The sequence below is a fragment of the Streptomyces cellostaticus genome (genome assembly GCF_001513965.1).
Lineage (GTDB): Bacteria > Actinomycetota > Actinomycetes > Streptomycetales > Streptomycetaceae > Streptomyces > Streptomyces cellostaticus.
Map to the genome: position 1 here is coordinate 111,540 of NZ_KQ948026.1, position 57,671 is coordinate 169,210.

A 57,671-nucleotide genomic window follows, 5' to 3' on the forward strand; every position below is an offset into this window, starting at 1 on the left:
CTCCTCGGCGGCCGGTTGCGCGATGGCGTCCAGCGCACCGCGCGCCCGCGACAGCAGCAGCCGCCCGTCGGTCCGCCCGCCCAGGCGCCGTACCTCCTCCTCCACGGCCCGCGCCAGCAGCCGCTCGGCCTCCGCCCGATGGTCGTCCCGCATGTCCCGTCCCCCTCCGGCGGCAACTCCGTTGCCTACGAGTGTGCTTCGGGGGTGGCGGGAAGGCGAGGGGGCGGCGATCACCGAGTACGTGAGGGTTGGGTGGCAACTCCCTGCGCAGGGCCATGCCGCCCGGGTGCCATTCCGGGTGAACCCGTGGATCTGCCGGTGCTGTCGGTCCAGTACCCGGGCCTACCCGCCCACGACCCGGAAGACATCGGAGAACCCGCACCGGACGGCCACCCGGCACACCCTGCTGCCCGCACTCGAAAGACCACCCCGAACCCGCCCGGCACCCGTGATCAGATTTCACGCGAGGAGTCGATTTACAGGGCGAGTTGGGCAGACCGGTACAGCCCCGTTCGCCCAGACGCTTCAGCTTCGCGCGCGCTCCCCCGGTCTTCGCGGTCTCGGCCGCAAGGCCGATCCCCGGCACGATCCGCTTGGCGCGCACGGGCCCCGGAGCGTCCCCACGACCTCCCGGATCACCGCCGGCCGTGCTCGCGAGAAGCTCGCCGGCCGTCTCCCGCGTGATCACCGGCCGAGCCGGCCGCTCACGCCGACGCCCGGGGTAGCCGTTCGGCGCGCACCGAACGGCTACCCCGATCGGGATTCCCTCCGATACTCCGTTATAGCCAGTCGAACGAGCTGCCGCTTAATTCAACTGCGCGGCGAAGATTGAACCGCCCAGTTGGACACCGTCGTTGTGGTTGGCAAAATCAAAGGAAGTCCCATGAGCCTGCCCGAGCCCTGGTGGCGTGCAAGTCGAAGTTATGTCTCGGAGATCCTTTCACTGCTCGCAGCCGCGCCCGATCGAGAAGTCGTTCATTGGCGTGGCGAGTCCTTCTCCGGTGGTGACCTGATCCGGTCCGTGACTGAAACGTTCCTTGCGCTGCGCAACCGCGGAGTGGGTAAGGGGGATGTAGTCGCGATTCTGGTCGCACCCAACAGCCCTGAGACGCTCACCGTGCGGTATGCGACACATCTGCTCGGCGGCGGCGTGTGCTATTTGCGAACCACTAATCCTGGTACCAGGACGACGGTCCTTCCGCTGGATCACCAGATCCAAATCCTGCGTGACACCGGAGCCGTAGCCATCTTTGCCGATGCCGAATGTTCGGAGCGCGCGGCAGAGCTCGCCGATGCCAGTGGGATTCCGGTCACGCGAATTCAGCATGAGGAACGCGATGAGGCCGGCCAGGCCGATGGTGCCGATACCCCGGACGCCGTGTCATGGGATCCGGATGCGCTGGCCGTCATCAACTTCACGAGCGGCAGCACGGGACGGCCCAAAGGCATCCGGATAGCGGGCCGCGCGTGGGAAGCCACCATGCAGGCATGGATGGAGCTCGGCCGCTCGGCCGACTGCGCGTCGCTCCTGGTGGTGACCCCGCTGAGCCATGGCGTTGCCCCGATGGCGGACGCGGTCTTCGCCCTGGGCGGAGCGCTCTATCTCCATGAGAGCTTCGATGCCAAGGATTTCGTGGACACCGTCTCCGTGGAGAAGGAGATCTCGTGGACGTTCATGGCGTCGAACCACGTGTTCCACATCATCGACCTGCTGCTTGAGCGGGGAATCCGCGACCGTGACGCGGTGGAAGCCGCGGGCTTGTCATCACTGAAGCGGATCGTCTACGGCGGCAGCCCCGCGGCACCCGCCAGAATTACCCAGGGCTTTCAGATTTTCGGTCCTGTGCTGTGGCAGGGGTATGCCGCGACCGAGTGCGGTCGCATCACGACCCTGACACCCTCGGAGCACGGCGACCCGGAGCTTGCGGCTACCGTCGGGCGGCCCTTCCCCCGGGTGGAGATCGTCGTCTGCAACCAGGAATCGGGTGCGCAACTGACGGCGGGGGAGACCGGTGAGGTTCACGTCCGCTCGCCTCAGATGATGGACGGCTACAACGGCGACCCCGAGTTGACCGCGCGAGTTCTTCGGGACGGCTGGTATTCCACCGGAGACATCGGCTATCTCGACGAGCGAGGATATCTGACTCTCTTGGGCCGGGTGGCCGACGTCATCAAGGTCGGTGGCGTCAAGGTTCATCCCATAGTTCTTGAGGGGGAAATTCTTTCCCACCCGGGTGTTCGGCACGCCGCCGTCTACGGCGTGCGAGACGCCGACGGCAGCGATCACATCCACGCCGCAATCGAATGCGATCCGGCCGAGGTGGTCGAAGTGGAAGATATCTGCGCGAGAATTGCCGAGACGCTTTCCCCGATTCACGTGCCCGAGAAGATAAATGTCTTGAGCACGCTGCCGATGAACAGCAGCGGCAAGCCCGACAAAGTGCTCCTGAGGTCGCAGTATGCCTAGCGCAGACCGCTGGTTCGCACACCAATCCAACCGCTACGTCGAGAAGGCGAGTGAATGAACGCCCACCTGGCAGCATACCTGAATGGCAAAACCGCCGAAGATCTCGCTGAAAGCAAGCGCGAGTTCCTGGAGATAGGCCGTCGTTCCGGTGATTACCCCATGGCCACTGCGCGGCGCGATGGGGTGGATTCGGAAGTAAGCGTCTGGTGCAGCAACGACTATCTGGGAATGGGCCAGAACCGCCAGGCCATCGCGGCCATGCAGGCCGCGATCAACACCCATGGCGTCGGCTCCGGAGGTTCCCGGAACATCGGTGGGACCAACCACTATCACGTCCTTCTCGAAAATGAGCTGGCGGATCTGCACGGCAAGGAATCCGCTCTCCTTTTCACGTCGGGATACACGGCCAATGAGGGATCTCTCACCGTGCTGGCGGCGCTGCCGGAGGACACCCTCGTATTCTCCGACGCGAAGAACCACGCCTCGATCATCGACGGTCTCAGGCACAGCGGCGCGAAGAAGTACGTCTTCAGGCACAACGACGTCGCCCACCTGGAAGAACTGATCGCGGCCGCTCCCGCCGACTGCCCGAAGCTCATCGTCGTGGAATCGGTCTATTCCATGTCGGGCAACGTCGCACCGCTTGCCGAGATTGCCGACATTGCGGACAAGTACGGTGCCACGACCTTCATCGACGAGGTCCACGCGGTCGGCATGTACGGCCCGCAGGGCGCCGGCATCGCCGCGCAGGAAGGCATCGCCGACCGGTTCACGGTCGTGATGGGCACCTTGGCAAAGGGGTACGGAAACGTCGGCGGCTACATTGCGGGACCGGCGGCCCTCGTGGACGCGGTGCGGACGCTTGCCCGCTCGTTCGTCTTCACCACCTCGCTGCCGCCGGCGGTCGCGGCCAGTGCGCTGGCGTCGGTTCAGTACCTGCGGTCCTCCGATGTCGAGCGAAAGGCCCTCTCGGAGAACGCGCAGCTCCTGCACAGCCTTCTGATCGAGGCCGACATCCCGTTCATTTCGACGGACTCCCACATCGTTGCAGCCTTCGTCGGTGATGACGAGCTGTGCAAGCGGGCGTCCCAGCTGCTGTTCGAGCAGCACGGGATCTACGTCCAGTCCATCAACGCCCCCAGCGTGCCCGCGGGCGAGGAGATCCTGCGCATCGCTCCGTCTGCCGCGCACGAGCAGAAGGATGTCGAGGAATTCGCCCAGGCCCTTCATGGAATCTGGAAGGAACTGAACATCCCGACCGCGAGCGCCCGCGCCGCCGCGAAAGACGGACTGCTGCCGTAATGGCCATGTCAGTTGCCGGCGTGCTGGCCGACACGGCGGCGCAGCGGCCCGACCACTCGGCCGTGATCTACGAGTCCGAGCATTTCAACTACGGATGGCTGTGGGAACAGGCCCGTCGCTACGCCTCCGTACTGCGAGCCAACGGGGTACGGCCAGGAGACCGGGTCGCCATGCTCCTGGTCGACACCCCGCAGTTTCCCGTCGTGTACTTCGGCGTGCTGGCGGCCGGCGCCGTCGCGATCCCGCTGAGCGTCATGTCGACCGCGTCGGAGATCGATCACGTACTGACCGATGCCGACGCCCGTTTTCTGGTGTGCGCCGCCTCCTTGCTCGCCCGGGCGAGAGAGGCGGCGGAGCCGCTCGGCACGGTGCTCCTCACCGTCGGCCCGGGTCCCGCGGGCACGGTCGACCTGGAGAGCGCGGCACAGGACACGGCGCCGATCGACGATTGGGCGGTGCGGGAACCCGACGATGTCGCGGTCGTGTTCTACACGTCCGGTACGACGGGTGAGCCGAAAGGGGTGATGCTCACCCACCGGAACATTCTGTACAACGTCGAGAGGATGGTCGCCACTCCGTACATGTTCCGGAGTGACGACGTACTGCTCGGGTGTCTTCCGCTGTCGCACGGCTTCGGCCAGATCTGCGGCATGCTGACTGGATTCCGCGCCGGCATATCCATCGTCATGATGCCGAGGTTCTCCGGACGGGAGGCCCTCGCGTTGATGACGGAACACCGATGCACGGTGTTCATGGGCGTGCCGACCATGTATTTCAAGTTGCTCGATGCGGTGGCCCAGGGAGAGCCGGTTCCTCGGCTCGACCGCGTGTACAGCGGGGGATCGGCGCTTCCGGTCAAGGCCCTCGAGGATGTCCGCAGCACGTTCGGATGTCCTGTGTACGAGGGCTACGGGATGACCGAGACCTCCTGCAGCGTTGCCTATCACTATCCCGGCGTGACTTTTCGATCCGGAACAGTAGGTGTTCCGATCACCGGCATCACTGTCGGTATAGCTCAGCCGAATGCCGACGGGATCGATCTCCTGCCCGTCGGTGAGGTGGGCGAGATCGTGGTGCGCGGCCCGAACGTCATGGCCGGATATCTCGGTCGCCCGGATGTCACCGCTGAGGTTCTGATCGACGGTTGGTTCCGCACCGGCGATCTCGGCAGGCTGGATGGCGACGGCTACCTTTCGGTCGTGGGCCGTAAGAAGGACTTGATTCTGCGTGGCGGATACAACATCTATCCGCGCGAAATCGAGGAGATCCTCGTCGGGCATCCGGCCGTGGCGCAGGTTGCGGTGATCGGTGTTCCGCACCCTGTGCTCGGTGAGGAGGTCTGGGCGATTGTCGTGCCTGCCCGGCCTGAGGAAGTCACCTCTGGATCGGATGAAGAGATCATCGAATGGGGCAAACAGCGTCTCGCCGCATACAAGTACCCACGTCGAGTTGAGTTCATCGACGCTCTCCCGTTGGGGTCCAGCGGGAAAGTTCTCAAGCGGATGCTCGTCTCGAAATACGAGCCGGCCGTCAGCTCGTAACGGCAAACGAAACAGAATCACATCGGCGTAGCACCCGCGGCACGGCTGCGGGTGCTATGCCTCCGCTCAGGCATCGTACGTAACAATAGGTAGGGCGTACTCGACCATGGTTGAATTCCAAGCTGACACGTCGATATCGACCGAGGCGATCGCCATCGTCGGTATGTCCTGCCGACTGCCGCATGCGGAGAACCCCGCGCAACTGTGGCAGCTGCTGCGCGACGGCCGCAGTGCGATTGGCGCGCCCCCGGCAGGGCGCCCCGAACTGCCCTCCCGGCCGGGGGGCTATCTCGAGGACGTCAGCGGCTTTGATGCAGGCTTCTTCGGCATCAGTCCGCGTGAGGCGTCGTCGATGGACCCGCAGCAGCGGCTGATGCTTGAGCTCGCCTGGGAGGCCCTGGAGGACGCCAGGATCCTCCCGTCCGGTCTTGCCGACAGCCGGACCGGTGTCTTCGTCGGCGTCATTGCCGACGATTACGCTGCCCTCACGCGTCAGCACGGGGTCGAAGCCATCACCCGCCACACCCTGACCGGTCTCAACCGCGGCGTCATTGCCAACCGGATCTCCTACACCCTGGGTCTGCACGGACCGAGTGCGGCCGTGGACACCGGCCAGTCCTCCTCGCTGGTCGCGGTGCACCTGGCAGTCGAGAGCCTGCGCCGCGGCGAGTCCGCCATGGCCATCGCCGGCGGTGTCAACCTCAATGTGGTGCCGGACAGCACCATCGGCGCGGAGCGGTTCGGTGCACTTTCACCGGACGGTCTCAGCTTCACTTTCGACGCCAGGGCGAATGGATATGTGCGCGGTGAGGGCGGCGCGTTCGTGGTGCTCAAGCCGCTGCACGCCGCCATAGAGGACGGCGACCCGGTCTACTGCGTGCTGCACGGCAGCGCGATGAACAACGACGGGACGACCGAGGGTCTCACCGTACCGAGTCCGGCCGGCCAGCAGGACGTCCTGCGGCAGGCGTACGAGCGTGCCAAGGTGTCCGCGGAGCAGGTGCAGTACGTCGAACTGCACGGCACGGGTACCAAGGTGGGCGACCCGATCGAAGCGTCGGCCCTGGGCGCGGTGCTCGGCGACGGCCGCGTGGACGGGGCCGAGCTGCGGGTCGGTTCGGTGAAGACCAACGTCGGACACCTTGAGGGTGCCGCTGGCATCGTCGGCCTGCTGAAGGCGGCGCTCTGCATCCGTAACCGCGAGCTCGTGCCGAGCCTGAACTTCGAAACCCCCAACCCGGACATCCCGTTCGACGAGTTGAAGCTCGCCGTGCAGCGAAGCGTCGAGGCGTGGCCGCGGCCGGAGGAGCCGCTCTACGCAGGTGTCAGCTCGTTCGGCATGGGCGGTACGAACTGCCACGTCGTGCTTTCGGACTGGCGCACCGAGTGGGCGGCGGCGGAGGAGTTGCCCGGCGCCGAGTCCGGCTCGGGCGTGGTGCCGTGGGTGGTGTCGGGCAAGTCGGCTGAGGCCGTGGCCGGTCAGGCGGGGCGGCTGGCGTCGTTCCTGGAGGGGCGTCCGGGGCTGGACGTCGCGGCGGTGGGTCGTTCGCTCGCGGTGTCGCGTGCTCGTTTCGATCACCGTGCGGTGGTGGTGGGGGAGACGCGCGAGGAGCTTCTGGACGCTCTGCGGGCGTTGGCTGCGGGTGCGCCTGCGGCTGGTGTGGTGTCGGGTCGTGCGGTGCCGGATGGTCCGGTGGCGTTTCTGTTCTCGGGGCAGGGCAGTCAGCGTGTGGGTATGGGACGTGAGTTGTACGCGGCGGAGCCGGTGTTCGCGGCTGCGTTCGACGAGGTTGTCGGGGCGTTGGACGTCCACTTGGACCGTTCGCTCGCCGGGGTGATCGAGGGCGAGCCGGAGCTGCTTCAGCGGACGGTGTTCACTCAGCCGGCGTTGTTCGCGGTCGAGGTTGCCCTGTTCCGGCTGCTGTCTCATTACGGGGTGACCCCGGATTATCTGGTGGGTCATTCGGTGGGTGAGCTGGCGGCGGCCCATGTGGCGGGTGTGCTGTCGCTCGAGGACGCTGCGCGTTTGGTGTGTGCGCGGGCGCGTCTGATGGAGGGTGTTGCCGAGGGCGGCGCGATGGTTGCCCTGAACGCGGGCGGAGCGCGCGTTGCCGGGTGGCTCGAGGGGCGTTCCGGTGTGGATGTGGCCGGGTTCAACAGCCCTGCCGGCACCGTGATTTCGGGTGACGAGACGGCAGTGCTCGAAGTCCTGGAGCTGGCTCGCGGGGAGGGTGTGAAGGCGACGCGGCTGAAGGTGAGCCACGCTTTCCACTCCGCGCATCTGGACGGAATGCTGGCGGAGCTCACCGAGGTTGCACGGGAGTTGACCTATTCGGCTCCCCGGATTCCGGTGGTGTCGAATGTCACCGGTGAGGTGGTTGAGGAGTTCACTGCCGAGTACTGGGCTGTTCAGGCTCGTTCGGCGGTGCGGTTCGCCGATGGCATCGCCACGCTGGCGGGTCTGGGTGTGACGGCTTTTGTGGAGCTGGGTCCGGATGCGACGCTGGCGGGTCTTGCGGGCGAGTGCCTGGCCGATGCCGAGGGCATGGTCGTGGTTCCGGTGCTGCGCAGGGACCGGGCCGAGAAGCGTTCTCTGCTCGCCGCCCTGGGCGCTGTGCACGCGCATGGTGTGGAGGTGGACTGGGAGGGGTTCCTGCCGGGGTCGGGCTTGGTGGATCTGCCCACGTACGCCTTCCAGCGTGAGCCTTTCTGGCTGGATGGTCCGGCGATCGGGCCGGTCCAGGTCCGGACCGGTGCGGCAAGGCGGAGCGGTCCGAAGCGGTCCGTGCCGCGCGGTGATGAGCTGGAGCTGGTGCGTGCGCACGTGGCGGCAGTGCTCGGCCACGGATCGGCGCGCGACGTGGACATCGACACGACCTTCAAGGACCTGGGCTTCGACTCCCTCTCGGCCGTCGAGCTCCGGAACGCGCTGAACAGGGCCACCGGGCTCTCGCTGCCCTCCGGCCTCCTTTTCAACTACCCGACCCCGGCCGTACTCGCCGAACACCTCCGTGATGAGCTCCGCGGCCTGGACCAGGGCCAGGGCCAGGATGACGATGCGTACGAGGCCACAGCCCTTGACGAGCCGATCGCCATCGTGGGCATGGCATGCCGGCTGCCGGGAGGGGTCGCCTCTCCGGAGGACCTGTGGCGTCTGGTCAGCGGCGAGGTCGATGCGGTCGGCGGATTCCCGACCAACCGAGGCTGGGACCTTGATTCGCTCTTCACCACCGATCCGGACAGCCCCGGCAAGACCTACGCCACCAAAGGTGGTTTCCTGCACGATGCGGACCGGTTCGATGCCGAGTTCTTCGGCATCAGTCCCCGCGAGGCGGCGGCGATGGAGCCCCAGCAGCGGCTGCTGCTGGAGACGGCCTGGGAGGCCTTCGAGCAGGCGGGCATCGACCCCGCCGCACTGCGCGGCACCCGCACCGGTGTGTACGTGGGCGCGACGGCACAGGAGTACGGGCCACGGCTGCACGAACCGTCCGGCGGATACGACGGCTACCTGCTGACGGGCAACACCGCCAGTGTGGCCTCGGGCCGGCTGGCCTACACCTTCGGACTGCAGGGCCCGGCGGTGACGGTCGACACCGCCTGCTCGTCCTCGCTCGTCGCGCTCCACCTCGCCGCGCAGTCGCTGCGCCAGGGCGAGTCCTCCGTGGCCATCGCCGGCGGTGTGTCCGTCATGGCTACGCCCGGCATGTTCGTGGAGTTCTCCCGGCAGCGCGGGCTGTCGCCGGACGGGCGTTGCAAGGCGTTCTCGTCGTCGGCGGACGGTACGGGCTGGGCCGAGGGCGTGGGTCTGCTGGTGCTGGAGCGGCTGTCGGACGCGGAGCGCAACGGGCACCAGGTGCTCGCGGTGATCCGTGGTTCCGCCGTGAACCAGGATGGTGCGAGCAACGGTCTGACGGCCCCGAACGGGCCTTCGCAGGAGCGGGTCATCCGCGCCGCGCTGGCCAACGCCCGCCTGTCGGCGTCCGAGGTGGACGCGGTGGAGGCGCACGGCACGGGCACCAAGCTCGGCGACCCGATCGAGGCGCAGGCGCTGCTGGCCACCTACGGCCAGGACCGCGAAGAGCCGCTTCGACTCGGCTCGCTGAAGTCGAACATCGGTCACACGCAGGCCGCGGCGGGTGTCGCGGGCGTGATCAAGATGGTCATGGCCATGCGTAACGGGGTTCTCCCGGCGACGCTGCACGTGGACGAGCCGACCTCGCACGTCGATTGGTCGGCCGGTGCGGTGGAGCTGCTGACGCAGGCCCAGGAGTGGCCGGAGCTCGACCGTCCGCGCCGGGCGGGCATCTCGTCCTTCGGCATCAGCGGTACCAACGCACACCTCATCGTCGAGCAGGTCACGGAGATCGAAGCTCCGGTGGAGGAGCTGTCGGTGTCGGGTCCGGTGCCGTGGGTGGTGTCGGGCAAGTCGGGGGCTGCTCTGTCGGAGCAGGCGGATCGGCTGGTGTCGTTCCTGGAGGAGCGGCCGGAGCTGGACGTCGTGGCCGTGGGCCGTTCGTTGGCCGCATCGCGTGCTCGTTTCGATCACCGTGCGGTGGTCGTGGGGGAGACCCGTGAGGAACTCCTGGACGCCCTGCGGGCGCTGACCCCGGGCGAGGCCGTCTCGGCGGGTCCGGTGGCGTTCCTGTTCTCGGGGCAGGGCAGTCAGCGTGTGGGTATGGGACGTGAGTTGTACGCGGCGGAGCCGGTGTTCGCTGCTGCGTTCGACGAGGTTGTCGGGGCGTTGGACGTCCACTTGGACCGTTCGCTCGCCGGGGTGATCGAGGGCGAGCCGGAGCTGCTTCAGCGGACGGTGTTCACTCAGCCGGCGTTGTTCGCGGTCGAGGTTGCCCTGTTCCGGCTGCTGTCTCATTACGGGGTGACCCCGGATTATCTGGTGGGTCATTCGGTGGGTGAGCTGGCGGCGGCCCATGTGGCGGGTGTGCTGTCGCTTGAGGACGCTGCGCGTTTGGTGTGTGCGCGGGCGCGTCTGATGGAGGGTGTTGCCGAGGGCGGCGCGATGGTCGCCCTGAACGCGGGCGGAGCGCGCGTTGCCGGGTGGCTCGAGGGTCGTTCCGGTGTGGATGTGGCCGGGTTCAACAGCCCTGCCGGCACCGTGATTTCGGGTGACGAGACGGCAGTGCTCGAAGTCCTGGAGCTGGCTCGCGGGGAGGGTGTGAAGGCGACGCGGCTGAAGGTGAGCCACGCTTTCCACTCCGCGCACCTGGACGGAATGCTGGCGGAGCTCACTGAGGTTGCACGGGAGTTGACCTATTCGGCTCCCCGGATCCCGGTGGTGTCGAATGTCACCGGTGAGGTGGTCGAGGAGTTCACTGCCGAGTACTGGGCTGTTCAGGCCCGTTCGGCGGTCCGTTTCGCCGATGGCATCGCCACGCTGGCCGGTCTTGGTGTGACGGCGTTCGTGGAGCTGGGTCCCGACGGGACGCTCGCGGGTCTGACGGGCGAGTGCCTGGCCGACACCGAGGGCATCGTCGTGGTTCCGGTGCTGCGCAAGGACCGGGCCGAGAAGCGTTCCCTCCTCGCCGCCCTGGGCGCTGTGCACGCACATGGTGTGGGTGTGGACTGGGAGGGGTTCCTGCCGGGTTCCGGTGTGGTGGAGCTGCCGACGTATGCGTTCCAGCGTGAGCGTTTCTGGTTGGACGCGCCGCGTTCCGGTGATGCGGCGGGTCTGGGTCTGACGGCTGTGGATCATCCGTTGTTGGCTGCGTTGATCACGGAGCCTGATGGTGATGCGGTGCAGTTCTCGGCCTCGGTGTCGTTGTCTTCGCATCCGTGGCTGGCCGATCACGCGATCGGTGGGACGGTCCTGGTTCCGGGGACGGTGTTCCTGGAGCTCGCGGGCACCGCGGCCGAGCAGCTGGGTTACGCCACCGTCGAGGAACTCACCCTCCAGGCACCCCTGATCCTCTCGGAGAAGACGGGCGCTCAGCTGCGGCTGACCGTCGACCGGGCCGACGCGCGCGGCGATCGTCAGTTCACCGTGTACTCGCGGACCGGCGAAGAGCAGTGGACCGCCCACGCGGCCGGCCTGCTCACGTCCTCCGTCCCCTCGCCGGGCGTTTCCCTGGACCAGTGGCCCCCGGCCGGTGGCACCCCCATCCCGCTGGACGGCGTCTACGACCGCCTCGACGACTTGGGCTACGGCTACGGGCCGGCCTTCCACGGCCTGCGCGCCGCCTGGCGCGCCGGCGACGACCTCTTCGCCGAGGTCGTCCTGCCCGACCAGCTCCACCCCGAAGCCGCGCGCTTCGGCGTGCACCCCGCCGTCCTCGACGCGGTTCTGCATCCGCTCGTGCTGGAGGCCGCGGCCTCGGCGCAGGACGACAGCACGATCCGTCTGCCGTTCTCGTTCTCGGGCTTCGTGCTGCACGCGGTCGGTGCCACGGTGCTGCGCGTCCGCTGGACCCGTACCGGCCAGGACACGGCCCGTCTCGCACTCGCCGACGGCGCCGGCGCTCCGGTGGCGGCGATCGAGTCGGCCACCCTGCGGCCGATCGCCCGTGATCAGCTCGCCGTTGCCGGCCCGGCCGTGGAGTCCCTGTACCGGGTGGCCTGGGAGGCCGTCCCGGCGGCCGAGCCGGTCGCCGACCAGCGGTGGGTCCGGCTGGGCGAGGCGCCCTACGCCGACCTCGCCGCGCTCGGCGCCGCGGTCGACGACGGATCTGCCGTACCGGAGTTCGTGGTGATCGGCGAGCAGGAGCTCGTCGTCGGCACCACCGGTGATGTACTCGACCAGACCCACGCCACGGCGGCGCGCGGGCTGGAGGCGGTGCGGGAATGGCTGGCCGCCCCGCAGTTCGCGGAGAGCCGCCTCGTCCTCGTCGTACCGGACGGCGCGCTGCACACGGCCCCGCTCGTGGGCCTGATCCGTACTGCGCAGACCGAGCAGCCCGGCCGACTGGTCCTCGCCCACGTGGATGAGGATGGTCCGGAGCTGCTGCCTGCCGTGCTGGCTTCGGGCGAGCCCGAGGTGGCGGTGCGGGGCGGCGGGTTGTTCGTGCCGCGTCTGGCGCGTGCCGCGGGTGCCGTGGCGGGTGCGGTGGAGGGTCTGGATCCGGAGGGTACGGTCCTGGTGACCGGTGCTCTGGGTACGTTGGGCCGTCTGGTGGCGCGTCGGCTGGTGACGCATCACGGTGCGCGGCACCTGCTGTTGGTGTCGCGTCGTGGTGGTGAGACCCCGGGTGCCGCCGAGTTCGTGGCGGAGCTGGCGGAGTTGGGTGCGCGGGCTCGGGTGGCGGCGTGCGACGTGTCGGACTTCGACGCGCTGGCGGGTCTGCTGGACGAGGTGGCGATCGAGCGTCCGCTGACTGCCGTGGTGCATACGGCGGGTGTCCTGGACGACGCGACGGTCGCCTCGCTGTCGGCCGGTCATCTGGAGCGGGTGATGCGTCCGAAGGTGGACGCGGCCTGGAACCTCCACCGCCTCACCGAGTCCCTCGGCCTTGCCTCGTTCGTCATGTTCTCGTCCATCGCGGGTCTCATGGGCAACGCCGGCCAGGCCAACTACGCGGCAGCGAACACCTTCCTCGACGCCCTCGCGCAGCACCGCCGCGCCCGGAACCTGCCCGCCACCTCCCTCGCGTGGAGCCTGTGGGACAGCGCCGACGGCATGGCCGGAACCCTCGCCGACGCCGACGTCGCGCGGTGGAAGCGGAGCGGAATCGTCCCGCTGGCCCCGGAACTGGGTCTCGATCTGTTCGACGCGGCGCTCGCCTCGGCGGAGCCGCTGCTGGTCCCCGCCGAACTCGACCTGGGCGCCCTGCGCGCCCGGGCCCAGGAGAACGCGCTCCCCGAGCTGTTCACCGGCCTGGTCCGCGGCCGCCGCCGGCAGGCGGCCGGCGCCGCCATCGGCGCCGACTCGTCATGGGTCCAGAGGCTGACCGCGCTGGCCGCGGAGGAGCGGGCGCAGGCCGTACTCCAGACCGTACGGGAGACCGTGGGGCTGGTTCTCGGGCACGGGGCCGACGCCGACATCGACCCGGCCAAGGCATTCAAGGACACCGGCTTCGACTCCCTCACGGGTGTCGAACTGCGCAACCGGCTCAACTCGGTGACCGGGCTGCGACTGCCCACCACCCTCGTGTTCGACCACCCGTCGCCCCAGGCGGTGGCGGACTTCCTGCTGGACCGGCTCGGCGCGACCGGAACGGCTGTCGTCCCCTCGACGGCCGCCCACGCCCCGGGACTGGACGAGCCGATCGCCGTGGTCGGTATGGGGTGCCGCTACCCGGGCGGGGTCTCCTCGCCGGAGGACCTGTGGCGGCTCGTGGCGGAGGGCCGGGACGCGATCGACGAGTTCCCGTCCGACCGCGGCTGGGACGTGGAAGGCCTCTTCGACCCGGACCCCGAGAAGATCGGCAAGTCGTACACGCGCAAGGGCGGATTCCTCCACGAGGCAGCGGAGTTCGATGCCGAGTTCTTCGGTCTGAGTCCGCGCGAGGCGATCGCGACCGACCCGCAGCAGCGTGTGCTGCTGGAGGTCGCGTGGGAGGCGCTGGAGCGTGCGGGAGTCGACCCCGCCTCGCTGCGCGGTTCCTCGACCGGTGTCTACGCGGGTGTGATGTACAACGACTACGGGTCGAGGCTGGGGAGCGCTCCGGAGGGCTTCGAGGGGCACTTGCTGACGGGCACGATCTCGAGCGTCCTGTCGGGCCGGGTGGCTTACACGTTCGGTTTTGAGGGGCCGGCGGTGACGCTGGACACGGCGTGTTCCTCGTCGCTGGTGGCGGTGCACCTGGCCGCTCAGGCGCTGCGCCAGGGCGAGTGCTCGATGGCACTCGCCGGCGGTGTCACCGTGATGTCCACGCCGACGACCTTTGTCGAGTTCTCGCGTCAGCGTGGTCTGTCGCCGGACGGGACCTGCAAGTCGTTCGCGGCTTCGGCGGACGGTACGGGTTGGGGCGAGGGCGCGGGCATGCTGGTGCTGGAGCGTCTGTCGGACGCTCAGCGGCTCGGGCACAACATCCTTGGTGTGATCCGTGGGTCCGCGGTCAACCAGGACGGTGCGAGCAACGGCCTCACCGCCCCCAACGGGCCCTCGCAGGAACGCGTCATCCGCCAGGCCCTCGCCAACGCCCGCCTCGCTCCGCACGAGGTGGACGCGGTCGAGGCGCACGGCACCGGTACCCGGCTCGGTGACCCGATCGAGGCCAACGCGCTGCTGGCCACCTACGGCCAGGACCGCGAGGAGCCGCTGCGTCTGGGATCGATCAAGTCGAACATCGGTCACACGCAGGCTGCCGCGGGTGTCGCGGGCATCATCAAGATGCTGATGGCGATGCGCAACGGGGAGCTTCCGGCGACGCTGCACGTGGACGAGCCGACGCCGCACGTCGACTGGTCGACGGGTGCGGTGGAGCTGGTCACCGAGCGTCGGGCGTGGCCGGAGGTGGCGCGTCCGCGTCGCGCGGCCGTGTCCTCGTTCGGTATCAGTGGTACGAACGCGCATGTGGTCCTGGAGCAGGGCCCGGAGCCGGTCGTGGCCGGTGAGCCGGTGGTGGCGGGGCTTCCGCTGGTGGTCTCGGCGAAGAGCGAGGCGGCCCTGGCGGCGCGTGCCGGCCAGGTGCGTGAGCTGCTGGCCTCGGAGGGCGTCGACCCGGCGCGGGTGGCTTCGGCTCTCGCGACCCGGGTCCCGCACCTGCCCTTCCGGGCGACGGTTTCGGGCGCCGGCCGGGACGAGCTGTTGGCGGGTCTTGAGGCGCTGGCCTCGGGTGGGTCCGCGGCAAACCTGGTGCAGGGCACGGTCACGGGCTCGGGCTCGGGCAAGACGGTGTTCGTGTTCCCGGGGCAGGGTTCGCAGTGGCAGGGCATGGCCCTGGAACTCTTCGACTCCTCCCCGGTGTTCGCCGCCCGGCTCGTGGAGTGCGAGCGGGCGTTGGCGCCGTTCACGGACTGGTCGCTGCTGGACGTCCTGCGCGGTGTGGAAGGTGCGCCCGGTTTCGACCGGGTGGAGGTGGTGCAGCCCGCGCTGTGGGCGGTGATGGTGTCCCTGGCCGCGTTGTGGCGTTCGGTGGGCATCGAGCCGGACGCGGTGATCGGTCACTCGCAGGGTGAGATCGCGGCGGCCGCGGTGTCGGGGGCGCTGTCGCTGGACGACGCGGCGAAGGTCGTGGCCTTGCGCAGCCGGGCGATCGTGAAGCTGGCGGGTACGGGCGGGATGGTCTCGGTGGCCCTGCCGGCCGACGAGGTCCGCGAGCTCATCACCCGTTGGGACGGCGCCATCGACATCGCCGCACACAACGGCCCGCGTTCCGTGGTGGTCGCCGGAGAGGTGACCGCTCTTGAGGAGATGGTCGCCTACTGCAAGGACAACAAGATGCGCGCCAAGCGCATCCCGGTCGACTACGCCTCCCATTCCGCGCACGTCGAAAGCCTGCGGGACGAGCTTCTCGACGCCCTGTCCTCGCTCACCCCGCGCGCCGTCGAGGTGCCCTTCCTCTCCACCGTCACCGGGCAGCCGCTGGACGGCACGGAGCTCGACGGCGCGTACTGGTTCCGCAACCTCCGCCAGACCGTCCAGCTGGAGGAGGCCACCCGGACCCTGCTCGACCAGGGCCACCGCGTCTTCATCGAGGCCAGCGCCCACCCGGTGCTGACCATCGCGCTCCAGGAGACGATCGACGACACGTCGTACGACAGCGCCGTCACCGTGCCCTCGCTCCACCGTGACGAGGGTGGACTCGACGACTTCCTCGCCTCCGCGGCGCAGGCCCACGTCTCGGGCGCCCCGCTCGACTGGGCGGCCGTGGTCGGCGGACCCGGCGCGGTCGTCGACCTGCCGACCTACCCCTTCCAGCGCCGGCGCCACTGGCTGGAGGGCCCGGCACCGGCCGGGGACGCGGGCGGGCTCGGCATGGCCGCCGAGCGGCACCCGCTCATCGGCGCCGCGCTCTGGATGGCCGACGAGGACAAGCTGGTCCTGAGCAGCAGGATCGCCCTGAACACGCAGCCCTGGCTGGCGGACCACGCCGTGGCCGGCACCGTGCTGCTCCCCGGTACCGCCTTCGTGGACCTCGCCATCCGGGCGGGTGACCACACGGGCCTCGACCAGCTCGACGAGCTGACCCTCCAGGCACCGCTGGTGCTGGCCGGCCGCGGCGGAGTACAGCTCCAGGTCGTGGTCGACGCTCCGGACGAGGAGGGCCGGCGCGCGCTGTCGGTCCACTCCCGCCCGGAGCCCGAGTCCGACGACGCCGCGATCCACCCGTGGACCCTGCACGCCACCGGCGTACTGGGGCACGCGGAAGGACGTGCGGACGTACCGGCCGACACCGCCTGGCCCCCGGCCGGCGCCGAGCCGGTCGACCTGACGGCGGCGTACGACACGCTCGCCGAGCGGGGCTTCCAGTACGGACCCGCCTTCCAGGGCCTGCGGGCGCTGTGGCGCGCCGGCCAGGAGACGTTCGCCGAGGTCGCGCTCCCGAAGGACGTCCCCCTGGGCGAGTTCGGGATCCACCCGGCCCTCCTCGACGCCGCCCTGCACCCGCTGGCGCTCGCGGAGGACGGCCGCCTGGTGCTGCCCTTCGCCTGGACCGGCGTTCGGCTGCACGCGGTGAACGCCAGCGTGCTGCGCGTACGGATCACCCCGGAAGGCTCGGGTGCCGCCCTGTCCCTCGCCGACGCGAGCGGTGCGCCGATCGCGTCGGTGAAGACGCTCGGCCTGCGGGCCGTGGACCCCGCGCAGCTGGCCGGCTCGGACACCCCCCGCCAGCCGCTGCTCCAGGTGGAGTGGACGACCGCCCCGGAGGCCGCCCCGGCCGCCGGATGGGCCGTCCTCGACGACTCCGGCCACGGTCTGCCCGCTCCTCTGGGCAGCTACTCGGACCTCGCCGGCATCGTCGGAACCCCGCCGCTCGTCGTGGTCCCCTTCCCCGGCGAGGACGGTCCCGGCGCCGTGGCACACCGGGCCCTGCGGCTGGCCCAGGAGTGGCTCGCCGAGGAGCGGTTCGCCGACTCGCGCCTGGTGTTCATGACCCGTGACGCGACCACCGCCCGCACGGAGGCCGGACTCGGCTCGGCTCCCGTCTGGGGGCTGGTGCGTAGCGCCATGGCCGAGAACCCCGACCGGTTCGGCCTGCTGGACCTGACGGACTGGGACCTCTCCGAGGCCGAGCTCGGCCGTGCGCTGGCCGTACCGGAGGCGCAGGTGAGCCTGCGGGACGGGGCACTGCTCGTACCGCGGCTGGTCAAGTCGCCCACGACGGGCGACACCGTGCCCGCCCTGAACCCCGAGGGCACCGTGCTCGTCACGGGCGCCACCGGCACCCTGGGCCGGCTGTTCGCCCGCCACCTCGTCGCCGAACACGGCGTACGGCACCTGCTGCTGGCGAGCCGCCGCGGCCGGGACGCGGCGGGCATGCTGGAGCTGGAGGCCGAACTCACGGCCCACGGAGCCGACGTGTCCGTGGTCGCCTGTGACACGGCCGACCGCATGGCGGTCGCCGCGATGCTGGACGCGATCCCCTCGGAGCACCCGCTCACCGCGGTCCTGCACACCGCCGGCGTCCTCGACGACGGCACGCTGCACGCCCTCACGGCCGAGCAGCTCGACACCGTACTGCGTCCCAAGGTCGATGCCGCCCGGCACCTGCACGAGCTGACGGCCGACCTGGAGCTGGACGCGTTCGTCCTGTTCTCCTCGCTGGCCGGCACGGTCGGCACCGCGGGACAGGCCAACTACGCCGCGGCCAACACCTATCTGGACGCCCTCGCGCACCACCGCCAGGCCCTGGGCCTGCCCGGTACGTCGCTGGCCTGGGGCCTGTGGGCCGAGGGCAGCGGGATGACCGGTCACCTGACCGACGCCGACCTCGCCCGCATGTCCCGGGGCGGCATCGCCCCGATCGGCAGCGAGCAGGGGCTGGCGCTGTTCGACGCGGCCCTCGCGACCCGCCGGCCGGTGCTCGTTCCGGCGCTGCTGGACCACACCGGACTGCGGGCGCAGAGCGAGGACGGCACGCTGCCCGCGCTCTTCCACGGCCTGGTGCGTCCGGCGCGGCGCGCCGCCGTCGGCGAGCAGGCGGGCGGGAACTCCCTCCAGGAACGCCTGGCGCTCCTGACCCCCCAGGACCAGGAGCGCGCGCTGCTGGAACTGGTTCGCGGCGTGGTGGCCTCCGTACTGGGGCACACCGACGCCGGCCAGGTCGCGCCCGACCGGGCCTTCAACGAGCTGGGCTTCGACTCGCTCAAGGCGGTGGAACTGCGCAACCGGCTGAACGCGGCCGCAGGTACGAAGCTGCCCCCGACGCTGGTCTTCGACTACCCGAGCACGGTCGAGCTGGCCGGCTTCCTGCGGACCGAACTGCTCGGCTCGGCCGCCGCGGTGGCCGAGGCCGAACCGGTCGTCGGCGCCTCCGACGAGCCGATCGCGATCGTCGCGATGGCCTGCCGCTACCCGGGCGAGGTCAGCTCCCCGGAGGAGCTGTGGGCGCTGCTGTCCGACGAGCGGGACGCCATCGGCCCGTTCCCGGACGACCGCGGCTGGGACCTGGACGGCCTGTACGACACGGACCCCGACCACGTGGGCACCTCGTACACCCGGCACGGCGGATTCCTCTACGAGGCTCCGCAGTTCGACCCCGAGCTCTTCGGGGTGAGCGCACGGGAGGCCACGGCCATCGACCCGCAGCAGCGCCTGCTGCTGGAAATCTGCTGGGAGGCCTTCGAGCGCGCGGGCATCGACCCGACCTCTCTCAAGGGCAGCCAGACCGGTGTGTTCGCCGGTGTCATGGCCAACGACTACGCGGCGCGCCTGAAGGACGCCCCCGAGGCATTGGAGGGCTACCTGGCGGTCGGCAGCACGGTCAGTGTCGCCTCCGGCCGCGTCGCCTACACCTTCGGCCTGCAGGGACCGGCGATCACCGTCGACACCGCCTGCTCCTCCTCGCTCGTCTCCGTCCACCTCGCCGCCCAGGCGCTGCGGAACGGCGAGTGCGGGCTGGCCCTGGCCGGCGGCGTGACCGTACTGGCCGCGCCCACCCTGTTCGTGGAGTTCAGCCGGCAGCGCGGCCTGGCACCGGACGGCCGGTGCAAGGCCTTCTCCGCGCGGGCGGACGGGGCAGCCTGGGCCGAAGGCGCCGGAATCCTCCTGCTGGAGCGGCTCTCCGACGCCCAGCGCAACGGCCGCCGGATCCTCGGCGTGATCCGCGGAACCGCTGTCAACCAGGATGGTGCGAGCAACGGCCTCACCGCCCCCAACGGCCCCTCCCAGGAGCGGGTGATCCGCCAGGCCCTGACCAACGCGGGCCTGACCACCGCGGACGTGGACGCGCTGGAGGCCCACGGCACCGGCACCACGCTGGGCGACCCGATCGAGGCCCAGGCCGTACTCGCCACCTACGGGCAGGAGCGCCCGTCCCCCCTCCTGATGGGCTCCCTGAAGTCCAACATCGGACACTCCCAGGCCGCCTCCGGCGTGGCCGGCGTCATCAAGATGGTCATGGCGATGCAGCACGGGGTGCTTCCCAAGAGCCTTCACATCGACGCGCCCAGCCCGCACGTGGACTGGTCCGCCGGCGAGGTGGAACTGCTCACCGAGGCGGTGCCGTGGCCTGAGTCCGATCGGCCGCGCCGGGCAGGCGTGTCCTCCTTCGGCATCAGCGGTACCAATGCCCACGTCATCGTGGAGCAGCCGCCGACCGAGGGGACGGTCCCGCCGGCCGAGCCGATGCCGGTCGTGCCGCTGCTGCTGTCCGCGCACAACGACGCGGCCCTGCGGGCGCAGGCCGACCAGGTGGGCGCGGCCCTCGCCGGCACCGGGCAGCAGGACCTGGCACCGACGGGCCGGACCCTGGCCGTCGGACGGGCCGGACTGCCGCACCGCGCCGTGGTGGTGGCCTCCACCGCCACCGAAGCGGTCGACGGATGCGCGGCACTGCCCGTGCGGGGTACACCCGTGGACGGCCGTACGGCCTTCCTCTTCACCGGTCAGGGCAGCCAGCGGCTCGGCATGGGCCGGGAGCTGTACACCGCCTACCCCGCCTACGCCAAGGCCCTGGACGCCGTGTGCGAAGAGCTCGACCAGTGGCTGGAAACGCCGCTGCTCGACGTCCTCTTCGGTGAGGACCCGGCGCCGCTGGACCAGACCGGCTTCACGCAGGCCGCCCTGTTCGCGACCGGGGTCGCGCTCTTCCGGCTCCTCGAAGGCTGGGGCGTACGGCCGGACTTCCTCGCGGGCCACTCCATCGGTGAGCTGGCCGCCGCGCACGTCGCCGGCGTCCTCTCGCTGGCGGACGCGGCGCAGCTCGTCGCGGCCCGCGGCCGGCTGATGCAGGCACTGCCCGGCGGCGGCGCGATGCTCGCCGTGCAGGCCGGGGAGCAGGAGGTGCTGCCGCTGCTCGCCGGACGGGAGGACCTGCTGGGCATCGCCGCCGTCAACGGCCCCACCTCCGTGGTGCTCTCGGGCGACGCGGAAGCCGTCGAGGCCGTCGGAGCCGAACTCTCCGCCCAGGGACGCAAGACCAAGCGACTGCGCGTCAGCCACGCCTTCCACTCCCCGCACATGGACGCGATGCTGGACGAGTTCCGAACGGTCGCGAAGGGGCTCGCGTTCGCCGCGCCCACCATCCCGATCGTCTCCACCCTGACTGGGCAGCCGGTCGGCGCCGAGGAACTGACCACGCCCGAGTACTGGGTCCGGCACGTCCGCCGGCCCGTGCGCTTCCTGGACGCGGCACGCGCCCTGGAAGCCGAAGGCGTACGGACCTTCCTGGAGCTCGGCCCGGACGGCGTGCTCAGCGCGATGGGGCAGGACTTCCTCGACGCGGGATCGCTCCTGGTCCCGGTGCTGCGCGGCGGGCGCCACGAGCCGCACACCGCCGTCACCGCCCTGGCCCACGCCCACGTACGGGGCGTGCCGGTGGACTGGCGCGCACTGTTCGGCGAGAACGCCGGACCGGCCGCGGACCTGCCGACCTACCCCTTCCAGCGCCAGCGCTACTGGCTCACGGAGGGGCCCGGCGGCGACGTCACCTCAGCCGGACTCGACTCCGCACGGCACCCGCTGCTCGGGGCCGCGGTTCCGCTCGCCGACTCCGACGGTGTCCTGTTCACCGGCCGGATCTCGGCCCGCAGCCACGCCTGGTTCGCCGACCACGCCGTCGCCGGGACCCTGCTGGTCCCGGGCACGGCCCTGGTGGAGCTCGCGCTCCACGCGGGCGCCGCACTCGGCTGCGAGCGGCTGGAGGAACTCGCCCTCCAGGCACCCCTGGTCCTTCCCGACGAGGGCGCGCTCCAGCTCCAGATCACCGTCGGCGGCCCCGACGGAGAAGGCCGCAGGTCCGTCGCCGTCCACTCGCGCGGGGACCAGGAAGGCGACGTCTGGAACCGGCACGCCACCGGAACCGTGGTGGCCGCCGTACCCGGCGGCCCCGAACCCGACCTCGCGTCCTGGCCTCCGGCAGGCGCCGAGACCCAGCCGGTCGAGGACCTGTACGACCGCCTCGCCGACCAGGGCTACGGCTACGGCCCCGCCTTCCAGGGCCTCCAGGCGGCATGGCGTTCGGGCGACGACCTCTACGCCGAGGTACGGCTGTCCGTCGACGCTGATGGATTCGCCCTCCACCCGGCACTGTTCGACGCCGCGCTGCACGCACTGCTCCTGGAGGAGTCGGCCGAACTGCGGCTGCCCTTCTCCTTCGGCGGCGTCCAGCTGACCGGGTCCCGGACCGGCACCCTGCGGGTCAAGCTGTCACCCGGCCCGGACGGAACGGTCGCGGTCAGCATCGCCGACGAGACGGGCGCTCCGGTCGCCACCGTCGCATCGCTCGCCCTGCGGGCCCTGCCGGCGGGGACCGCACTGACCCGCCCCTCCGACCAGATCGTGTACGCGGTGGAGCGGGCCGGCGTGGAACTCCCCACCGGTGGCGACACGGCCATCGTGGTCCTCGGCGAGGCCGACCTCGGACTGGTCGCCGAGCACCACACCGACCTCGCCGACCTGGCCGCCTCGACGGCGGACGGCGCGGCCGCACCCGACGTGGTCGTCCTTCCGGTACGCCCGGCCGCTCCGCAGGAGACCGGCCGGGTCACGGAGGAGGTACTGGCGGTACTGCGGCAGTGGCTCGCCACCGACGCGCCGGCCGGAGCGCGGCTCGCCGTGGTCAGCACCGGGGAACTGGCGCACAGCGCACTCTCCGGGCTGATGCGGACCGCCGCGTCGGAACACCCGGGACGTTTCCAGCACGTGATCACGGACGGCCTGCCGGCCGGCCGCGAGCTGCTGGCCGCGGCCCTGTCCGACCCCCGACCGCAGCTCGAACTGCACGAGGGACAGGCCTACGTGACCCGGCTCGCCAAGGTCCCGCACCCGGTCCGGACCCCGGACGTCGAGGACGCGTTCGACCCGGAGCGTACGGTGCTGATCACCGGTGGCACGGGCGCACTCGGAGCCCAGGTCGCCCGGCACCTGGTGACCGGCCGCGGCGCCCGTCGCCTGCTGCTCACCAGCCGGCGGGGCGGGGCGGAGGACCTGGTCGCCGAACTGACGGCGCTCGGCGCGGACGTACGGGTCGCGGCATGCGACGCGGCCGACCGCGACGCGCTGGCCGGGCTGCTCGCCTCGATCCCGGACGAGCACCCGCTCACCGCGGTCGTGCACGCGGCCGGAGTCGTCGAGGACGCCACGCTGGAGGCCATGAGCCCGGAGAGCCTCTCCCGGGTCCTGCGGCCGAAGGTGGAAGCCGCCTGGAACCTGCACGAGCTGACCGCCGGACTGGAGCTGACGGACTTCGTCCTCTTCTCCTCCGTCGCCGGCCTGGTGGGCAACGCCGGACAGGCCAACTACGCCGCCGGCAACACCTTCCTGGACGCGCTCGCCGAACACCGGCGCGCCGAGGGCCTGCCCGCCGTGTCCCTCGCCTGGGGGATGTGGCAGGACGGCATGGCGAGCGACCTCGACCGTGCCGACCGGGCCAGGCTCGCACGCAACGGGATCCTGCCGATGCCGACCGACCGGGCACTCGCGGCCCTCGACACGGCCCTGGCCGGAGCCAGGGCGCCTCAAGCCGACGGCGAGGCGGGGACCCGACCGGTGCTCGCACCGGTGGCACTCGACCTCGCAGTACTGCGGAGCCTCGGGGACGCACTGCCCGAGCTGTACCGGGGCCTGGTGCGCACCGAGCGCCGAGCCGGCCGGCGCACCTCCGCTCCGGCGGAGATCCCGCTGGCCCAGCGGCTCACGGGCCTGAACGCGGAAGAGCAGCAGCAGCTGCTGCTCGACTTCGTCAGGGAACAGGTCGGCATCGTCCTGGCCCACCCGGCCCCGCGGACGATCGACGTCGAGCGCGGACTGCTGGACCTGGGCTTCGACTCGCTCACCGCCGTCGAACTGCGCAACAGGCTGAACACCCTCACCGGACTGCAGTTGCCCAGCACGCTCGTCTTCAACCACCCGACCACCCGAGCCGTCGCCGAGTACCTGCGGGGCGAGCTGGTCGGCGAAGTGGCGGACCCGATCCAGGCGGCCCTGGACGTACTCGAGGCCCGTCTCTGGGCCGCCGGCGCGTCGGACAGCGACGGACCGGCAGGAAGGTACACCGCGCGACTGCGCGGCCTGCTCCGGGCGATGGACGGCGGCACCGACGGCGCCGACCTCGACCTGGCGACCGACGACGAACTCTTCGCAGCACTTGACAACGAACTCGGCAGGTAGACATGGACAACGAGCAGAAACTTCGCGACTACCTCAAGCGGGCAACGGTCGACCTGCGGGAGAGCCGTCAGCGTGTGCAGGACCTGGAGGAGCGCGCACACGAGCCGATCGCGATCGTGGGCATGGCATGCCGGCTCCCGGGCGGTGTCGCCTCCCCGGACGACCTGTGGGAGCTGCTGAGCGCCGAACGTGACGCGGTCGGTCCCTTCCCGGAGGGCCGCGGCTGGGACCTGGAGAACCTGTACCACCCGGACCCCGACCACCTCGGGACCTCGTACACCCGCGAAGGCGGCTTCCTGTACGAGGCGGACCGGTTCGACGCCGAGTTCTTCGGCATCGGCCCTCGCGAGGCGGCGGCGATGGACCCCCAGCAGCGGTTGCTGCTGGAGACGGGCTGGGAGGCCTTGGAACACGCGGGCATCGCCCCGACCGCGCTGAGGGGCACCCGTACCGGGGTGTACATGGGCGTCATGTACGACGACTACGGCTCCCGGGTCCCCCAGGCGCCCGAGGACTTCGAGGGCTACCTGCTGACCGGAAGCGCGGGCAGCGTCGCGTCGGGTCGTCTGTCCTACACCTTCGGCTTGGAGGGGCCGGCGGTGACGGTCGACACCGCGTGTTCGTCCTCGCTGGTCGCGCTTCACCTCGCCGCTCAGTCGCTGCGTCAGGGTGAGTGCTCGATGGCGCTCGCCGGTGGTGTGACGGTGATGGCGACACCGGGCACGTACGTGGAGTTCTCCCGGCAGCGCGGGTTGTCGCCGGACGGGCGGTGCAAGGCGTTCTCGTCGTCGGCGGACGGCACGGGCTGGGCCGAGGGCGTGGGCGTGCTGGTGCTGGAGCGGCTGTCGGACGCGGAGCGCAGCGGGCACCGGGTGCTGGCGGTGCTCCGTGGTTCTGCGGTGAACCAGGACGGTGCGAGCAGCCAGCTGACCGCGCCGAACGGGCCTTCGCAGGAGCGGGTCATCCGGGCTGCGTTGGCCAACGCGCGGCTGTCGGCGTCCGAGGTGGACGCCGTGGAGGCGCACGGTACGGGTACGCGGCTGGGTGACCCGATCGAGGCGCAGGCGCTGCTGTCCGCTTACGGCCAGGCCCGTGGGGACGACAACCCGTTGTGGCTGGGTTCTCTCAAGTCGAACATCGGTCACACGCAGGCCGCGGCGGGTGTCGCGGGCGTGATCAAGATGGTCATGGCGATGCGCAAGGGGGTCATGCCCTCGACCCTGCACGTGGACGAGCCGACCCCCGAGGTCGACTGGTCGGCGGGCACGGTGAAACTGCTGACGCAGGCCCAGCAGTGGCCGGAGCTCGATCGTCCGCGCCGGACGGGTGTGTCGTCCTTCGGCATCAGCGGGACCAACGCTCACGTGATCCTCGAAGAGGCGCCGCGCGAGCCTGCTGCCGATCCGGTGACAGGACCGGATGCTGTCGCACGACAGCCCGAGTCGGGCCAACCGGCGCTTCCGGCACCGTGGTTGCTCTCGGCCAAGTCGGAGACCGCGCTGCAGGCACAGGCGAGCCGGCTGCTGGCCTGGCTCGCCGACCACCCCGAGGCGGATGACGCCGATGTCGCTGCCGTCCTGACCGCCTCGCGCGCTCAGCTGGGCCGGCGCGGCGCGGTGCTCGGAGCCGACCGGGCCGGTCTGCTCGCCGGCCTCACGGCCCTGGCCGCCGGTTCGGAGTCCCCGCACGTGGTGTCAGGGGTCGCCACCACCGGCGAGACGGCCTTCCTGTTCACCGGTCAGGGCGCGCAACGTCTCGGTATGGGCGCAGGGCTGGCTGCCGCGTTCCCTGTGTTCTCCGCTGCCCTCGACGAGGTGTGCGCGGAATTCGACGCCCTGCTGGGGGTATCGCTGCGCGAGGTCATGTTCGGCGGGACCGGTGCTGCCGGGGACGGCGCCACCGACACCGAGCGCAAGGCCCTGCTCGACCGGACGGATTTCACGCAGCCCGCGCTGTTCGCGTTCGAGGTGGCGCTGTATCGCCTCTTGGAGTCGTTCGGCGTGACCCCGGACGTGGTGGTCGGGCATTCGATCGGTGAGCTGGCCGCGGCCTATGTGGCCGACGTGTGGTCGCTGGCCGACGCGTGCCGGCTCGTTGCCGCCCGTGGTCGACTGATGGGCGCGCTGCCGACCGATGGAGCGATGCTCGCCGCCGCGGTGTCGGAGGAGCGGGCGCAGGAACTGCTCGCGGCCGGGACGGTCTCGCTGGCGGCTGTGAACGCGCCTGCGGCGATGGTGTTCTCGGGCGAGACGGAGGCGATCGCCGCACTGGAGGCCCGGCTGGCGGACGAGGGGGTGAAGACGACCCGGCTGACGGTCAGCCACGCCTTCCACTCGGCGTTGATGGAGCCGATGCTCGCCGAGTACGAGCAGGTCGCCGCATCGGTGACGTACCGGGAGTCGCGAATCGGCGTGTGCTCCACGGTGTCCGGTGCGCCGGCCGGTCCCGAGCTGCTGACGCCGCAGTACTGGGTGCGGCAGGTCCGCGAGGCCGTGCGGTTCGCCCCGGCGGTGCAGTCACTCGTCGACGCCGGCGTGCGCCGGTTCGTCGAGGTGGGTCCGGACGCGGTGCTGGCGGCGCTGACCCGCCTGACAGTGACCGACGAGGTGGCGTCCCGCTCGCTGGTCGTGGCGGCGGCACGGCGCGGTGTCGATGAGGTCGACCAGTTCCTGCGGTCGCTCGCCGCCGCCCATTGCTCGGGCGTCGGCGTCGACTGGGCGCCGCTGTCACCGGGAAGGCCGGTCCCCCACCTCGACCTGCCTGTCTACGCTTTCCAGCATCGCCGTTACTGGGTGCAGCCCGACGACGACGCGCTCGGTGACATGGGCCGTGCCGGCCTCTCCGCGCTCGATCATCCGATGCTGCGCGTCGCCGCGCCGCTTGCCGGTCGCGACGAATGGCTCTTCAGCGGCAGGCTCTCCACCACCGACCAGCCGTGGATCGCCGACCACACGGCCTTCGGATCGGTGCTTCTGCCCGGCACCGGGTTCGTGGATCTCGCGTTGGCCGCGGGCAGCCGCCTGGAACTGCCCGTCGTGGACGAACTCGTCCTGGCGACGCCGCTGCTGTTCGACGGTGCTGCTGCCGTGGATGTGCAGGTCTCGGTGACCGAGCCCGACCACACCGGCCGTCGACGCCTGTCGATCCACTCGCGTGCCGTCACCGGCACCGCGGGGTCCGACCCGGGCGAGCCGGACTGGACGCTGCACGCCACCGGCATCCTCGCCCCCGCCGACGGCGGGTCGCCGGCCTGGACCGACCCCGACTGGCCCCCTGCCGACGGCACGCCGATCGACGGAACGCGTCTGTACGACCGGCTCGCCGACCTGGGATTCGGCTACGGCCCGGGCTTCCAAGGCGTGCGCGCCGCCTGGACCAGCGGTGACGAGGTGTTCACCGAGGTGACCCTGGACGAGACGACAGCGGGCCGGGCGGCGGGCTTCGGGGTGCATCCGGCGCTCCTGGACGCGACCTTCCACGCTGCCATCGATGTGCTCGCCGACGACCTGCCCGACGGCAGGCTGCCGCTTCCGTTCTCCTTCGGCGGCGTCCGTGTGTTCCGGCACGGGGCCACCGCGGTCCGCGCCCGGATCATCCGTTCGGGTCCCGAGAAGGTGCGCATCGACGCCTGCGACGCCACCGGCGCCGCGGTGCTGTCGATCGACGCCGTGCTCGCCCGCCCCGCGGAGGCGAGCGCTCTCGCCGGTGCCCGCAGCCCGCTCTACGCCCTCGACTGGACGCCGGTGACGGCGCCTGCGGTGCCGGACCAGCGACTGGTCGCACTGGGCCGACCCGTCGCAGGCTGCACCGAGACGTTCGAGGACGTCGCGGCGTTCGCGACAGGCGGGGGCCACACGGGCGCGGCTGTGGTCTGGTCGCCCGAGACGGCGGCGGACGGCGACGACGTCCCCGCGACCATCCGCACCGCCGTGCACAACGCCCTCGCGGTGCTGCGCGACTGGCTCGCCGAACCGGGCTGCGCCGACTCGACTCTGATCGTGCTGACCCGCAATGGAGCGGGTCTGCCCGGTGAGACGCCGGACCCCGCGGCAGCGGCCGTCCGCGGCCTGGTACGCAGTGCGCAGGCGGAACATCCGGGGCGCGTCGTGCAGGTCGACCTCGACGACAACGACCTCGCGGACCTGCACCAGCGGATCGCCGCCACAGTCGCCATGGACGAACCACAGCTCGCGATCCGCGACGGCGCCACGGTGGCACCGCGGCTGATTCGTGCGACCACCGTCGACTCGACCGGCGAGCACTTCGGCGACGGTACGGTCCTGATCACCGGCGGCACAGGCGGACTGGGCGCCGTCACCGCACGCCACCTGGTCACCCGGCACGGGGTGCGCAGCCTGTTGCTCGCCTCGCGCCGCGGTCTCGCCGCGCCGGGTGTCGCGGAGCTGGTCACCGAGCTGACCGCGCTGGGCGCCGACGTACGCGTCGCTGCGTGCGATGTCAGCGATCGCGCCGAGGTCGCGGCACTGCTGGAATCCGTACCGGCGCACGAATCGGTGACCGCTGTCGTGCACACCGCGGGCGTGGCCGACGACGGCACCATCGAAACCCTGACCGCCGAGCAGGTGGATCGGGTGCTCGCCCCGAAGGTCGATGCCGCCTGGCATCTGCACGAGCTCACCCGCGACATGGACCTGTCGGCGTTCGTGCTGTTCTCCTCCGCCGGGCCGCTGCTCGGTGGGCAGGGCCAGGGCAACTACGCGGCCGCGAACGCGGCGCTGGACGCGCTCGCCCAGGCGCGGCGCAGCGCCGGCCTGCCCGCGCATTCGCTGGCCTGGGGGCTGTGGAAGCGCGGCATGGCCGAGGCGTTGAACGACCCGGGCGGCGAGCACCTGGTGCGTCAGATCCGCACGCGTCTCGGTTTGTCCCCGATCGAGCCGGACACCGGCATGCAGATGTTCGACCACGCGTTGGCCACCGGCGAACCGATGCTGATGACCGCGCTGCTCGACACACCCGCCCTCACCGCGCTGGGCCGGCTCGGCACGCTGCCTGCGGTGCTGCGCGGCCTGATTCACGTACCGCCGCGCGGCCAGATCGCCGACAGCCCGTTGCGCCAGCGGTTGCTCGACGCCCCCGCCGAGCAGTGGGAGGCGCTGATCCGCGATGAGGTCCGCGCGATCGCCGCCGGGGTACTCGGCCACGAGTCGGCCGACGCCGTCGACCCCGAAACACCGTTCACGGCACTGGGCTTCGACTCGCTCGGCGGAGTCGAGTTCCGCAACAAGGTGACCGCCGCCACCGGTGTTCAGCTTCCGTCCACGCTGGTGTTCGACTATCCGACCGCTGCCGCTGTCGCGGGCTTCCTGCGTACCCGGGTCGACGGTTCGGCGCCGACGCGCCCGCGCCCCGCCTCGACCAGGGCCAAGGCCAAGGTCGACGAGCCGATCGCGATCGTCGGCATGAGCTGCCGGTATCCCGGCGGCGTCGAGAATCCCGACCAGCTCTGGGAACTGATCGCCGGGCGCGTCGACGCGATCACCCCGATCCCGGGCGACCGCGGCTGGGACGTCGACCACCTGTACGACACCGAACCCGGCAAACCGGGCAAGATCTACACCCGGGAAGGCGGATTCCTGCATGCCGCAGGTGATTTCGATGCCGCCTTCTTCGGCATCGGACCCCGCGAGGCAGCGGCGATGGACCCGCAGCAACGGCTGATGCTCGAGGCGTCCTGGGAAGCGCTCGAAGATGCCGGCATCGATCCGACCTCACTGCGGGGCAGCGATACCGGGGTGTACGCGGGCGTCATGTACCAGGACTACGGCTACACGGCGCGCGAGGCCGCCGACGGTGCCGCGGAAGGCTATCTGGCGACCGGATCGGGCGGCAGCGTCGTCTCCGGCCGGGTGTCCTACGCCCTCGGTCTGGAAGGACCCGCGGTGACGGTGGACACGGCATGTTCGTCGTCGCTGGTGGCCTTGCACCTGGCGGTGCAGGCACTGCGCGCCGGGGAGACGTCGCTGGTTCTGGCCAGCGGGGTGACGGTCATGTCGACTCCGATGCTGTTCCAGGAGTTCTCCCGGCAGCGGGCGCTGTCACCGGACGGGCGCTGCAAGGCGTTCTCGAGTGCCGCGGACGGTGTCTCGTGGGCCGAGGGCGTCGGCGTGCTCGCCCTGGAGCGGTTGTCCGACGCGCAGCGCAACGGGCGCCCGGTGCTGGCCGTGATCCGCGGCAGCGCCATCAACCAGGACGGTGCGAGCAACGGCTTGACCGCACCGAACGGTCCGTCCCAGGAGCGGGTGATCGCGCAGGCACTGGTCAACGCAGGAGTGGCCGCGGCCGAGGTGGACGCGGTGGAGGCGCACGGCACCGGCACCACGCTGGGCGACCCGATCGAGGCGCAGGCGCTGATCAACGCCTACGGACAGGACCGCGCCGAGCCGCTGCGGATCGGGTCGTTGAAGTCGAACATCGGGCACACGCAGGCGGCTGCCGGTGTCGGCGGTGTGATCAAGATGGTGCAGGCGCTGCGGCACGAGGTGTTGCCGCCCACCTTGCACGTCGACGCGCCGTCGCCGCACGTGGAGTGGTCGGAGGGCGCGGTACGGATCCTGACCGAGGCCGAGCCGTGGCCGGTCGGGGAGCGTCCGCGCCGGGCGGGAGTGTCGTCGTTCGGGATCAGCGGGACCAACGCGCACGTGATCCTCGAAGAGGCGCCCGCGGTCCCGCCGCGGCCGGTCGATCCACCGCGCCCGGCAGCCTTGCCGTTGCTGCTGTCCGCGCGGACGACCGACGCGCTGCGGACCCAGGCGCGCCGTCTGTACGACGCGCTGAGCGAACGTCCGGAGCTCGACCTGACCGACGTCGCGGCGACGCTGGCGCTGCACCGCGCGCACCTCGAGCAGCGCGCCGCCGTCGTGGGCGCGGACCGGGAGACGCTGCTGGCGGCCTTGGCACGCCTGGCAGCCGGCGAGCCAGGACCGGGCATCGCCGACGGCACTGGTCAGACGGGCACCACAGCGTTCCTGTTCACCGGTCAGGGCGCGCAGCGGACCGGGATGGGCGCTGGACTGTACCGGGCGTTCCCGGCTTTCGCCGCCGCGCTCGACGAGGTGTGCGCGGAATTCGACGCACACCTGGAGCAATCGCTTCGGGATGTGATGTTCGACGCGACTGCCGAGGCCCTGCTGGACCGCACCGAGTACGCCCAGCCCGCGTTGTTCGCGTTCGAGGTGGCGATGTACCGCCTTGTCGAGTCGTTGGGCGTGACGCCGGACGTGGTGGCCGGGCATTCGATCGGCGAGCTGGCCGCGGCGTACGTGGCCGGTGTGTGGTCGCTGTCCGACGCGTGCAGACTCGTTGCGGCCCGGGGTCGGCTGATGGGGGCGCTGCCGACGGGCGGGAGCATGCTGGCCGCCGCGGTGCCGGAGGTGCGGGCCGTGGAGCTGCTGGCGGCGGTCAACGTCGATCCGGCGGCCGCCGCGGTCTCGCTGGCCGCCGTGAACGCTCCCGATGCGGTGGTCTTCTCCGGAAACACCGAGGCGGTGTCGGCGCTCGAGTCGAGGCTGGCGGCCGAGGGCGTCAAGACCAGCTGGCTGCGGGTGAGCCACGCGTTCCACTCCGCCTTGATGGACCCGATGCTGACCGACTTCGCGCAGATCGCCGCGGGCCTGACGTACCACGAGCCACGAATACCTCTGTGTTCCACGGTTTCCGGCGCGTTCGCAGGCGGTCCGGTGGGTACGCCCGAGTACTGGGTACGGCAGGTGCGCGAGGCGGTGCGCTTCGCCCCGGCGGTGCGGTCACTGCTCGATTCGGGTGTGGGCCTGTTCGTCGAGCTGGGCCCGGACGCGGTGCTGACGACCATGACCCGCGCCACTCTGGCGACAGACCCCGCGGCGCGCGCTTCGGTGGTCGCGGGATCCCGTCGCACGGTCGCCGAACCCGAGCAGCTGGTCGCCGCGTTGGCCACCGCGCACTGTGCGGGACGGCCGGTGCGGTGGGCGGCCTACTTCGAAGCTCGACCGCAGGCGCGGATCACGTTGCCCACCTATCCCTTCCAGCACGAACGATTCTGGCTGCTGCCCGCGGAGGCCGCTGCGCCGCTCGCCGGTGCCGACTCCGCCGACCATCCGCTGCTGCACGCCCAGGTGCAGCTCGCCGGCAAGGACGAGTGGCTGTTCACCGGCAGGCTCTCGCTGCGTACGCACCCATGGCTCGCCGACCACGCCGTCTTCGGCGCGGTCTTGATGCCAGGTACCGGATTCGTGGAACTGGCTCTGGCCGCCGGTGCCCGGCTCGGCGTGCCGCGCCTGGCGGAACTGGTGCTCGCGGCGCCGCTGACTCTCACGACCGATGGTGCCGCGGACGTCCAGCTCGCGGTGGGCGAACCCGACGCCGATGGGCACCGGACCGTGGCCATCCACGCCCGCGCCGTCGACGCCTGGGTGCTGCATGCCCGTGGCCTGCTCACGCCCGCCGTGCCGACCGCGGCGCCGGGCTGGTCCCAGGTGTGGCCTCCGGTCGCGGGCGATCCGGTCGACGGGCAGCAGGTGTACCGCGCGCTCGGCGACCTCGGCTTCGGGTACGGCCCGGTGTTCCAGGGTGTTCGCGCCGCGTGGTCGCGTGGGGAGGAAGTCTTCGCCGACCTGGCGCTCGACACCGACACCGCAGAGCGCGCCACCGCCTTCGGACTGCATCCCGCACTGCTGGACGCGGTGTTCCACGCGGCTGTCGGCCATCTCACCGAGGGCGGGCCCGTCGGCCGGGTGCCACTGCCCTTCGCCTTCGACGGTGTCCAGCTGGCACAGTCCGGCGTGGGTGCCTTGCGCGTCCGCATCGCCCGCATCGCACCGGACACCTTGCGCGTGGACGCGGTCGACGCGACCGGTGCCCTCGTGCTGAGCATGGAGTCGGTGCGGGCCCGCCCGATCGACCAGCAGGCGCTGGCCCAGCTGCGCGGCGCGGCACCGTTGTTCGACCTCGAGTGGGTCGCCGTGCCTGCCGTCTCCAAGGCGGACGCCGGGCGCATCGTCGTGCTCGGCGACCCGGCGACCGTCGAGGCCCCTGAGCCCCCGGCATCCTGTGCCGATCTCGCGGAACTCGCTGTGCTGCAGGACGTTCCCGACACGGTGGTGTGGTCGGCGCCCCGCGGAACCGGTGCCGGCGCGGCGGACGTTCACGCCGGCGTGCTGACGACGCTCGCACTGCTGCAGGGCTGGATGAGCGCCGATCACCCCGGCCGGCTCGCGATCGTGACGCGCACGGCCGCCGGACTGCCCGGCGAGGAACCCGATCTGGTCGGAGCCGCCGTGGCGGGCCTGGTGCGCAGCGCACAGTCCGAGCACCCGGGCCGGTTCCTGCTCATCGACCACGACGGCGACGCCCTGCCGATCACGTCGCTCGCCGAAGCCGTGGCCCAGGACGAACCGCACACGGTCGTACGCGAAGGTCGGCTCCTGGCACCGCGACTGCAGCCGCTGCCCGCCACCGAACCGGGCGCGCCCCTGTCGTTCGACCAGGGCACCGTGCTCATCACCGGCGGCACCGGCGGCATCGGCGCGATCGTCGCCCGGCATCTGGTCGCAACACACGGCGCACGACGGCTGCTGCTGACATCGCGGCGCGGTGCCGCCGCGGACGGCGCCGCCGAACTGGCCGCCGAGCTGACCGACCTCGGCGCCCACGTCCAGGTCGTGGCGTGCGACGTCACCGAACGCACCGCGGTCCACGCCCTGCTGGCCGACATCGACACCGACGCCCCGCTGACCGCCGTCATCCATGCGGCGGGCGTCCTGGACGACGGCACGCTCGACACCCTCACCACCGCGCAGACGACACGGGTGCTGGCACCGAAAGTCGATGCGGCACTGCACCTGCACGAGCTGACCCGCGACCTGGATCTGTCGGCGTTCGTGCTGTTCTCGTCCGCGGCGCCGCTGCTCGGCGGACAAGGACAGGGCAACTACGCCGCCGCGAACAGCGCGCTGGACGCGCTGGCACGCCTCCGGCGCAGCGCGGGCCTGCCCGCGCACTCACTGGCCTGGGGACTGTGGACCGTCGGCATGGCAGGGGTACTCAGCGGGGACGGTGCCGAGCAGTACGCCCGCCAGATCCGGTCCAGGCTGGGCCTGGTCCCGATCGACCCGGAGTCCGGGATGGCGCTGTTCGACAACGCACTCGCGAGCGATCGGGCGACACCGACGACGGCACTGCTGGACACGGCGGCGCTCACCGACCTGGCGCGCGGCGGCACGCTCCCCGCGGTACTGCGCGGCATGATCCGGGTTCCCCCGGCCGCCGCGAGTGCCGGTGTCAGCCTTGCGCGGCAGCTGGCCGCACTGCCCGACGCCGACCGCGACGCTGTGATCCTGCGAGAGGTGCGCAAGGCCGCCTCGGCGGTCCTCGGCCACCTGTCCGGCGACGCGATCGACCCGAACGCGCCGTTCACCGAGCTCGGTTTCGACTCCCTCGGTGCCGTCGAATTCCGGAACCGGCTCGCACAGCTGACCGGGCTGACGCTGCCGTCGACGCTGATCTTCGACCACCCGACCGCCGCCGATGTGGCGAAACTGGTGGGATCGCGGATCGAGGAAGAGGAAGCCGACACCGGCGTGGTCGAGCAGGCACCGGCCGGCGTGCGCGGCACGATCACCGACCTGGTGTCGGCGGCGCATCGCCGCGGTGAGCTGGCAGGGGCGATGCCCCTGCTGACCGCGAGCTCGGCTCTGATGACCACGTACTCCGCCGACGAGGCTGCCGCACAGCGCCCGGCTGTGCGGCTCATGGCGCGCGGCGCCGCGGCGCCGGCACTGATCTGCATTCCCTCGTTCCTGGCGGGATCGGGCGCCCACCAGTTCGCCCGCCTGGCCCGCGAACTGGGCGGCGAGCGGCAGGTCAGTGCGTTGCGGCTGCCCGGCATGCGCGCGGGCGACGACCTGCCGGCGACATGGGCGGCGGCGATCGAGAGCCTCGCCGCGGCCGTCGCGTCGGAACTCGAGCGAGGGCCGGTGGCGCTCATCGGCTATTCGGCCGGTGGTGCGATCGCCCATGCGGTCGCCCGGCGGCTCGAAGACGACGGCGGCGAGCTCGCGGGCGTCGCGATGATCGACACCTACTCCCCGGAAGAGCACGAACTCAACCGCCTCGTGCTCACCAGCGCGCTGGGGCAGATCCTGTCCCGGGACAACGCACTGACCCCCGTCGACGACCACGGCCTGGTCTCCATGGGCGGCTATGTGCGGATATATCCCGAGCGAGAGTTCAAGCCGATCGCCGCGCCGACGCTGAATCTGCGGGCCACCGTGACGCTGAGCAGCTTCGGGGACGTCGACCCCGTCCCCGACTGGCAACACCGTGGACCGGCCGAGTACATCGAGGCAGATCACTTCTCGATCATCGAGGAACAGGTGGCAGAGACCGCCGCGCACCTCCGGCGCTGGCTCGATTCGCTCGGCGGCCACTGATATCCGAACCGTCGGACTCTTGGAGCCGTCGAGGTCCCTCGACGGCTTCAAGAGGCCGGAGACATGAAATCCGCTCAGTCGCAACCAATCCTCAAGTGAAAATCCACCAACGCTCGAATTCCGCAGAGGCACAAAACTACTCAGTCTGCAAATCTGGCAGAGGCATAGAGTTCGTCCGGCCGCAATCGTTTCGGCGAGAAAATCCAAGCTTGACAGCGTTGTGGAGTTTGCTTATATTTCAGTCGGTCACGTTCCTGCCCTGCGATATCCGAAGGTGTTCATGACCGCGCCTCTAACGCTACCGAAGTCCAGGCAGCAGTTGATTCTCGCCATTCTTATGTTGTGTTCACTGCTGATTTGGATAGAAAACACCGTCCTGAGTAATACGCTGGAGACCCTTGCGGACCCGGCCCGTGGACTGGGGGCCGATCCCGGTCAGCTGCAATGGGCGACCGGTGCGTACACTCTGGCCTTCGCCACATTGATGTTCACGGCAGGCGCACTGGGCGATCGGTTCGGTCACCGGACTGTGTTCTCCAGTGGGTTGGTGATCTTCGCCGGGTCCTCGCTGTGGGCGGCGTACGCAAGCGATGCGGGCCAGCTGATTGCAGCTCGAGCTGCGATGGGGGTGGGCAGCGCGCTGATCACGCCCGCCATGATGGCCATCCTCATGTGGACCTTTACCGGCCCCGCACGGGCTGCCGCGATCGGCATTTTCTCGACGTCGGCCGGTGTCGGAATGGCTGCCGGCCCGGTGCTGGCGGGGTTCCTGCTCGATCATTTCTGGTGGGGCTCGGTATTTCTGATCAATGTTCCGGTCGCGGCATTGGCGCTGGTCGGGCTTGCCGTGCTGGTTCCGAATTTCCGCAGCCCCACTCCGCGCCCACTGGACCCCGCTGGAATGTTGCTGTCGATCAGTGGGCTCGTGGCGTTGGCCTACGGGCTGATCCGGGCGGGGCAGGTGGCGGCGTGGGGGCGTACCGACGTTTGGGCGCCGATCGTTGCCGGTCTGGTTCTGCTGGCCGTTTTCGTACTCGTCGAACTGCGCCTCAAGGTGCCCAGCTTTGATCCGCGACTGTTCGCGCAACGCACATTCGGTGGCGGCAACGTGGCGCTCGGATTGCTGCTCTTCGGCGTGGCCGCCATCACCTTCTACAACGCGTTCTACCTGCAAGGCGCGCTCGGATTTTCGCCGATGAAGGCGGGCTTGGCCAACATCCCGACCGCACTCGGCGCGCTCGCGGGAGCGCCCCTTGCCTCACGCCTGGTTCGCCGCCTGCCGCTACGCCTTGTCACCGTGCCGCCGCTGGCCATGGCTGCGCTGACCATGGGTGGGTACGGATTCCTCGGACTCCAGACTCCACTCGTCTGGATCGAGATCTTGTTGCTGATACAGGGTCTTTCGGTCGGCATGGTGATCGGCCCCGTTACGGCCGCATTGATCAGCGACCTGCCGTTGGAACAGGCTGGTGCAGGATCGGCCGTCACCAACACCGTGCGACAAACCGGCAGTGTGATCGGGATCGCAGTAGGCGGCACGATCATGTCGATCACGTACCGACGTGCGATCGAACCTTCGCTGGAGGGTGCATCCGGTCCGGTGCAGGACCAGGCGCGAGTCTCCGCCGAACAGGCCCGCCACGTCGCCACCGCTATCCACCGGCCCTCTCTTGCTCAGGCTGCTGACGATGCGTTTATCCATGCTATGCACGTCGGTGCGGGCTGGATCGCGGCCATCGCACTCCTCGGAGCAGCTGTGCTGCTGATTACCTTGCCTTCTGCCGGAAAGAAGAACGTTCCGACACCGGAGCCGGACTACGAAGAGGCCCGCAACTCCGAGCCTCGACCCACCGCGTGACGGGCTGTCTGCGGTCTTTTAGGTGACTCATGGTGCGGCTCGAATCGAAGGAGACCCCTGTTGTCGGACATCACTGATCCCGCTGTGCGTGCGGTCGAATCGGAGCAGGATTATGTTTCCTCCTTGTATGAGTTGCTCACCGAGCGGCTTTCGGAGGCGCGAGCAAATCGAGCGAGTGTACTGAAGGCCCAGGCGGACAGCGCGGGTGAGGCATATGAGAGAGAAATCGCCGCCGAGCGTCTGACCAAGGAAATCGGCCGGCTGGAGGGCGCCGAAAAGGGGCTGGTCTTCGGGCGCATCGACTGGACGGATGGCACGGCCCTGCGCATCGGGCGGATCGGACTGCAGACGGAGGAGGATGACCTGCCCCTGCTCGTGGACTGGCGCGCAAACGCGGCGCGGCCCTTCTACGAGGCGACACCGGTCCACCCGATGGACCTGCGGCGCCGTCGGCACCTGCGCCTCGAGGAGCGCACGGTCATCTCGGTGAGCGACGAACTGCTGGACGGGACCGCCCCGACCGACGAGGACGTCGTGGGGGACGGCCCGTTGACCGAGGCTCTGTCGGCACGGCGTACGGGCAGGATGCACGCGGCCGTCGCGACGCTGCAGACCGAGCAGGACGAGATCGTCCGCTCCGCCCACCGCGGGGTGACCGTGGTGCAGGGTGGGCCCGGCACCGGCAAGACGGTGGTCGCCTTGCACCGGGCGGCCTATGTCCTGTACGCGTTCCCGCGCGCCGCGGAGGAGGGTGTCCTGGTGGTGGGCCCGAACGCCCGGTTCCTCGACTACATCTCCCAGGTCCTTCCCTCGCTCGGAGAGAACGACGTCGTTCTGGCGACCTGCCGGGAACTGGCCGGAGTGTCGGCGGACACGGTGGGCCCGTTCGACACGGCGCGACTCAAGGGCAGCTCCGACCTCGCCGACGCCTTGGCCGGCCTGCTGCGCGTCCACCAAGCCCCCGCCGGTGACTTCACCGTGCGGGTCGGACAGGAACTGGTTCACCTCCCCGGCGAGGAAGTCGCCGCGGCACGCGACGCCGCCGTGGCAGCCGTACAGGGGCACAACCCCGCGCGCCAGGTGTTCAAAGAGCTCTTGGTCGACGCCGTCACCGACGCGATGCAACGAGACATGGGCGACCTCCTGGAGCAGATCGATGCCGATTCCGAAAGGATGACGGGCATCAACCTCGACCGGTTCACGGGAGTCGCCCAGCGCCGCGTCGAAGGTGCGGCCGACTCAGGTCCGGTCCACGAGCTGGACCTGGACGCCATCCGAGCCGATCTCCTCGACGACGCCGCCGTCGACCGAGCGGTCGAGGAGTTGTGGCCGCGGCTGGTACCCGGTGACCTCGTGAAGGCGCTCCTGACGAACACCGAGGCTCTGGCCGAGCGCCTGCCCCGCCTGACCGCGCAGGAGCGGTCCCTTCTGCTGCGCGGTCCGGACGACCCGTGGACCGATGCCGACGTGCCGTTGCTGGACGAGGCGACGAGCCTGGTTGACGGCCCCCCCGAGCGGATGTACGGGCACGTGGTCGTCGACGAGGCGCAGGAACTGACCGCCATGCAGTGGCGGATGATCGTCCGCCGCTGCCTGTCAAGGTCGATGACGCTGGTGGGTGACTTCGCCCAGGCAGGCCCGGTCGCGACAGCACGCGACTGGAAGGAAGCACTGAGCCCCCACGTCGGACCGCGGTTCAAACTGCACGACCTGACCGTCAGCTACCGCACAACGCAGGAGATCCTGGAGAGCGTCCGGGATCTGCTCACGCGGATCGCTCCGGACCAAAAGCCCACACGGTCCCTGCGAAGCGGCGAGATCCCTCGCACCGTGACCACACCTCCGGACGCGTTGGTCACCGCCGTCGTTCAGGAACTCCGCGCCCAGAGCACCGCGTACCCGGGCGAGCTTCTGGGAGTGATCTGCGCGGACACCAGGGTGAGCGAGCTGACGGCCCAGGGCATCGCTCAGCACGCACGCATCGTGCCGGCGTCCGAAGCACGCGGCCTGGAATTCGACGGGGTCGTCGTCATGAACCCCGAGGAAATCATCACGAACCGCCCCGGTGGGGAAAGGGACTTGTACGTAGCCCTGACCCGGGCCACCAAGCGCCTCTGCACCATCACCGTCCAGCCCGCCTGACGGCTCGGCGCCCGCGCCGTCGGCGCGGGCGCACCCGGCGCGGCATGGACACCGGCCCGTGCGCACGGTGCTGCTCGCCGCCTCCGCGATCTGCCGGGCCCGGGCCTGCTGGTACTGCGTGCCCTCCGCAATCTCGACCGACGAGTTTCACCTTCTCGTCCACCAGTGCCTGACTTTCACTAGAGAGATGCTTTATCGATCGAGCGTGGTGGAAGCGTAGGAACTCCTACCTTCGCAGGTCAGCAGGCACCTCTTCCCCATTCCCCGCCCTATGACAGCCCATCACGCGGTGGCTAGTTCGGGGTGGACAGTTCTCGGCGCTCCGTGCCATCCTCATTTGTCAAGGGGCGAACCTGCCGGATTTAACGTGAGAAAACGGGGGATCGCTGGTATGGCTAACGGGGGATCGCTGATATGAGTAGCGTGAAGAACAGGTTGACGTGGCCATCGATTTCGAGCAGCGGAAATCACGAAAACTATAGCAGTCAAATAGACTGCTTGGCGCCCGATATATCTGGCGGACGAGCTTCCCTGCGGGCTGGACGATCCCTGTTGCAGACCGAGATAGCGCTGATGATCGAAGACGATATTCGTCTATACAGCATCAAGGGAATGCTGCGTTCGCTCGACATCCAGTTGAGAGTGCAGTCCATCACGGATGTCGAAGACCTCTCGACGTTCTGCGACGGCCAGCTGATCATTTCGGACAGCAATGCTTTGGGATCTGTACCTGACGAGATCGCTGAAAAGCTGCGCATCCAGAACGTAAATGTACTGATCCTGGTGGATTCGGCAGACGTTGTCGAGCAATCCTGGGCCGATCACGCAAACGGTTTCCTGGACTGGGCAGATCTCCGCCCTGAGACCCTGCGCGAAGCGATCGTCGACGTGAAGGACGGACGATTTCATGTGTCGGCGGCCCTGGCGCGACGATCTGTGACGGCGCCCGACCAAGCCGGCGATGACACCACCTCGAAGCGCGCGTCGATGATTGCGCTGACGGGACGTGAACACCAAGTGCTGCGCCTGATTGCCGAGGGGCTGAGCAACCGACAAGTTGCTCGGTCGCTGAGCATCTCTGAACATGGAGTCAAACGCACGGTCGGCATCATTTTGGCCAAGCTCAACTGCCCAAATCGGACTCTCGCGGTTGTTCGGGCCATGGAGTCCGGGCTCCTCGTTATGTAGGTGCCCTCGGGGGGTATGTTCCGCGCCGCAGGTCGCGAAGGAAGCGCGAGTACGCGATCAAGAAGGGCGTGCCGGGGCGGAGGAGGCGGAGCCCGCCTCCTCCGCCGGGGCGGGGGACGCATCTTCTTGATCACGTTCCGTGCGCATCCGATCACTCCAGGCTCTGGCCCCCGATTGCAGGGCCGGACGCACCGGATCGTGCGACGATGCCGATATGAACCGACTGGCCAACTCCCAGTCGCCTTATCTGCTCCAGCACGCCTCCAATCCAGTGGACTGGTGGCCATGGGGAGAGGAGGCGATGACAGAAGCGAAGCGGCGGGACGTACCCATCCTCTTGAGTGTGGGCTATGCGTCCTGCCACTTATGCTTCTACCGATTCACTGGTGTCACGTCATGGCCCACGAGTCCTTCGAGGACCAGGTCACCGCCGACTACCTCAACGAGCACTTCGTGAGTGTCAAGGTCGACCGTGAGGAGCGGCCCGACGTGGACGCCGTCTACATGGAGGCCGTCCAGGCGGCCACCGGCCAGGGCGGGTGGCCCATGACCGTCTTCCTCACCCCGGACGGCGAGCCCTTCTACTTCGGCACCTACTTCCCGCCCGCGCCCCGGCACGGCATGCCCTCCTTCCGGCAGGTGCTGGAGGGCGTCCGGCAGGCCTGGACCGAGCGGCGGGACGAGGTCGGCGAGATCGCCGGGAAGATCGTGCGCGACCTCGCCCAGCGGGAGATCAGCCACCACAGTGCCGAGGCGCCCGGCGAGCAGGAACTCGCCCAGGCCCTCCTCGGGCTCACCCGGGAGTACGACCCGCAGCGCGGCGGATTCGGCGGCGCGCCGAAGTTCCCGCCGTCCATGGTGCTGGAGTTCCTGCTGCGGCATCATGCGCGGACCGGCGCCGAGGGCGCGCTGCAGATGGCCCAGGACACCTGCGAGCGCATGGCCCGGGGCGGGATCTACGATCAGCTCGGCGGCGGGTTCGCCCGCTACTCCGTCGACCGTGACTGGGTCGTGCCGCACTTCGAGAAGATGCTGTACGACAACGCCCTGCTGTGCCGGGTGTACGCGCATCTGTGGCGGGCCACCGGGTCGGACCTGGCCCGCCGGGTCGCGCTGGAGACCGCCGACTTCCTGGTGCGCGAACTGCGCACCCACGAAGGCGGGTTCGCCTCGGCGCTCGACGCCGACAGCGACGACGGGAGCGGTCGGCATGTCGAGGGCGCGTATTACGTGTGGACCCCCAAGCAGCTCCGGGACGCCCTCGGGGACGAGGACGCCGGCCTCGCCGCCCAGTACTTCGGGGTGACCGACGAAGGCACCTTTGAACACGGTCAGTCCGTCCTCCGGCTCCCGCAGAGCGAGGGCGTGTTCGACGCCGAGAAGGTGGCGTCCGTCAAGGGCCGTCTGCTGGAGAGGCGGGTACAGCGTCCCGCCCCGGGGCGGGACGACAAGGTCGTCGCCGCCTGGAACGGGCTGACGATCGCCGCGCTCGCCGAGACCGGCGCCTACTTCGGCCGGCCCGACCTCGTCGAAGCCGCCGTCGGCGCCGCCGACCTCCTCGTCCGCGTGCATCTCGACGAGCAGACCCGGCTCGCCCGCACCAGCAAGGACGGCCGCGTGGGTCCCAACGCGGGTGTGCTGGAGGACTACGCCGACGTCGCCGAGGGCTTCCTGGCGCTCGCGTCCGTGACGGGGGAGGGGGTCTGGCTCGACTTCGCCGGGCTGCTCCTCGATCACGTGCTCGGCCGCTTCACCGACCCCGACAGCGGTGCCCTGTACGACACCGCCTCCGACGCCGAGCGGCTCATCCGCCGGCCCCAGGACCCCACCGACAACGCCACCCCGTCCGGCTGGACCGCGGCGGCCGGCGCCCTGCTGAGCTACGCGGCGCACACCGGCTCGGAAGTCCACAGGTCCGCCGCCGAGCGGGCGTTGGGGGTCGTCCGGACGCTCGGGCCGCGCGTGCCCCGGTTCATCGGGTGGGGGCTGGCCGTCGCGGAGGCGCTGCTCGACGGGCCGCGCGAGGTCGCGATCGTCGGCCCGGCGCTCGACGACCCCGCCACAAGGGCCCTGCACCGTACGGCACTTCTGGGCAGCGCCCCGGGCGCGGTGGTTGCGGTGGGCATTGCGGAGAGTGACGAGTTCCCGCTGCTCGCCGATCGCCCTCTCGTCGGCGGCGAACCCGCCGCGTATGTCTGCCGTAACTTCGCCTGCGACGCCCCGACCACCGATCCGGAGCGCTTGCGCACCGCGCTGAGCAGCTGAAACGACCGTGTGCGGCAGTCTCTTACGTGACCTGTGTTCGAATTGTTCACTCTCGGCACTCGTTGTGATGAAACGCGCTCTTCATGGAAAGGGCCTGCGGGCTTCACAGATCCCACCTAATGTCTCCACAGTGCCGCGACGGGGGTTACGCGCTGTCGCGGCAGGGGGCATTGGGGATCTGGGGGGATCTGTTGCTGACGTCTGTCTTCATCGCTGCCGTCTCGCTGGCCTTGTTCTGGATGGCGGCCTTCACCTTGTGGTGGCAGATGCACGCGTGGCGTACGCCCGAAGTGCTCGCCTCCACCCGTTTCAGCAGGCCGGACGGTGACGAGCACGTCTCCTTCTCCCTGCTCCTGCCGGCCCGGCACGAGCAGGCCGTGCTCGACCACACCATCCAGCGGCTGCTGGAGTCCACGCACACCGACTTCGAGATCATCGTGATCGTCGGGCACGACGACCCCGAGACCACGGCGGTGGCCGAGCAGGCCGCCGCCCGCGACCCGCGGGTGCGCGTGGTCGTCGACACCCACGAGAAGAAGAACAAGCCGAAGGCCATGAACACGGCGCTGCCGCACTGCCGCGGCGACGTCGTCGGGGTCTTCGACGCCGAGGACCAGGTCCACCCGGAGCTGCTCGCCCACGTCGACCACGCGTTCCGCACGACCGGGGCGGACGTCGTCCAGGGCGGCGTCCAGCTCATCAACTTCCACTCCAGCTGGTACAGCCTGCGCAACTGCCTGGAGTACTTCTTCTGGTTCCGCTCCCGGCTGCATCTCCACGCGCAGAAAGGTTTCATTCCGCTCGGCGGCAACACCGTCTTCGTGCGCACCGACGTCCTCAGGGAAGCGGACGGCTGGGACCCCGACTGCCTCGCCGAGGACTGCGACCTGGGCGTGCGCCTGTCCAGCGTCGGCAAGAAGGTCGTCGTCGCCTACGACTCCGACATGGTCACCCGCGAGGAGACCCCGGACTCGCTCATGTCGCTGCTCAAGCAGCGCACCCGCTGGAACCAGGGCTTCCTCCAGGTGTACCGGAAGAAGGACTGGAAGCAACTGCCCGCCCTCAGACAGCGGTTGCTCGCCCGCTACACGCTGATGACCCCGTTCCTGCAGGCCTTCTCCGGCGTGATCATCCCGCTCAACGCGGCCGTCGCGCTCTTCCTCGACGTGTCCGTCGGTATCGCCTTCCTCACCTTCCTGCCGCTGGTCACGGCCGCCGTCACCTTCGTCTTCGAGGTGGTCGGACTGCACGACTTCGGCAAGCAGTACGGCCTCAGGGTCCGACTCGTCCACTACGCCAAGCTGATCGTGGGCGGCCCCTTCTACCAGGTCCTCCTCGCCGGGGCCGCGATCCGTGCCGTATGGCGCGAGCAACGCGGCCGCAACGACTGGGAGTTGACCACTCACGTCGGCGCGCACCTCACCGCGGCCGAGCCCACCCGAGAGGACGTTCCTGCGTGACCTCCACTCTTCCCGCGGTGACCACTCCCCAGGTCCCCGCGCAGCGCCGACCTGTGCCGGAAGGTCGTTCGACCGGCCGAACGAGCCCCCCGGAGCGGCTCCGCTCCTCCCGCCCCGACCTCCTGCTGTGCGGTCTCCTGCTGCTGGCGGTCCTCGTCGTCCAGGGCTGGAACATCGCCGACTACCCGACCCTCAGCGACGACGAGGGCACCTACCTCGCCCAGGCCTGGGCCGTCCAGCAGGGCAAGGGCCTGGCCCACTACACCTACTGGTACGACCACCCGCCGCTCGGCTGGATCCAGATCGCGCTGCTCAGCTGGATACCCTCGGCGCTCAGTCCCGGCTCGATGACCGTCGGCACCATGCGGGTCACCATGCTCGTGATCAGCGCCGTCAGCGCGGTCCTCGTCTATGTCCTCGGACGGCGCCTCTCCCTGCCCCGCTGGGCCGCCGGGCTCGGCATGGCCCTGTTCGGGCTGTCCCCGCTCGCGGTCGTCCTCCAGCGGGAGATCTTCCTCGACAACATCGCCGTGATGTGGCTGCTGCTGGCGTTCTGCCTGGCCGCCTCGCCCAGCCGGCACCTGTGGCACCACTTCGGCGCGGGCCTCGCGGCCGCCGCGGGCGTGCTCACCAAGGAGACGATGCTCGTCGTCCTGCCCGCCCTGTTCGTCACCATGTGGCGGCACAGCCACCGCGACACCCGCAAGTTCGCGCTCACCGGCGCCGTCACCGCCTGCGCCCTCATCGGCTTCTCCTACCCGCTCTTCGCCCTGCTGAAGGGCGAGCTGTTCCCGGGCAGCGGGCACGTCTCGCTGTGGGACGGCATCAAGTACCAGATGTCCAGGCCGGGTTCGGGCTTCATCCTCGACCAGGGATCCGGCTCGTTCGGCGTCCTGCACTCCTGGCTGTACTACGACCGGGTGCTGCCCCTCGGCGGCCTCGCCGGAGCCCTGCTGCTGATCGTCACCTGGCGCTGGTCGGTCACCGCCCGCGCGCTGGCCGGACCGGCGCTGACGGTCGCCGTCCTGGCCGCGGTCGCCCTGCGCCCAGGCGGCTATCTGCCCGCCATGTACATCATCGGTGCCCTGCCCTTCCTCGCCCTGGTCCTGGCCGGCGGCGCCGCCTCCGTCGCCCACGCGGTGCTGCGCCGGTGGCGCGCCGAGGGCGAGAAGCGGTACGTCACCGGCGGGCGGTACGCACTCGCCGCCGTCCTCGCCCTGACCGCCGGCGCCTACGTCGTGCCGCACTGGTACGACGGCGATCGCACCGCCCTCACCGCCGACGCCAACAAGCCCTACCGGCAGGCCTCCACCTGGCTCAGCACCGAGGTCGAGAACCCGAAGACGACCCGGGTCCTGGTCGACGACGCCCTCTGGCTGGACCTCGTCCACGCCGGATACCGGCCCGGGCTCGGCTCCATCTGGTTCTACAAGGCCGACCTCGACCCGGCCGTCACCAAGACCATGCCGCACGGCTGGCGGGACATCGACTACGTCGTCGCCTCGCCGACCGTCCGCCGCGACGCCAAGGACCTGCCCAACGTCAAGGCCGCCATCCAGCACTCGCGGCCGGTCGCCACCTTCGGCACCGGACCCGACCGCATCGAGATCCGGCAGATCCGGACGGCAGCCGCGGGAGGCGTGCGATGAGCAGCCACGAGTACACGGTGCCCGCCGAGGGCCTGGACGCGGCGGAAGTCGCCGAACCCGGTGCCGTCACGATCGTCGTCCCGACCTTCAACGAGTCCGCGAACATCGGGCAGTTGCTGCACCAGATCACCGAGTCGGTGCCCGCCCGGCTGCCCTGCGAGGTCGTCTTCGTGGACGACTCCACCGACGACACCCCCGAGGTGATCCGCGAGGCCGCTCAGGACTGCCCGTTCCCGGTGGCCGTGCTGCACCGGGAGGAACCGGTCGGCGGGCTCGGCGGGGCGGTGGTCGAGGGGCTGAAGGCGGCGGCCTCGGAGTGGATCGTCGTCATGGACGGCGACTGCCAGCATCCGCCCTCCCTCGTACCGGAGTTGGTGGCCACCGGCGAGCGGACGAACGCCGGGCTCGTCGTCGCCTCCCGGTACATCAAGGGCGGCAGCCGGGCCGGGCTCGCCGGCAGCTACCGGGTGGCCGTCTCGCGCGGCGCGACCTGGCTGACCAAGGCGCTCTTCCCGCGCCGGCTGCACGGCATCAGCGACCCGATGAGCGGCTTCTTCGCCATCCGGCGCAGCGCGGTCACGGCGGAGGTGCTGAGGCCCCTCGGCTACAAGATCCTCCTCGAACTGGCCGTACGCAGCCGTCCCCGGCAGGTCGCCGAGGTGCCGTTCGTCTTCCAGGACCGGTTCGCCGGCGAGTCCAAGTCGACCGCGCAGGAAGGCGTCCGCTTCCTGCGCCACCTGGCCGGGCTGCGCACCGCCTCACCGGTGGCCCGCATGGTGGGCTTCGGGCTGATCGGGGCGAGCGGCTTCGTGCCGAACCTCGTCGGACTGTGGGCGCTGACCGTGCTCGGCCTGCACTACCTGCCCGCCGAGATCCTCGCCAACCAGCTCGGCGTCGCCTGGAACTTCCTGCTCATCGAGCAGCTGCTGTTCCGCGACCGGCGCGCGCACCGCCGCTGGTGGGACCGGCTCGGCCGGTTCGCGCTGCTCGCCAACGCGGACCTGGTGCTGCGCATCCCGCTGATCGCGCTGCTCGTCGGCCGGTTCGGGATGGGCGCGCTGCCCGCCACCGCCCTCGCGCTGGTCATGACGTTCGTCCTGCGCTTCGTGGGGACCGAAGCGCTGGTGTATCTCCCGCGCCGCAAGACCGGCCGCGGGGGTCGTTCAACCGCAAGGAGAGGCGTGTGAGCAAGCACCGCAGACGGACCGCGCTGGTCGGGGTGGGGGCCCTGACCGCCGGTCTGCTCCTGACCGCACCACAGGCGGCCGAGGCCGCGAACCTGGTGAAGAACCCGGGCTTCGAGACCGCCGGCACGGACGGCATGCCGTACTGCTGGGAGAAGTCCGGCTGGGGGGACAACGACTTCAGTTTCGCCACGGTGCCGGACGCGCACTCCGGCACCAAGGCCATGAAGGTCACGCTGACCCGCCGGGTCGAGGGCGACCGCAAGGCGCTGATCACCGAGTCCACCGACTGCGCACCGGTGGTGACCGTCGGCAAGCAGTACGACCTCGGGCTCTGGTACAAGACCACGACCCCCGACGCCAACATCACCCTCTTCCGGCACGACGCCACCGCCGGCTGGCAGTACTGGACGGACCTCAAGACCTTGGACATGGCGTCCGCGTGGACCCGGGCCACGGTCCGCACCCCCGAGGTCCCGGCCGGCACCGACCGGATCACCTGGGGTGTCTCCGTCTACGGCACCGGCTCGGCGACCACCGACGACTACACCATGGACCAGGTCCCGGACGTGCTCCCGCCCGCCCGGTGCACCGGCAGCACCGACCAGTGCGCGAACGGCAGCTGGTCGGTGCTGCCGACGCAGAACCCGGTCCGCTCCATGCACTCCGTCGTCCTCAACAACGGCAAGGTGCTGCTGATCGCGGGCTCCGGCAACAGCGAGGAGAACTTCGACGCGGGCACCTTCACGTCCGCGGTGTACGACCCGGCGAACGGCACCTACAAGGTGATCCCGACGCCGAAGGACATGTTCTGCGCGGGCCATGTGCAGCTCCAGGACGGGCGGGTGCTCGTCATGAGCGGCAACAAGGCCTACCCGGTCGCGGGCGGGCACGGCTACGAGGGGTTCAAGGACTCGTACATCTTCGACCCGAAGACCGAGACCTACAGCAGGACCAACGACCTCAACGACGGCCACTGGTACCCCTCGGCGACCGAGCTGGGCAACGGTGACGTCGTCTCCTTCGGCGGCCTGCGCGAGGACTCCACCGGCTCGGTGACCGCCGAGTACTGGTCGGACAAGGACCAGCAGTGGCTGCCGCTGTGGAAGGTCAACCAGACCTGGTCGTACTGGGGTCTGTACCCGTCGATGGTGCTCATGCAGGACGGCCGCCTCTTCTACACGGGCAGCCATGTCTTCGGCAACAACATCCCCGGCACGGGCTCGGCGGTCTACGACTACGGCGCCAACACGGTCACCCAGGTCCCGGGGCTGCAGAACAAGGACGAGCGGGACCAGTCGGCGAGCGTCCTGCTGCCTCCGGCGCAGGACCAGAAGGTCCTCACCATCGGCGGCGGCAACATCGACTCCAACCCGGACGCGGGCCGTCTCACCGACCTGATCGACCTCAAGCGGGCGAACCCGTCGTACGTCGCCGGGCCGCCGATCCCGCAGGGCACGGTCGACCTGGGGAACGGCAGGATCGCCGAGAGCGGCAACCAGGGCAAGATGTACGTCTCGGCCGTGCTGCTGCCCGACGGCAAGGTGCTGGAGACGGGCGGCGCCCTGCACAACCGCGCCAACCCGGTGTACGAGTCCTCGGTCTACGACCCGGGCACCAACACCTTCGACCCCGTCGCCGCCGACCCCGAGTCCCGCGGCTACCACTCCTCGGCGTTCCTGCTGCCCGACGGCCGCGTGATGGCCACCGGCGACAACCCGGGCAACGGCACCTGGAACCACAACGTGTCGATCTACACCCCGCCCTACCTCTACCAGGGCACCCGCCCGACGATCACCTCGGTGATCAACCAGGAGTGGAAGTACGGCGACACCCAGCGGATCACCGTCGACCGGCCCATCGCCAAGGCCGAGCTGATCCGCCCGGCCGCGGTCACCCACTCCTCCGACCCGAACCAGCGCTTCGTCGACCTGCCGCTGTCCGTCGACGGCAACAACGTCGACCTGAACGTGACGAGCAACCCCGACCTGGCCCCGCCCGGCTGGTACATGCTCTTCGCGGTGGACGCGGGCGGGGTGCCGTCGGTGGCCAAGTGGGTGCACCTGACCGGCCCGGCGGCCCTGAGCGCCTCCGCCGCCTCCCCGCACGTCCACTCCTTCGCCGACTCCCTCGGGGGCAAGGTCACCGGGCCCGGCAAGAAGCGCACCTCACAGCAGGTCAGCCCGACGATCTCCGGCTGCGACCGGCACTACGGCTCGGTCAACGTGTGCGTCCCGACCGTCTTCCCGCCCCAGGTGAAGAAGACGGCCGTCGCCCGCTGCACATGGCTGAAGCAGAACCACTACGGCCGGCTGAAGGTCAACGGCGGGGACGATCCGCTGGGCCTGGACCGCAACCGGGACGGGACGGCGTGCGGTGAGGGGGATACCGCAAGACGCTAGCCGTGCTCGGCCAGGGCGCGTTCCACGATCGCTTCCAGCTGGTCGTGGTGCGCGCCCTTCCAGTAGGCGCGGCCGCACGCGGCGCACTGGGCGAAGACGTCGTACGTGCGCTGCGTGCCGCCCTTGAGCTGGTCGGCGACCTCATCCTTGGTGGCCTCCTTCAGCAGGCCGTTGCAGGCGGTGCAGCGGGTCCAGGGCTGCAGGTCGGGGGCGAAGCGGTCCAGGACGTCCCGCAGCTGGTCCTCGGGGCGGGTGCTGTAGATGTACGCCCCCGCCCACAGCTCGCGGCGGCGCAGCAGGCCCCGGTCGCGGCTGAGCATGACCCGCTTCTCCGCCGCCGAGCGGGCCGCCAGCGCCGGGTCGCCGATGTCGGTCGACTCGTACGCCGTGTCCACGCCGAGCAGACGCAGACGGCGGGCGAGGGTGCCGAGGTGGACGTCGAGGAGGAAGCGGAGGGGGGCGCCGGGGACCTGCTGGGGGCGCGGGACCGGGCGGACGCTCACCGACTCCCCGTCCGCCGGGACGTGCGAGGGCGGCACCTCGCGGCCGTCCACCACCAGCGCGCCGACCTCGGTCAGCGGGACGCCGAGGGACTCGATGACGTGGCCGAGCGTCGAGACGCCGTCCGTGGTGAGGCCGACGGCACCCGCGCGCCGGGCGGGCGGCACGAACAGGTGCAGGTCGGGGGCGACTTCGACGTGGATCTCGGGTCCGTTCACCACGTCAGGATGGCACGGGAGACGGTCCGGGCCTCAGCGCTTTTCTCCGGCCAGGCCATGCTCCAGGACGTCCAGCGTGCGGTCGACGAGGGCCGCGTAGCCGTCCTGGTGGCCGTGCTCGGCCCAGTACAGCGTGGCCTCCATCAGACCGCCGATCAGGGCCATGGCGTAGACCCGCACCTCCAGTTCGCCGGGGGCGCGGCCGGTGCGCTCGGCGATGGCCTGGCAGATCATACGGCCGGTGACCGACATGCTCTCCAGCATCCGCGAGCGCACCGCGGGGACCTCGGCCACCAGCCGGCTGCGCAGCCGGGACACCTTGATGTCCTCCTCGACGCCGGCCTGGACGGCCCGCTGCGTCACGTACCGGATGGAGTCCGTCCACGGCTCGTCCGCGGGCCGTGCCCTCAGCTCCTCCAGGATGAGCGGGTCGTACTCGTCGGTGAGGACGATGTCCTCCTTGGTCGGGAAGTAGCGGAAGACGGTCGAGGGCGACACCTCGGCCCGGTCGGCGATCTGGTCGATCGTCGTGGCGTCGTAGCCCTGCTCCTCGATCAGGGCGTACGTCGCCGCGCGGATCGCCTCCCGGGTCTTGATCTTCTTGCGTTCGCGCAGGCCGAGGCGGGGGCGGTCGGCGGCGGAGGCGGGGGAGGGTGCGGCCGTCATGCCCGTCATTGTCCGGCATCTCCCGCAGGCGCGGCCACGACCGGGGCCTCCTCGCGTTCCGTGCGTCGCACGACCGGGCTGTTCGGCAGGAACGCGGCGGCCAGCAGTGCCGAGACGAGGGCCGCGATGCCGCACACCAGCAGGATCACGCCCATGCCGTGGACGTACGCGCCGTTCGCGGAGGCGGCGAGACGGGCTGCTTCTCCGGGGCCTGCCTTCTCGGCGACCAGATGCGCGGCGACGACCGAGTCCCCGGCGGTGCCGGCCGCCTCGGCGGGCAGCCCGGTGACGTCGAGACGGTCGCGGAAGACGTTGGCCAGCAGGCTGCCGAGCAGGGCGATGCCGACCGCGGAGCCGACCTGGCGCAGGGTCATCAGCAGGCCTCCGCCTCCCCCACTGCCCGAAAGGCGTGGGGGGACCCCCAGCCCGCGCGGTCGCGGGGCAAGGTGGCGAGTGCGCCGGTCATGGCCGGGACGAGCGCGAGGCCGAAGCCCAGCCCGGCGATGGTGAGCCAGAGGGCGGTGAAGCCGTAGCCCGAGCCGGTGGTCGTGCGGCTGCCGAGCAGGGCGGCGAAGGCCAGGACGACCAGGCCCGCGCTGACCGAGGCGCGAGCCCCGAAGCGGGTGGCGAGGGGGGTGGCGAGCTTGGCGGCGACGGACAGGCCGAGGACCATCGGCAGCATCCGGACGCCGGTACCGAGGCTGTCGTTGCCGAGGACGGCCTGGAGGTAGGGCGGCAGCACGAACATCAGGCCGGCCAGCACGAACATCACCAGGGTCGCGGCGACGGTGTTGAGCAGGAAACCGCGGTGGGCGAGCAAGGTCATGTCCAGCATGGGGCGCTCCACCCGGCGCGAGCGCAGCACCAGCCCGCTGATCGGGATCGCGGCTGCGGCGAACATGGCGAGGATCAGCGGATCGCCCCAGCCGCGGCCGGGGGCCTCGATGATCGCGTAGATGAGGGCGCCGAGCCCGCCGGTGGTGAAGGCCGTGGAGAGGGTGTCGACCTCGGGGGTGGCCGGGATGGGGGTCCCCCCGCTCGAGCGCATTCGAGAGTGGGGGAGGGTCTCGGGCAGCAGGAACACGCAGGCGAGGACGGCGATCGCGACCATCGCAACGTTGATCAGGAAGATCGAGCCCCACCAGAAGTGCTGGAGCAGCCAGCCGCCGATGACCGGGCCCAGGGGCATGCCCAGCGCGGACCCGGTCGAGACGAGGCCGATGGCCTTGCCCTGCTCGTCCGGCGTGAACAGCGACGGCAGCACGGACATCGCCAGCGGCATGATCAGCGCGGCGCCGACGCCCATCACCGCGCGGGCGGCGATCACCAGGTTCACGTCGTCGGCCAGGGTGCCCAGTACGGAGCCGGCCAGGAACACCACGAGCCCGGCGATCAGCATCGGCCGCCGCCCGAACCGGTCGCCGAGCAGCCCGGCCGGGAGCATCAGCGCCGCGAACACGATGACGTAGGCGTCCGCCATCCTCCCCCAGTGCTAAACGCCTGGGGGACCCCCAGCTGCTGACCGGTCGTGGCGCCGAGCTGCTCCGCCATGGTCGGCAGCGCCACGTTGAGGATCGTCATGTCGAAGCCGAGCACCAGCATGCTCGCGACCAGGGCCCCGAGGGCCCACCAGCGGCGGGGGTCGCGCCGCGTGCCATCGATGTGCGTGACAGTAGGCCTGAAATGAGAGTAGCTCTCAAAACATGGCTACTGTCAACGGGGGGTGCCTTTCAGGCATACGAAAACGGCCACGGCTGGTGAGCCGTGGCCGGGAAGGGAGGGGGGAGGAGTTACGCGTGCTGGTACGCCACCAGCGAGATGCCGACGTAGTGGACGACGAAGGCGGCGAGGGTGAAGGAGTGGAAGACCTCGTGGAAGCCGAACCAGCGCGGTGACGGGTTCGGCCGCTTGATGCCGTAGATCACGCCCCCGGCGCTGTAGAGGAGGCCGCCGACGATCACCAGGACCAGGACGGCGATGCCGCCGGTGCGCATGAAGTCGGGCAGGAAGAAGACGGCCGCCCATCCCATCGCTATGTAGCAGGGGGTGTAGAGCCAGCGCGGGGCGCCGACCCAGAAGACCCGGAAGACGATGCCCGCGGCGGCCGCGGCCCAGACGCTCCACAGCAGCCACTGACCCTTGGCGCCCGGGAGGAGCAGCATGGTCAGCGGCGTGTACGTGCCCGCGATGATCAGGAAGATGTTGGCGTGGTCGAGGCGGCGCAGGACGCCGTCCATCCGGGGGCTCCAGTTGCCCCGGTGGTACAGCGCGCTGACCCCGAAGAGCAGGCATGCCGTCAGGACGTAGATCCCGCAGGCGATACGGCCTCTGCTGGAGTCGGCGAGGGCGGTGAGCACGAGGCCCGCGACGAGTACGGCCGGGAACATGCCGAGGTGCAGCCAGCCGCGGAGCCTGGGCTTGACCGGATGCGGCAGGGAGAGCGCGGAGGGACCGCGGCCGGCGGCCGGCGTGTCCGTGGGCGCGTCGGGGACGGACGCAGTCATGCGGTGCATGGTACCTACGGCTCCGTAAGTCGCGTGTCAGCGCGCCCTGATGAACGGGCGTAACGCAAAAAGTCGTCCTGCTGAACTCCACGTGGACGCAAAGAATCACAGAAACCGTGGGATTCCTCACGTCGCTCACCTGTGATGCCCTCTGGACAGATGGGCACTAGAATCGGATGATCAAATGAGTGCGGTCGGCACCGGATGAGCGGGCTACGAAGCATCCGGGTCGCAGCCCCCACGGGGCGACAAGACAAAAAATCCCTCATTTAGGAGCAATCGTGGCGCGCGATATCGCGGCTCCCACCGGTATCCCCACCCACCACCAGGAACTGATCTCGTGGGTCAACGAGATCGTCGAACTGACGCAGCCGGACAGTGTGGTCTGGTGTGACGGGTCCGAGGCCGAGTACGAGCGCCTCAGCGAGGAGCTCGTCCGCAAGGGAACCTTCAAGAAGCTCGACCCGATCAAGCGCCCGCACTCCTACTACGCCGCCTCCGACCCGACCGACGTCGCGCGCGTCGAGGACCGGACCTTCATCTGCTCCGAGAAGGAGCAGGACGCCGGACCGACGAACCACTGGAAGGCCCCCGCCGAGATGCGGGAGATCTTCGCCGGTGAGAAGGGCCTGTTCCGCGGCTCGATGAAGGGCCGGACGATGTACGTCGTCCCGTTCTGCATGGGCCCGCTCGGCTCCCCGCTGTCCGCGATCGGCGTGGAGATCACCGACTCCGCCTACGTCGCCGTCTCCATGCGCACGATGACGCGCATGGGCCAGACCGTCCTGGACGAGCTGGGCGACAGCGGCTTCTTCGTCAAGGCCGTGCACACGCTCGGCGCCCCGCTGGAGCCCGGCCAGGCGGACGTCCCCTGGCCGTGCAACCAGACCAAGTACATCTCCCACTTCCCGGAGAGCCGCGAGATCTGGTCGTACGGCTCCGGCTACGGCGGCAACGCGCTGCTCGGCAAGAAGTGCTACGCCCTGCGCATCGCCTCCGTCATGGCCCGCGACGAGGGCTGGCTGGCCGAGCACATGCTGATCCTGAAGCTCACGCCCCCGCAGGGTGAGTCGAAGTACGTGGCCGCTGCCTTCCCCTCCGCCTGCGGCAAGACCAACCTCGCCATGCTGGAGCCCACGATCTCCGGCTGGACCGTGGAGACCATCGGCGACGACATTGCCTGGATGCGGTTCGGCGAGGACGGCCGGCTGTACGCGATCAACCCCGAGGCCGGCTTCTTCGGCGTCGCGCCCGGCACCGGTGAGCACACCAACGCCAACGCGATGAAGACGCTGTGGGGCAACGCGGTCTTCACCAACGTCGCGCTCACCGACGACGGCGACGTGTGGTGGGAGGGCATGACCGAGGAGTCGCCCGCCCACCTGACCGACTGGAAGGGCAACGAGTGGACGCCGGCGTCCGGGACCCCGGCCGCCCACCCCAACGCCCGCTTCACCGTCCCGGCCTCCCAGTGCCCGATCATCGCGCCGGAGTGGGAGGATCCGAAGGGCGTGCCGATCTCGGCGATCCTCTTCGGCGGCCGCCGCGCCACCGCGGTGCCGCTGGTGACGGAGTCCTTCGACTGGAACCACGGCGTCTTCCTCGGCGCCAACGTGGCGAGCGAGAAGACCGCCGCCGCCGAGGGCAAGGTCGGCGAGCTGCGCCGCGACCCGTTCGCGATGCTGCCGTTCTGCGGCTACAACATGGGCGACTACATGGCCCACTGGGTCGACGTGGCCAAGGACAAGGACCAGTCCAAGCTGCCGAAGATCTACTACGTCAACTGGTTCCGGAAGAACGACGAGGGCAAGTTCGTCTGGCCGGGCTTCGGTGAGAACAGCCGCGTCCTGAAGTGGATCGTGGAGCGCCTGGACGGCAAGGCCGAGGGCGTCGAGACCCCGATCGGCGTCCTGCCGACCCGGGACGCGCTGGACACGAACGGCCTGGAACTGGCCGAGTCCGACCTCGACTTCCTGCTCACGGTCGACAAGGAGATCTGGCGCGAGGAGGCGGCCCTCGTCCCCGAGCACCTCAACACCTTCGGCGACCACACGCCGAAGGAGCTGTGGGACCAGTACCGGGCGCTGGTCGAGCGTCTGGGCTGAGTCCCGCACGAAAAGACTCCACGGCCGGTCCGGATGCCCTGACCAGCGATCGTCACGGCCGGCCGTGGTGACCACCCCCGAACCGGCGAGGCCCCGTACAACGGCGTGCGGGACCCTGGGCCTGCCGTCACGCTCCCGTCCGCCCCGACGGGGAGGCGCGGCGGCAGGCCTTCGCCATGTCTCCCGGGCTCACTTCGAGCGGTCCTCCGGATAGCGCGTGTGCGTCTCCTGCCGTCGTGCCTCCGCGTCGCGCAGGGCCGACGCCAGCCGTCCGGCCTCCTCGTGCAGCAGGGCGAGCTGCCGTTCCAGATGCCGCTCGGGCGGCTCGGTGCCCGGGGTAAGCCGGGTCCACCACCGCGTGCGTACGAAGGTGTCGACGGCCTCGGGGACGTCCTGCCGTACGGCCCGGGAGAGGGCGTGTACGCCCTCGGGGTCCTGGGCGAGGGCCTCGGCGACCCAGCCGGGCTCCAGCAGCGCGGCCGGCAGGCCGGTCAGTTCGGTGAGCCGGGCGGCGGGGGGCGGGCGGCAGATCGATGCCGGCCAGATAGCCGCCGAGCTTCGCGAAGTCCTCGCGGACCGCGTCGAGCTGGGCAGACGGGTCCGGGAAGTCGGGCAGGGGCGGCCGCTCCGGCGGGGCGATCAGCGCACCCGCGCCGTAGAGTCCGGCGACCACGACGGGCCAGTACGGGCCCGCGATCCCGGTGAAGGTCAGCACCAGGCCGAGCAGGCCGCAGGCGCCGCCGGTGAGATTCTTGCGGGACTCCAGATGGCCGAGGCCTCACTGGTAGCCACGGATCTCCTCGAAGGCGCCGTCCAGCGAGCCGCTCCGGGCGTCGAAGAGGCGGCCGCCGGTCAGGTCGGCGATGTGGGCCGGCTCGGAGCGGTCGGAGTCGCCGAAGAGGATCGGGAAGACGGGGGTGTCCCGCCGGGTGCCGGTGGTGTTCTCGCCGTCGGTCATCAGCACGATCGAGGTGAACGTGTCGCGGTCGGCGCCGAGGTGGTCGTAGGCCTTCTCCAGGGAGGTGTGGATCGCGGTGTTGCCGTCGGCTTCGAGGGCGCCGGTGTCCTAGCGGATGGCGTCCAGACCGGCCTTCGGGTCCTTGGGGTCCGCGAGGTGCGTCCGTACGCTCTTCACGTCCGAGCCGAACGGCATCAGCGTGACCTCCTCGCGGTCACGGAAGTCGCCGGTCAGGCCGGTGAGAAGTGGGCCGAGGCCGACGCAGTGTGTGGCGCCCGGTCCGCGCGTCGCTGCGGGTGCACGCGGACCGGGGCCGTTCGGGGGACCCCTGATGCGGGGTCAGTGGGCCGTGCTCAGCTCCTTGGGCTCGGCCAGGGCCGCGGCGTGCGCGTCCATCCGCTCGGCCGCGAGGATGGCCGCCGCGGTGTCCGCCCGGGAGGCGGCGACGACCAGGGCGCGGCCCGCGAGCGCGTGGGCCCGCCGGTGCAGGGCCTCGGGCGCACCGGTGGCGGCCGGCGCCGCCCGCAGTGCGGTGCGTCCGCCCCGCAGCCGGGCCACCTCGGCGGCGAGCCGCTCGGCGGCCGTGTCCAGGTCGTCCGAGGGGACCAGGGCGCGCAGTTCGTCGGTCACGGCGAGCAGGGCGGCGAGGTGCCCGGCGAGCTGGATGTCCAGCTCCTCCTCGCGCGACCGGTGAGGAAAGTCGGACGGGGTGCCGGCCATCGTGGTGTGGACCGACTTGGTGCGGATCGGTTCGTACATGGGGATGGCCTCCTGTGCTCTGACAGGAAGCCATCCTAGCTTGGATTTCGTCTAAAGTTGAGTCGGGTCACGGATTGCGGTCCGTCGGTCTCCGTCCGCTACGGCTGGCCGTATCCGTCCAGGAAGTTCCCGATCCGCGTCACCGCGTCCCTGAGATCACCGGCGCTCGGCAGTGTCACCACACGGAAGTGATCGGGCTCGGGCCAGTTGAAGCCGGTGCCCTGGACGACCATGATCTTCTCCTGGCGCAGCAGGTCCAGCACCATCCGCCGGTCGTCCTTGATCTTGAAGACCTGCGGGTCGAGGCGCGGGAAGAGATACAGCGCCCCCTTGGGCCGTACGCAGCTCACCCCCGGAATCTGGGTGAGCAGCTCGTACGCGACGTCCATCTGCTCCTTCAGCCGCCCGC

At 70.3% G+C, this 57,671-nt stretch carries 19 protein-coding genes and 4 pseudogenes (2 of these 23 cut by a window edge); 14 read left to right on the top strand and 9 right to left on the bottom strand.

The window, feature by feature from the left end; genetic code table 11:
• A protein-coding gene (locus AQI88_RS23075; RefSeq protein WP_067002533.1) for a tetratricopeptide repeat protein crosses the window boundary here: on the bottom strand, positions 1–153 show its start. Its footprint begins 3,051 nt before the window's first position; only the first 153 of its 3,204 coding nucleotides appear in the window; it begins with the start codon at positions 151–153; its stop codon lies beyond the left edge, outside the window.
• 730 nt (positions 154–883) lie between these two features.
• On the opposite strand from AQI88_RS23075, the gene AQI88_RS23080 reads away from it, so the two are divergent.
• The 13 genes and pseudogenes from AQI88_RS23080 to AQI88_RS23140 all read left to right on the top strand — a co-directional run bounded on the left by AQI88_RS23080 (position 884) and on the right by AQI88_RS23140 (position 49,551).
• The gene (locus tag AQI88_RS23080) at positions 884–2,467 is read left to right on the top strand and encodes a class I adenylate-forming enzyme family protein (protein WP_067002535.1); all 1,584 of its coding nucleotides are present in this window, start codon (positions 884–886) and stop codon (positions 2,465–2,467) included.
• Between the two features lie 54 nt (positions 2,468–2,521).
• On the top strand, positions 2,522–3,769 hold the full coding sequence (gene hemA, locus AQI88_RS23085; protein WP_067002536.1) for a 5-aminolevulinate synthase: 1,248 nt from the start codon (positions 2,522–2,524) through the stop codon (positions 3,767–3,769).
• A gap of 5 nt (positions 3,770–3,774) precedes the next feature.
• Positions 3,775–5,310 carry a long-chain-fatty-acid--CoA ligase gene (locus AQI88_RS23090; protein WP_317933597.1) on the top strand — a complete coding sequence of 512 codons (1,536 nt, stop codon included), beginning with the start codon at positions 3,775–3,777 and terminating at the stop codon, positions 5,308–5,310.
• A gap of 106 nt (positions 5,311–5,416) precedes the next feature.
• Positions 5,417–23,977 carry a type I polyketide synthase gene (locus AQI88_RS23095; RefSeq protein ID WP_067002540.1) on the top strand — a complete coding sequence of 6,187 codons (18,561 nt, stop codon included), beginning with the start codon at positions 5,417–5,419 and terminating at the stop codon, positions 23,975–23,977.
• 2 nt (positions 23,978–23,979) lie between these two features.
• Entirely contained in the window at positions 23,980–35,403 is an 11,424-nt protein-coding gene (locus AQI88_RS23100) for a type I polyketide synthase (RefSeq protein ID WP_067002542.1), read from the top strand.
• 280 nt (positions 35,404–35,683) lie between these two features.
• On the top strand, positions 35,684–37,261 hold the full coding sequence (locus tag AQI88_RS23105) for an MFS transporter (protein ID WP_079057743.1): 1,578 nt from the start codon (positions 35,684–35,686) through the stop codon (positions 37,259–37,261).
• A gap of 123 nt (positions 37,262–37,384) precedes the next feature.
• Complete coding sequence (locus tag AQI88_RS23110; RefSeq protein WP_067002735.1) at positions 37,385–39,403, top strand: HelD family protein; 2,019 nt, start codon at positions 37,385–37,387, stop codon at positions 39,401–39,403.
• Between the two features lie 552 nt (positions 39,404–39,955).
• Positions 39,956–40,591 (top strand): helix-turn-helix transcriptional regulator, encoded by a 636-nt coding sequence (locus tag AQI88_RS23115; protein ID WP_067002543.1) that lies wholly within the window; start codon positions 39,956–39,958, stop codon positions 40,589–40,591.
• Positions 40,592–40,805: 214 nt separating this feature from the next.
• Positions 40,806–42,856, top strand: a pseudogene (locus AQI88_RS23120) (thioredoxin domain-containing protein).
• A 191-nt stretch (positions 42,857–43,047) separates the two neighbouring features.
• Positions 43,048–44,316, top strand: coding sequence for a glycosyltransferase (locus AQI88_RS23125; RefSeq protein ID WP_067002548.1), 1,269 nt, complete (start codon positions 43,048–43,050; stop codon positions 44,314–44,316).
• A complete protein-coding gene (locus tag AQI88_RS23130) occupies positions 44,313–45,965 on the top strand; it encodes an ArnT family glycosyltransferase (RefSeq protein ID WP_067002550.1) in 1,653 nt (550 codons plus the stop codon). The genes AQI88_RS23125 and AQI88_RS23130 overlap by 4 nt, the downstream gene beginning before the upstream one ends.
• A complete protein-coding gene (locus tag AQI88_RS23135; RefSeq protein WP_067002552.1) occupies positions 45,962–47,152 on the top strand; it encodes a glycosyltransferase in 1,191 nt (396 codons plus the stop codon). The genes AQI88_RS23130 and AQI88_RS23135 overlap by 4 nt, the downstream gene beginning before the upstream one ends.
• Positions 47,149–49,551 carry a galactose oxidase family protein gene (locus AQI88_RS23140; protein WP_067002554.1) on the top strand — a complete coding sequence of 801 codons (2,403 nt, stop codon included), beginning with the start codon at positions 47,149–47,151 and terminating at the stop codon, positions 49,549–49,551. Before AQI88_RS23135 ends, AQI88_RS23140 begins: the two co-directional genes overlap by 4 nt.
• On the opposite strand, the gene AQI88_RS23145 is transcribed toward AQI88_RS23140, so the two are convergent.
• From AQI88_RS23145 to trhA, 4 genes and pseudogenes are all read right to left on the bottom strand, one after another.
• Complete coding sequence (locus AQI88_RS23145; RefSeq protein ID WP_067002737.1) at positions 49,548–50,270, bottom strand: Mut7-C RNAse domain-containing protein; 723 nt, start codon at positions 50,268–50,270, stop codon at positions 49,548–49,550. The genes AQI88_RS23140 and AQI88_RS23145 overlap by 4 nt on opposite strands.
• Positions 50,271–50,303: 33 nt before the next feature.
• Entirely contained in the window at positions 50,304–50,936 is a 633-nt protein-coding gene (locus tag AQI88_RS23150) for a TetR/AcrR family transcriptional regulator (RefSeq protein WP_398697970.1), read from the bottom strand.
• 5 nt (positions 50,937–50,941) lie between these two features.
• Positions 50,942–52,538 (bottom strand): annotated as a pseudogene (locus AQI88_RS23155) (MFS transporter).
• A gap of 188 nt (positions 52,539–52,726) precedes the next feature.
• The gene (gene trhA / locus AQI88_RS23160; protein WP_067002739.1) at positions 52,727–53,440 is read right to left on the bottom strand and encodes a PAQR family membrane homeostasis protein TrhA; all 714 of its coding nucleotides are present in this window, start codon (positions 53,438–53,440) and stop codon (positions 52,727–52,729) included.
• 281 nt (positions 53,441–53,721) lie between these two features.
• On the opposite strand from trhA, the gene AQI88_RS23165 reads away from it, so the two are divergent.
• Positions 53,722–55,545 carry a phosphoenolpyruvate carboxykinase (GTP) gene (locus AQI88_RS23165; protein ID WP_067002563.1) on the top strand — a complete coding sequence of 608 codons (1,824 nt, stop codon included), beginning with the start codon at positions 53,722–53,724 and terminating at the stop codon, positions 55,543–55,545.
• 189 nt (positions 55,546–55,734) lie between these two features.
• Here AQI88_RS23165 and AQI88_RS47850 read toward each other — a convergent pair.
• The 4 genes and pseudogenes from AQI88_RS47850 to AQI88_RS23180 all read right to left on the bottom strand — a co-directional run.
• A pseudogene (locus AQI88_RS47850) lies at positions 55,735–56,260 on the bottom strand (hypothetical protein).
• Positions 56,261–56,323: 63 nt separating this feature from the next.
• Positions 56,324–56,746: pseudogene (locus tag AQI88_RS43410) on the bottom strand (vWA domain-containing protein); the annotation flags it as partial.
• 96 nt (positions 56,747–56,842) lie between these two features.
• Entirely contained in the window at positions 56,843–57,262 is a 420-nt protein-coding gene (locus AQI88_RS23175) for an SCO4983 family protein (RefSeq protein WP_067002567.1), read from the bottom strand.
• A 98-nt stretch (positions 57,263–57,360) separates the two neighbouring features.
• Positions 57,361–57,671 carry the final stretch of a pyridoxal phosphate-dependent aminotransferase gene (locus tag AQI88_RS23180; protein ID WP_067002569.1) on the bottom strand. Its footprint extends 901 nt past the window's final position, so only the last 311 of its 1,212 coding nucleotides appear in the window; its start codon lies off the right edge, out of view — the gene reads right to left on this strand; it ends in the stop codon at positions 57,361–57,363.

Bases quoted from the DNA above. Each gene is read 5' to 3' on its own strand.
- trhA (WP_067002739.1), bottom strand. From the start codon at position 53,440: ATGACTGCGTCCGTCCCCGACGCGCCCACGGACACGCCGGCCGCCGGC.
- AQI88_RS23080 (WP_067002535.1), top strand. From the start codon at position 884: ATGAGCCTGCCCGAGCCCTGGTGGCGTGCAAGTCGAAGTTATGTCTCG.
- AQI88_RS23175 (WP_067002567.1), bottom strand. From the start codon at position 57,262: ATGTACGAACCGATCCGCACCAAGTCGGTCCACACCACGATGGCCGGC.
- AQI88_RS23090 (WP_317933597.1), top strand. From the start codon at position 3,775: ATGTCAGTTGCCGGCGTGCTGGCCGACACGGCGGCGCAGCGGCCCGAC.
- AQI88_RS23135 (WP_067002552.1), top strand. From the start codon at position 45,962: ATGAGCAGCCACGAGTACACGGTGCCCGCCGAGGGCCTGGACGCGGCG.
- AQI88_RS23095 (WP_067002540.1), top strand. From the start codon at position 5,417: ATGGTTGAATTCCAAGCTGACACGTCGATATCGACCGAGGCGATCGCC.
- AQI88_RS23105 (WP_079057743.1), top strand. From the start codon at position 35,684: ATGACCGCGCCTCTAACGCTACCGAAGTCCAGGCAGCAGTTGATTCTC.
- AQI88_RS23100 (WP_067002542.1), top strand. From the start codon at position 23,980: ATGGACAACGAGCAGAAACTTCGCGACTACCTCAAGCGGGCAACGGTC.
- AQI88_RS23150 (WP_398697970.1), bottom strand. From the start codon at position 50,936: ATGACGGCCGCACCCTCCCCCGCCTCCGCCGCCGACCGCCCCCGCCTC.
- hemA (WP_067002536.1), top strand. From the start codon at position 2,522: ATGAACGCCCACCTGGCAGCATACCTGAATGGCAAAACCGCCGAAGAT.